The sequence below is a fragment of the Austwickia chelonae NBRC 105200 genome, from assembly GCF_000298175.1.
Classification (GTDB): domain Bacteria; phylum Actinomycetota; class Actinomycetes; order Actinomycetales; family Dermatophilaceae; genus Austwickia; species Austwickia chelonae.
Genome location: NZ_BAGZ01000008.1, coordinates 113,245 through 170,915, shown reverse-complemented (window position 1 = coordinate 170,915; position 57,671 = coordinate 113,245). Strand labels below are relative to the sequence as shown.

At 68.4% G+C, this 57,671-nt stretch carries 45 protein-coding genes and 3 riboswitches (2 of these 48 only partly in view); of the genes, 23 read left to right on the top strand and 22 right to left on the bottom strand.

All coding sequences use genetic code 11. The features are described 5' to 3' along the window. The 4 genes from mutA to AUCHE_RS07410 form a co-directional block, all read left to right on the top strand. Positions 1-319 carry the 3' portion of a methylmalonyl-CoA mutase small subunit gene (mutA, locus tag AUCHE_RS07425; protein ID WP_006502664.1) on the top strand. 1,592 nt of this gene lie to the left of the window's left edge, so the window shows 319 of its 1,911 coding nt (coding positions 1,593-1,911); the start codon falls outside the window, past its left edge; the stop codon is at positions 317-319. Further along, entirely contained in the window at positions 319-2,562 is a 2,244-nt protein-coding gene (gene scpA / locus AUCHE_RS07420) for a methylmalonyl-CoA mutase (protein ID WP_006502663.1), read from the top strand. The genes mutA and scpA overlap by 1 nt, the downstream gene beginning before the upstream one ends. Next, positions 2,555-3,595, top strand: a complete 1,041-nt coding sequence (gene meaB / locus AUCHE_RS07415; RefSeq protein WP_006502662.1) for a methylmalonyl Co-A mutase-associated GTPase MeaB — start codon at positions 2,555-2,557, stop codon at positions 3,593-3,595. The genes scpA and meaB overlap by 8 nt, the downstream gene beginning before the upstream one ends. Positions 3,596-3,799: 204 nt before the next feature. Continuing rightward, positions 3,800-5,497: a phytoene desaturase family protein gene (locus tag AUCHE_RS07410; RefSeq protein WP_006502661.1), complete on the top strand. Its 1,698-nt coding sequence runs from the start codon at positions 3,800-3,802 to the stop codon at positions 5,495-5,497. 34 nt (positions 5,498-5,531) lie between these two features. Here AUCHE_RS07410 and AUCHE_RS07405 read toward each other — a convergent pair whose 3' ends face one another. Together AUCHE_RS07405 and AUCHE_RS07400 are read right to left on the bottom strand one after the other, a co-directional pair. Continuing rightward, positions 5,532-5,972, bottom strand: coding sequence for an SRPBCC family protein (locus tag AUCHE_RS07405; protein WP_006502660.1), 441 nt, complete (start codon positions 5,970-5,972; stop codon positions 5,532-5,534). A gap of 109 nt (positions 5,973-6,081) precedes the next feature. Next, a complete protein-coding gene (locus AUCHE_RS07400; protein WP_006502659.1) occupies positions 6,082-6,399 on the bottom strand; it encodes a hypothetical protein in 318 nt (105 codons plus the stop codon). 169 nt (positions 6,400-6,568) lie between these two features. Here AUCHE_RS07400 and AUCHE_RS07395 point away from each other — a divergent pair, with 169 nt between their 5' ends. Continuing rightward, entirely contained in the window at positions 6,569-7,357 is a 789-nt protein-coding gene (locus AUCHE_RS07395) for a cobalt-precorrin-6A reductase (RefSeq protein WP_006502658.1), read from the top strand. 19 nt (positions 7,358-7,376) lie between these two features. Here the strand turns inward: AUCHE_RS07395 and cobA are convergent, their stop codons facing one another. From cobA to AUCHE_RS07375, 4 genes are all read right to left on the bottom strand, one after another. Next, positions 7,377-8,396 carry a uroporphyrinogen-III C-methyltransferase gene (cobA, locus tag AUCHE_RS07390; protein WP_245706775.1) on the bottom strand — a complete coding sequence of 340 codons (1,020 nt, stop codon included), beginning with the start codon at positions 8,394-8,396 and terminating at the stop codon, positions 7,377-7,379. Next, the gene (gene cobO, locus AUCHE_RS07385) at positions 8,393-9,004 is read right to left on the bottom strand and encodes a cob(I)yrinic acid a,c-diamide adenosyltransferase (protein ID WP_006502656.1); all 612 of its coding nucleotides are present in this window, start codon (positions 9,002-9,004) and stop codon (positions 8,393-8,395) included. The genes cobA and cobO overlap by 4 nt, the downstream gene beginning before the upstream one ends. After that, a complete protein-coding gene (locus AUCHE_RS07380) occupies positions 9,004-11,202 on the bottom strand; it encodes a VWA domain-containing protein (protein ID WP_006502655.1) in 2,199 nt (732 codons plus the stop codon). Before AUCHE_RS07380 ends, cobO begins: the two co-directional genes overlap by 1 nt. A 68-nt stretch (positions 11,203-11,270) precedes the next feature. After that, a riboswitch (adenosylcobalamin (AdoCbl) riboswitch) is annotated at positions 11,271-11,352 on the bottom strand. Between the two features lie 114 nt (positions 11,353-11,466). Next, the gene (locus AUCHE_RS07375) at positions 11,467-11,898 is read right to left on the bottom strand and encodes a MarR family winged helix-turn-helix transcriptional regulator (protein ID WP_006502654.1); all 432 of its coding nucleotides are present in this window, start codon (positions 11,896-11,898) and stop codon (positions 11,467-11,469) included. A 189-nt stretch (positions 11,899-12,087) separates the two neighbouring features. Between AUCHE_RS07375 and AUCHE_RS07370 the strand changes: the two genes are divergently transcribed. The 8 genes from AUCHE_RS07370 to AUCHE_RS07335 are packed head-to-tail and all read left to right on the top strand — an operon-like array spanning position 12,088 to position 22,641. After that, on the top strand, positions 12,088-14,310 hold the full coding sequence (locus tag AUCHE_RS07370; RefSeq protein WP_006502653.1) for an alpha-amylase family glycosyl hydrolase: 2,223 nt from the start codon (positions 12,088-12,090) through the stop codon (positions 14,308-14,310). A gap of 57 nt (positions 14,311-14,367) precedes the next feature. Then, the gene (locus tag AUCHE_RS07365; RefSeq protein WP_006502652.1) at positions 14,368-15,663 is read left to right on the top strand and encodes a sugar ABC transporter substrate-binding protein; all 1,296 of its coding nucleotides are present in this window, start codon (positions 14,368-14,370) and stop codon (positions 15,661-15,663) included. Continuing rightward, positions 15,663-17,189, top strand: a complete 1,527-nt coding sequence (locus AUCHE_RS07360; RefSeq protein ID WP_006502651.1) for an ABC transporter permease subunit — start codon at positions 15,663-15,665, stop codon at positions 17,187-17,189. The genes AUCHE_RS07365 and AUCHE_RS07360 overlap by 1 nt, the downstream gene beginning before the upstream one ends. Next, positions 17,186-18,058: a sugar ABC transporter permease gene (locus AUCHE_RS07355; protein WP_006502650.1), complete on the top strand. Its 873-nt coding sequence runs from the start codon at positions 17,186-17,188 to the stop codon at positions 18,056-18,058. The genes AUCHE_RS07360 and AUCHE_RS07355 overlap by 4 nt, the downstream gene beginning before the upstream one ends. After that, positions 18,055-19,911 (top strand): glycoside hydrolase family 13 protein, encoded by a 1,857-nt coding sequence (locus tag AUCHE_RS07350; RefSeq protein WP_006502649.1) that lies wholly within the window; start codon positions 18,055-18,057, stop codon positions 19,909-19,911. The genes AUCHE_RS07355 and AUCHE_RS07350 overlap by 4 nt, the downstream gene beginning before the upstream one ends. 60 nt (positions 19,912-19,971) lie before the next feature. Then, on the top strand, positions 19,972-21,249 hold the full coding sequence (locus AUCHE_RS07345; protein ID WP_006502648.1) for a bifunctional cobalt-precorrin-7 (C(5))-methyltransferase/cobalt-precorrin-6B (C(15))-methyltransferase: 1,278 nt from the start codon (positions 19,972-19,974) through the stop codon (positions 21,247-21,249). Further along, positions 21,246-22,004 (top strand): precorrin-4 C(11)-methyltransferase, encoded by a 759-nt coding sequence (gene cobM / locus AUCHE_RS07340; RefSeq protein ID WP_006502647.1) that lies wholly within the window; start codon positions 21,246-21,248, stop codon positions 22,002-22,004. Before AUCHE_RS07345 ends, cobM begins: the two co-directional genes overlap by 4 nt. A gap of 58 nt (positions 22,005-22,062) precedes the next feature. Then, on the top strand, positions 22,063-22,641 hold the full coding sequence (locus AUCHE_RS07335; protein WP_006502646.1) for a GNAT family N-acetyltransferase: 579 nt from the start codon (positions 22,063-22,065) through the stop codon (positions 22,639-22,641). Between the two features lie 67 nt (positions 22,642-22,708). Here AUCHE_RS07335 and AUCHE_RS07330 read toward each other — a convergent pair whose 3' ends face one another. Next, the gene (locus AUCHE_RS07330) at positions 22,709-23,248 is read right to left on the bottom strand and encodes a DUF4870 domain-containing protein (protein ID WP_006502645.1); all 540 of its coding nucleotides are present in this window, start codon (positions 23,246-23,248) and stop codon (positions 22,709-22,711) included. Between the two features lie 682 nt (positions 23,249-23,930). On the opposite strand from AUCHE_RS07330, the gene AUCHE_RS07325 reads away from it, so the two are divergent. Next, positions 23,931-25,343 (top strand): hypothetical protein, encoded by a 1,413-nt coding sequence (locus AUCHE_RS07325; protein ID WP_143114763.1) that lies wholly within the window; start codon positions 23,931-23,933, stop codon positions 25,341-25,343. A 96-nt stretch (positions 25,344-25,439) separates the two neighbouring features. Here the strand turns inward: AUCHE_RS07325 and AUCHE_RS07320 are convergent, their stop codons facing one another. The 3 genes from AUCHE_RS07320 to AUCHE_RS07310 are packed head-to-tail and all read right to left on the bottom strand — an operon-like array spanning position 25,440 to position 28,906. Next, complete coding sequence (locus AUCHE_RS07320) at positions 25,440-27,032, bottom strand: precorrin-2 C(20)-methyltransferase (protein ID WP_006502643.1); 1,593 nt, start codon at positions 27,030-27,032, stop codon at positions 25,440-25,442. Then, the gene (locus AUCHE_RS07315; RefSeq protein WP_006502642.1) at positions 27,029-27,697 is read right to left on the bottom strand and encodes a precorrin-8X methylmutase; all 669 of its coding nucleotides are present in this window, start codon (positions 27,695-27,697) and stop codon (positions 27,029-27,031) included. Before AUCHE_RS07315 ends, AUCHE_RS07320 begins: the two co-directional genes overlap by 4 nt. Positions 27,698-27,730: 33 nt before the next feature. Beyond that, on the bottom strand, positions 27,731-28,906 hold the full coding sequence (locus tag AUCHE_RS07310; protein ID WP_006502641.1) for a precorrin-3B synthase: 1,176 nt from the start codon (positions 28,904-28,906) through the stop codon (positions 27,731-27,733). A 141-nt stretch (positions 28,907-29,047) separates the two neighbouring features. Beyond that, a riboswitch (cobalamin riboswitch) is annotated at positions 29,048-29,176 on the top strand. Positions 29,177-29,232: 56 nt separating this feature from the next. On the opposite strand from AUCHE_RS07310, the gene cobN reads away from it, so the two are divergent. The 7 genes from cobN (at position 29,233) to AUCHE_RS07275 (ending at position 38,675) form a co-directional block, all read left to right on the top strand. Continuing rightward, positions 29,233-32,988 (top strand): cobaltochelatase subunit CobN, encoded by a 3,756-nt coding sequence (gene cobN / locus AUCHE_RS07305; RefSeq protein ID WP_006502640.1) that lies wholly within the window; start codon positions 29,233-29,235, stop codon positions 32,986-32,988. Between the two features lie 93 nt (positions 32,989-33,081). Next, a riboswitch (cobalamin riboswitch) is annotated at positions 33,082-33,242 on the top strand. Between the two features lie 43 nt (positions 33,243-33,285). Further along, positions 33,286-34,344 carry a FecCD family ABC transporter permease gene (locus AUCHE_RS07300; protein ID WP_006502639.1) on the top strand — a complete coding sequence of 353 codons (1,059 nt, stop codon included), beginning with the start codon at positions 33,286-33,288 and terminating at the stop codon, positions 34,342-34,344. Next, entirely contained in the window at positions 34,341-35,177 is an 837-nt protein-coding gene (locus tag AUCHE_RS07295; protein WP_006502638.1) for an ABC transporter ATP-binding protein, read from the top strand. Before AUCHE_RS07300 ends, AUCHE_RS07295 begins: the two co-directional genes overlap by 4 nt. Then, positions 35,174-36,163, top strand: coding sequence for an ABC transporter substrate-binding protein (locus AUCHE_RS07290; RefSeq protein WP_006502637.1), 990 nt, complete (start codon positions 35,174-35,176; stop codon positions 36,161-36,163). Before AUCHE_RS07295 ends, AUCHE_RS07290 begins: the two co-directional genes overlap by 4 nt. A 26-nt stretch (positions 36,164-36,189) precedes the next feature. Continuing rightward, positions 36,190-36,672: an FMN-binding protein gene (locus AUCHE_RS07285; RefSeq protein WP_006502636.1), complete on the top strand. Its 483-nt coding sequence runs from the start codon at positions 36,190-36,192 to the stop codon at positions 36,670-36,672. Next, positions 36,669-37,400, top strand: a complete 732-nt coding sequence (locus tag AUCHE_RS07280; protein ID WP_245706774.1) for an FAD:protein FMN transferase — start codon at positions 36,669-36,671, stop codon at positions 37,398-37,400. The genes AUCHE_RS07285 and AUCHE_RS07280 overlap by 4 nt, the downstream gene beginning before the upstream one ends. Positions 37,401-37,529: 129 nt before the next feature. After that, entirely contained in the window at positions 37,530-38,675 is a 1,146-nt protein-coding gene (locus AUCHE_RS07275; protein ID WP_006502634.1) for an acyl-CoA dehydrogenase family protein, read from the top strand. A gap of 35 nt (positions 38,676-38,710) precedes the next feature. Here AUCHE_RS07275 and AUCHE_RS07270 read toward each other — a convergent pair whose 3' ends face one another. The 3 genes from AUCHE_RS07270 to AUCHE_RS07260 all read right to left on the bottom strand — a co-directional run bounded on the left by AUCHE_RS07270 (position 38,711) and on the right by AUCHE_RS07260 (position 44,800). Continuing rightward, complete coding sequence (locus tag AUCHE_RS07270) at positions 38,711-42,481, bottom strand: DUF7507 domain-containing protein (protein ID WP_006502633.1); 3,771 nt, start codon at positions 42,479-42,481, stop codon at positions 38,711-38,713. A 31-nt stretch (positions 42,482-42,512) separates the two neighbouring features. Beyond that, positions 42,513-43,754, bottom strand: coding sequence for a methyl-accepting chemotaxis protein (locus AUCHE_RS15615; protein WP_006502632.1), 1,242 nt, complete (start codon positions 43,752-43,754; stop codon positions 42,513-42,515). Between the two features lie 107 nt (positions 43,755-43,861). Continuing rightward, complete coding sequence (locus tag AUCHE_RS07260) at positions 43,862-44,800, bottom strand: SHOCT domain-containing protein (protein WP_006502631.1); 939 nt, start codon at positions 44,798-44,800, stop codon at positions 43,862-43,864. Positions 44,801-44,933: 133 nt separating this feature from the next. Between AUCHE_RS07260 and AUCHE_RS07255 the strand changes: the two genes are divergently transcribed. Then, on the top strand, positions 44,934-46,154 hold the full coding sequence (locus AUCHE_RS07255) for a glycoside hydrolase family 76 protein (protein ID WP_081578164.1): 1,221 nt from the start codon (positions 44,934-44,936) through the stop codon (positions 46,152-46,154). Here the strand turns inward: AUCHE_RS07255 and AUCHE_RS16160 are convergent. Both AUCHE_RS16160 and AUCHE_RS07240 read right to left on the bottom strand, forming a co-directional pair. Then, positions 46,114-46,296 (bottom strand): hypothetical protein, encoded by a 183-nt coding sequence (locus AUCHE_RS16160; RefSeq protein ID WP_006502629.1) that lies wholly within the window; start codon positions 46,294-46,296, stop codon positions 46,114-46,116. The genes AUCHE_RS07255 and AUCHE_RS16160 overlap by 41 nt on opposite strands. A gap of 887 nt (positions 46,297-47,183) precedes the next feature. Then, entirely contained in the window at positions 47,184-47,636 is a 453-nt protein-coding gene (locus tag AUCHE_RS07240; protein ID WP_006502627.1) for an NUDIX domain-containing protein, read from the bottom strand. 220 nt (positions 47,637-47,856) lie between these two features. Here AUCHE_RS07240 and AUCHE_RS07235 point away from each other — a divergent pair, with 220 nt between their 5' ends. After that, the gene (locus AUCHE_RS07235; protein ID WP_006502626.1) at positions 47,857-49,104 is read left to right on the top strand and encodes a S1 family peptidase; all 1,248 of its coding nucleotides are present in this window, start codon (positions 47,857-47,859) and stop codon (positions 49,102-49,104) included. Positions 49,105-49,248: 144 nt separating this feature from the next. Here AUCHE_RS07235 and AUCHE_RS07230 read toward each other — a convergent pair whose 3' ends face one another. The 7 genes from AUCHE_RS07230 to AUCHE_RS17255 form a co-directional block, all read right to left on the bottom strand. Then, a complete protein-coding gene (locus AUCHE_RS07230; RefSeq protein ID WP_006502625.1) occupies positions 49,249-50,472 on the bottom strand; it encodes a helix-turn-helix domain-containing protein in 1,224 nt (407 codons plus the stop codon). A gap of 377 nt (positions 50,473-50,849) precedes the next feature. After that, on the bottom strand, positions 50,850-51,407 hold the full coding sequence (locus tag AUCHE_RS16930) for a hypothetical protein (RefSeq protein ID WP_177175340.1): 558 nt from the start codon (positions 51,405-51,407) through the stop codon (positions 50,850-50,852). Positions 51,408-51,481: 74 nt separating this feature from the next. Continuing rightward, complete coding sequence (locus AUCHE_RS07220; RefSeq protein WP_040321829.1) at positions 51,482-51,673, bottom strand: hypothetical protein; 192 nt, start codon at positions 51,671-51,673, stop codon at positions 51,482-51,484. Positions 51,674-51,827: 154 nt separating this feature from the next. Further along, entirely contained in the window at positions 51,828-52,397 is a 570-nt protein-coding gene (locus AUCHE_RS15610) for an NADPH-dependent FMN reductase (protein ID WP_006502622.1), read from the bottom strand. Between the two features lie 252 nt (positions 52,398-52,649). Beyond that, complete coding sequence (locus AUCHE_RS16155; protein WP_006502621.1) at positions 52,650-54,869, bottom strand: FkbM family methyltransferase; 2,220 nt, start codon at positions 54,867-54,869, stop codon at positions 52,650-52,652. Next, the gene (locus AUCHE_RS16925) at positions 54,856-55,953 is read right to left on the bottom strand and encodes a glycosyltransferase family protein (protein ID WP_006502620.1); all 1,098 of its coding nucleotides are present in this window, start codon (positions 55,951-55,953) and stop codon (positions 54,856-54,858) included. The genes AUCHE_RS16155 and AUCHE_RS16925 overlap by 14 nt, the downstream gene beginning before the upstream one ends. Next, positions 55,950-57,671: the 3' portion of a glycosyltransferase gene (locus tag AUCHE_RS17255; protein ID WP_006502619.1), read on the bottom strand. The gene runs 222 nt beyond the window's last position; the window shows 1,722 of its 1,944 coding nt (coding positions 223-1,944); the start codon falls outside the window, past its right edge — the gene reads right to left on this strand; the stop codon is at positions 55,950-55,952. The genes AUCHE_RS16925 and AUCHE_RS17255 overlap by 4 nt, the downstream gene beginning before the upstream one ends.

Here is a 57,671-nt window from a genome sequence, read left to right as displayed (position 1 = left end):
GGCCACCCCGCGGAGCGAGGGCGGCACTCCCGAGGAGATCGCCGCACAGGCCAAGGAGATCGGCGCCCGCGTGGCGGTGCTCTGTTCCTCGGCCGACCGTTACGCCGAACAAGGTGTCGCCGTGGCCGAGGCCCTGCGCGCTGCCGGGGTCGACAAGATCTACATCGCCGGACGCCCCGCCGAGCTCGGTGACGGTGCCGACGCCGTCGACGACTCGATCTTCGCCGGTATGGATGTGGTGACTGCGCTGTCGTCGATCCTCGACCTCATCGGAGCGCCGGCCACCGTCTCCGCCGATGCGACCCGGAAGGACCGCTGATGAGCACCATCCCCCGTTTCGACGGCATCGACCTGGGCGCAGGTCGTCCCGCCGAGGACTCGGCCGAACGCTGGCAGTCGCTGGTGTCCTCCAATGCGTCGTACAGCACGGGCTGGCAGACGCCGGAGCACATCCTGGTGCCGCCGCTGTACACCGAGGCCGACACCGCCCAGTTGGACTTCCTGCACACGGTGCCGGGAGCCCCGCCCTTCCTGCGCGGACCGTATGCCACCATGTACGCCAACCAGCCGTGGACGATCCGCCAGTACGCCGGGTTCTCCACCGCGGAGGAGTCCAACGCCTTCTACCGGCGTAACCTCGCCGCGGGGCAGAAGGGCCTGTCGGTCGCCTTCGACCTGGCGACCCACCGTGGTTACGACTCGGACCACCCGCGCGTCGAGGGCGACGTGGGTATGGCCGGTGTCGCGATCGACTCGATCTACGACATGCGCACCCTGTTCGACGGGATCCCGTTGGACAAGATGAGTGTGTCGATGACGATGAACGGCGCGGTGCTGCCGGTGCTGGCGCTCTACGTCATCGCCGCGGAGGAGCAGGGGGTCACGCCGGCGCAGCTGTCCGGGACCATCCAGAACGACATCCTCAAAGAGTTCATGGTCCGCAATACGTACATCTACCCGCCGGCGCCGTCGATGCGGATCATCTCCGACATCTTCGCGTTCACGTCGCAGAACATGCCGCGGTTCAACTCGATCTCCATCTCCGGCTATCACATGCAGGAAGCGGGGGCGACGGCCGACCTGGAGTTGGCGTACACCCTCGCCGACGGTGTCGAGTACATCCGGGCGGGCCGCGCCGTCGGCCTGGACGTCGACGCCTTCGCGCCGCGGTTGTCCTTCTTCTGGGCGATCGGGATGAACTTCTTCATGGAGGTCGCCAAGATGCGCGCGGCCCGGCTCCTGTGGGCCAGGCTGGTGCGTCAGTTCGACCCGAAGAACGACAAGTCGATGTCGCTGCGTACCCACAGCCAGACCTCCGGGTGGTCCCTGACCGCGCAGGACGTCTTCAACAATGTGGTGCGTACCTGCATCGAGGCGATGGCGGCGACCCAGGGGCACACCCAGTCGTTGCACACCAACGCCCTCGACGAGGCCATCGCCCTGCCGACCGACTTCTCCGCCCGGATCGCCCGGAACACCCAGCTGTTCATCCAGCAGGAGTCCGGCACCTGCCGGGTCATCGACCCGTGGGGTGGCAGCGCCTACGTGGAGAAGCTGACCTACGACCTGGCCCGGCGCGCCTGGGCCCACATCGAGGAGGTCGAGGCGGCCGGCGGTATGGCCAAGGCCATCGAAGCCGGTATCCCGAAGCTGCGGATCGAGGAGGCTGCGGCCCGCACCCAGGCACGGATCGACGCGGGCCGTCAGCCGGTCATCGGCGTGAACAAGTACCTGGTCGAGGGCGAGGAGCCCATCGAGGTCCTCAAGGTCGACAATGCGTCGGTGCGGGCGAGCCAGATCGAGAAGTTGCGTCGTCTGCGTGAGGAACGTGACGAGGACGAGACGCGCGCCGCATTGGAGAAGCTGGCCAATGCCGCTGCGGACAGCAGTGGTTCGGCCGGCGGCGGGGCCAATCTGCTCGCCCTGACCATCGACGCTGCCCGGGCCAAGGCCACGGTCGGTGAGATGTCCTCCGCCCTGGAGAAGCAGTTCGGGCGGTACACCGCGCAGATCCGCACCATCAGCGGCGTCTACCGGAAGGAGGCGGGTGGAGTGGAATCCGTCGCCCGCGCACAGGAACTCGTCGCCGCCTTCGAGAAGGCCGAAGGGCGTCGCCCGCGTATCCTCGTCGCCAAGATGGGACAGGACGGCCACGACCGAGGCCAGAAGGTGATCTCCACCGCCTTCGCCGACCTCGGCTTCGACGTCGACGTGGGCCCGCTCTTCCAGACCCCCGCCGAAGTCGCCCGGCAGGCGCTGGAGGCCGACGTCCACGTCGTGGGTGTCTCCTCCCTGGCCGCCGGACACCTCACGCTCGTGCCTGCGCTGCGACGTGAACTGGACTCCGCGGGTCTGGACGACATGATGATCGTGGTCGGCGGGGTCATCCCCTCGCAGGACTTCGACGAACTCCGCGCAGCCGGCGCCGACGACATCTACCCGCCCGGAACGGTGATCACCGAAGCCGCGGCAGGTCTGCTGGAGAAGCTGCTCACGCGGCTCGGCGCCGACATCCCCGCCCGAACCGCTGCAGCTGCGCAGGGTGAGGAGACGCATGGCTGAGCCGTACGACGCCGTACGGGCCGCTGAACGGGTCAGGTCGGGGCGTCGGTTGGACGTGGCGAGGGCCATCACCCTCGTCGAGTCCTCCCGCCCCGACCACCGGGCACAGGCCCGGGAACTTCTCCGCGAACTCACCCCGCACACCGGTGCGGCGATGCGGGTGGGCATCTCGGGTGTGCCAGGAGCCGGCAAGTCGACCTTCATCGACGCCCTGGGCACCCGTCTCATCGAAGCAGGACACCGGGTCGCCGTCGTCGCCGTCGACCCCAGCAGCTCCCGCACCGGCGGCAGCATCCTGGGCGACCGGACCAGGATGGCCCAACTGTCCGCCAGCGACGACGCCTTCGTCCGTCCGTCCCCCTCGGGCGGGCACCTGGGCGGGGTCGCCCGCGCGACCAGGGAGTCCATGGTCGTCCTCGAAGCCGCCGGATACGACGTCGTCCTCGTGGAGACCGTCGGGGTCGGCCAGTCCGAGGTGGCCGTCGCCGAGATGGTCGACACCTTCCTCATGCTGGCCCTGGCCCGCAGCGGCGACCAGTTGCAAGGCATCAAACGCGGCATCCTCGAACGGGTCGACGTCATCGCGGTCAACAAGGCCGACGGTGACAACGAACGCGAAGCCCGGGTGTGCGCCCGGGAGCTGCGTGGAGCGATGCGGCTCATGGCCGGCGATACGGCGTCCGCACCGGAGGTACTGACCTGCAGTGCCCGGACGGGTGCCGGGCTGGACGACGTGTGGTCCGCGGTGACGGCCCACCGCGACCGGCTCGACCAGGAAGGGTCCTTGCAGGAGCGGCGGGCTGCGCAGCAACGGTCCTGGCTGTGGGCTCTCACCGAGACCGAGGCGCTGGACAGTCTGCACCACTCCCCGCAGGTGCTCGCCGTCCGGGACGACATCGAACATCGGGTGATGACCGGCCAACTGGCCGCGCCCGAAGGCAGCCGAGCCCTCCTGGAGGCCTATGTCGCCGGTCTGCTCGCCGCACAGGACCGACCGGCAACCGGCGGTTCCGCGACGGACACCGTGCGCTGAACCCCGGAGGCCTCGTCGAGCGGCCTCCGATGTCAGGGTCCGCCCCCGCCCAGGGGGCGGACCCTGACGCATCCAGGGCGACGCCACTGCCCGGACCGGACCCGGACAGGTTGTTCCCGGCCCCGGTTCGGGCCAGGCTGGTGGCATGCCCCGGGACGAACCGTCCCGAGGCCCCGGCCCGACCGAGTCCACAGCGAGGCATCCGTGTCCACACATCTGCCGACCGACAACCGGCACGTACACGCCGAGACCGGGCGCACACCGATCCGACGAGACCGCGGAGCGGACCAGACCGTCGACGCCGTCGTCATCGGAGCAGGCCACCACGGCCTGGTCACCGCGGCCACCCTGGCTGATGCCGGCTGGGAGGTCCTCGTCCTGGAGGAACGTCCCACCGTCGGCGGGGCGGTGAGCTCCGTCGTCCGCGACGGATGGACCGTCGACGAGTTCAGCGCCTGCCACCCCCTCGCGCTGGCCTCCCCGGTCCTGCGCCATCTGGAACTGGAGAGATACGGGTTGCAGTGGGCGCGGGCACACACCCAGGTCGCACATCTGGCCCGCCCGCAGGAGCAGGATGCCCCGGCCGTCCAACGGCAGGCCACCGACACCGCGGATCTGCTCGCCCGGGACGACCCCCGCGACGCCCGGACCTGGCTCCGGCTGGCCGAACAGTACGACGCGGTGAAGGAACCCTTCCTGGAGGCGCTGCTCACCGTCTGGCCGCCGGTGAAGGCGACCAGACGGTTGGTGTCCGCCGTCGGCGCCCGCCACATGCCGGATTTCGTCCGTTTCATGATGTTGCCGAGTTCCCGCATGGGTGAGGAGCTCTTCCACGGGCGGGCGGCGCGGGATCTCCTGGCCGGCAATGCGATGCACGCCGACGTCCCGCCGACCGCGCCGGTCAGCGGGGTCTTCGGATGGCTGATGACCATGCTCGCCCAGGACGTCGGTTTCCCCTCGCCGGTGGGAGGCACCGGTGAGCTCGCCCGGGCCTTGGCCAGCCGTGCCCGGACCGCCGGGGCGCGGGTGGAGTTGGACTCCCGGGTCACCCGGGTCGTCGTCCGCGGTGCCCGTGTCCACGGCGTGGAGGTGGCGGACGGTCGCCGGATCGCCGCACGCCGCGCCGTGATCGCCGACACCAGCGCGCAGGCCCTGTACGGCCGGTTGCTCGACCCGGAGGCGGTGCCCCCGGGGGTGCGCACCCGGTTGGCGAACTTCCTGTGGGACCTACCGACGGTGAAACTCAACTACCGCTTGTCGGGGCCGGTGCCGTGGACCGCTCGGGAGGCGCGGGGGGCGGGGGTGGTGCATGTCGGGCTCGACGCCCCCGGGATGATCCGGTGGAGTTCGCAATTGGAGACCGGCGCCCTCCCCGAGGAGCCTTTCGCCCTGGTCGGCCAGATGACCAGCATCGATCCTTCTCGTTCACCCGTCGGGACGGAGACGCTCTGGCTGTACACCCACCTTCCCCGGGGGGTGACCGAGGAAGCCGCCGTCCGCCGGGTCGTGCAGGCGAGTGAGCAGATGATGGACCGGTTCGCACCCGACTGGCGTGACCTGATCGTCGAACGCTGGGAGCAGACCCCCGCCGACCTGGAGAGGGCGGATGCGAACCTGGGCGGGGGGGCCGTCGGCGGGGGGACACAGCAGCTCTTCCAGCAGGCCATCTGGCGTCCGTTCACCGGGGCCGGTGGCCCGCGGACCCATGTCGGCGGGCTCTACCTGGGCAGCGCAGCCGTGCACCCCGGGGGTGGGGTGCACGGGGCCTGTGGATACCTGGCGGCCCGGGCGGCCTTGGCCGATGCCGGTTTCCGGGGCCGTCACCTGGAGGGTCTGCGGCTGGGCGCCCTGCACCGTTGGTATGCCGAGCCGGCGCCGGTGTGGGCCGGTCGGAGGGGCTGAGCCGGGGTCGGGTCCTCCGGTCGCAGGCCTCCGGTCAGGGGCGGGTGCGCCTCTGGGCGAGGAAGGACAGCCGCCGGAGGGTTTCGGTGTTGCGTGCGGTCAGTGCTGCACCGCGCACCGGGGAGGGCACGATCGTCGCCGGGCCGCTGACGAAGTCTTCGGTCATGCGGATCAGTGTCTTCTCCCCGTCGGGGACGAGGGTGATCTCGACCCGGGCCTGGCCGACCGGACGGGTGCGGGCGAGCATCACCAGGCGTTCGCCTTCGGCGGCTTCGACGGCCTCGGTGTTGTCGTCGAGGACGGCCGGCCAGGCGCCCACCGAGTGGTGTACCCGGGATCCGACTGCGGGCCAGTCCGGTTCGACGGCCCGGACTCTGGAGGCCCCGACGACCCAGGATCCGAAGGTCCATCCGTCGGCGAGGACAGCCCAGACTGCAGCGGGAGAGGCGTCGGAACGGTGTTCGACTGTGCTCATGTCTCTATCTCTCTGGTCAGGTGCTGCGTCGGCCGGGGGCCGGCGGGGTCGTCTTCGACCCCGGCGGGTCGCTGCGGGTCGGTCGGTGTGGATGGTGCCGACGTCGGGATCAGGAGCGCGGTGCTGCTTCGTCCGGCCCGATGTGTTCGACGGTGCCTTCGGAGCGGCGGATCTGATCTGCGAAGCTGTCCAGTTCGACGTCCGTGACGGTGATGCCGAGTTCGGTGACCCGGCGTCGTAGTTCCTTCTCGATCTCGACGATCGGTTGCCCGCCGTGGCTGCGGGAGACCCCGTGCAGGAGATCGAGGAACCGGGCCGCGGTGGTTTCGCCGACGGCGTCGACGAAGGCGTCGTTCAGGTGGAAGTCGGTGGTGATCCGTCCGCTCGGCTGTCGTGTGCCCTTTCTGACCTCTGGTTCGTCGCCCATCGGGTGTGCCTCTCCGTTCGTCGTCGGGTGTCCTCGGGGCCGCCCGTGCTTCACACGACAGCTAGCTACCCCCGAAGGACATTCAAGTTCCATTGAGCCACAAGGGAATAGGCGATGCATGCCGAAGGGCGCGCCGTCTTCACCCCACGCTCTCCGTACGATGGGGCCCATGTCACAGGACATCCCCGCCGGAGCGGTACTCCTCATCGGCGGCACCGGCGAGGCACGCCGACTCGCCTCGATCCTCCACGAGGCAGGGACGCCTTTCCTGTCCTCCCTGGCCGGAGCGGTTTCCGACCCCCGGCTCCCCCTGGGCCAGATCCGTATCGGCGGCTTCGGCGGTGTGGACGGCCTGACCGACTACCTACGCGTCCACCGGATCGGCGCCGTCGTCGACGCTACCCACCCCTTCGCCACCTCCATCACCCAGAATGCCGCCGCCGCCTGCGCCACGACCGGGACCCCCCTGCTGCGACTGCACCGTCCCAGCTGGTCCGAACGCCCCGGAGCCTCCCGGTGGACCTGGGTGGACGGATATCCGGCAGCAGCCGAAGAACTCTCCCGGGCCGACGGGCCGATCTTCCTGACCACCGGCCGGAACACCCTCCGTCACTTCGTGGACCATCCTCCGCTCGCCGCCGCCCAGATCCTGGTGCGACTCGTCGAACCCCCGGATCTCGACCTGCCCGCCGGGTGGACGGTACTGCGTGCTCGCGGCCCCTTCACCCACCAGGACGAAGTCGACCTCATGCGGACACACCGCATCACCGCGCTGGCCACCAAGGACTCCGGCGGCGATCTCACCGCGGCCAAACTCGACGCCGCCGACCACCTGGACGTCCGCGTCGTCATCGTCCGCCGCCCGGCCCTGCCCGCCGCCGTGGAGGTCGTCGACCAGGTCGACGCCGCCCACCAATGGATCCGCCGGACCACGGGAAGTCGCGCCACCGGCCGATGACGCGATCCCGCAGCCGATCTCACCCCTGAGCGGCGGCCGCCTGCGCTGCCACGGACACCAGGTCCAACCCGGCGACCTCACCGATCACCGTCACCGCCGGCGCGCCCAACCCGGCCTCAGCCACCGCTACCGCCAACTCACCCACCGTGGAACGAACCACCCGCATCGTCGGCAGAGCGGCATCGGCGATGGTCGCGGCCGGGGTGCCCGCCGGCATCCCCGCGCGCATCAGTTCCTCGGTGATCTGCGGCAAGGCGTGCATCCCCATCAGAACCACCAAGGTCGTGCCGCAGCGGGCCAGGGCCGACCAGTCCAAGGACGAGCGAATGTCGCCGGGCGGGACATGCCCGGAGACCACCGTGACCCCCTGTGAGAGCGAACGGTGGGTCACCGGGACACCGGCCAAGGCCGGACCGGCGATCGCCGAGGACACCCCGGGGACGATCCGCACCGGAACACCCCGTTCGCGACAGGCCAGCGCCTCCTCGCCGCCCCGCCCGAAGACGAAGTTGTCACCCCCCTTGAAGCGCACCACCCGACGACCGGCCTCGGCGTGCTCGATCAGCAGTTCGTTGATCCGCTCCTGCGGGGTGAACTCCCCGCGCGGGATCTTGCCGACATCGATCAGCAGCGCCTCCGGCGGCGCCTCCGCCAGTGCGGCCAGCGGCGCCAACCGGTCGTAGACCACGACATCCGCGGAACGCAGCTCCGCCAACGCCGCGACCGTCAACAACCCCGGGTCGCCCGGCCCCCCTCCCACCAGGACGACCTCACCCCGGTCGGCCCGCCCCGGGATCTCTTCCTGCGAGCGTTCCCGGCAGGAGATCACCAGGTCGTAGGCCGAGGGATCGGCCTGGGGACACACGGCCACCAGCCCCCGCTGCACCAGATCCGTCAACGACGTGGTCGCCTCGTCGGCGGCCACGTCGACCTGGGCCCCGGCGGCGAGAAGGCGATGCGCCATCGCCGGGAGTTCCGGGCCCGAACCGGTCAGGAGAGCCCGCCTGCCTGAGACCTCCAACTGAAGTGAGCCGGTCACCACTCGATCCCCTTCTGGCCCTTCTGCCCCTCGTCGAAGGGATGTTTGACCTTGGTCATCTCCGTCACCAACTGCGCGATCTCCACGATCGGCTCAGGGCAGCGACGCCCGGTGATGACGACATGCTGATTTCCCGGGCGTTCCCGCAGGGTGGTCACCACGTCGTCCACGTCGACCCACCCCCAGGTCATCGGGTAGGTGAACTCGTCCAGGACGTACAACTGGTGGGTCTGCGCGGTGATCCGCCGCTTCACCTCCGTCCAGCCCTCGACCGCGGCGGCGGCGTGGTCGACCTCGCTGCCCTCCTTGCGGGTCCACGACCAGCCCGAACCCATCTTGTGCCATTCGACGGGTCCGCCTTCGCCGGTCTGTTCGTGCACCCGGTTCAAGGTCTCGAAGACGCTCTGCTCCCCGATCCGCCATTTCGCACTCTTCACGAACTGGAAGATCCCGATCGACCAGCCCTGGTTCCAGCCGCGCATCGCCATGCCGAAAGCGGCGGTCGACTTGCCTTTGCCCTCACCGGTGTTCACCGCCAGGATCGGACGGTGGCGCCTTTCCCGCGTCGTCAACCCGTCCTTGGGATCGACGGCGATCTGCCCCTTCATCAGGCGACATCCTTTCTACTGACATGGCTCCCCGGAGCCCCCGGACGACGCTGCTCGTCGATCCGGGCACCGCGGTCACGGGTATGTTCGTGGACCACGTTCACGATGGCCTTCGCCGCGACCTCGTCCAACCGCAGGTACTGCGCGCCCAGTCGGGCTGCCAAGGCTGCGGCCATTCCCAGCCGTACCCGTCCCGACTCGCAGTCGACCACCACGGTGTCGATCCGGGCGTCGCGCAGCTGGTCCGCGACCCGCCGGGCCCGCACGTCGGCGTCCCGCCCGGAGGTGGCCCGGCCGTCGGTGACCACGACCAGCAGGGCGCGACGGTGCGGGTCGCGCAGCTTCTCCAGGGCCAGGACCCGCCCGGCCTCGACCAGGCCTTCCGCGAGCGGTGTCCGCCCGCCGTGGGGCAGGTCGGTCAGGCGCCGGGCGGCGATGTCCACCGACGAGGTGGGCGGCAGCACGAGCTCTGCGCCTTCTCCCCGGAAGGTGATCAGGCCGACCTTGTCGCGGCGCTGATAGGCGTCGAGCAGCAGGGCGAGGACGGCACCCTTGACGGCGCTCATCCGTTTGCGGGCCGCCATCGATCCCGAGGCGTCCACGGCCAGGAGGACCAGGTTGGATTCCCGCCCCTCGGTCCGGGACCGTCGCACATCCTCACGGTGCAGGACCAGGGCGTCGCCCTCGGACCGTCCGCGACGGGGTTGGTGCGGTGCCGCGGCCCGGATCGTCGCCGGCAGATGGACTCCGCCGACGCCGGGAGCCTGCCGGTTCTGCCCGCCGGACCCCGGGGCCACGCCGATCACCTTGCCGATGCCGGTCAAGGCCCGGCTCCGTTTCCCGGCAGCGCCACGTCCGATGCCCCGGGCGGTCACCAACCGGGCCCGAAAGGGCGCATCCGGGACGGCGGTGCCCTGAGCGGGAGCGTCTCCTGCGGGGCGTCCGGCCGGCGGTATCGCAGCCTCGTCGGGGTGTTCAACCGCCGGTCCGGCCTGTTCGGGGCGCGGATCCGCCCGGTGGGAGGCGTCGGTCCCCTGGGGTCCGTCGCCGCTGCTCGGCGCGGCCGAGGCCGGACGGTCGTCGTCGGTGGCCTGCTCTGCCCCGGCCTGCTCCGGGTCGTCCTGCGGAGAGTGCGGGCCGCTGCCGTCCGGGTCGTCCTGCGGGTCGTCCGGCTCGTCCGGGCCGAGCAGCTGCTCGAGGAGGTCCTCGTCGAGGCCGGGGGCGTCGAAGGGGTTGCGGCGACGGCGGTGCGGCAGGGCCAACCTGGCGGCGGCGCGGATGTCCTCCCTGGTGACGGCGCTCCGGCCGGCCCAGGCGGCATGTGCGATCGCGGCACGTGCCGTGACCAGGTCTGCGCGCATCCCGTCGACCTCGAAACCGGAGCAGACCCGGGCGATCGTCAACAGGGCGTCATCGCCCAGGTGGACCCGCGCGACCGCCTCCTGGGCGGCGGCGATGCGGTGGCGCAGATCCGCCTGGTCGGCGGCATAGCGGTCGGTGAACAGGTCGGGGTCGCTGTCGAAGGCCATCCGGCGGCGGACGACCTCGACCCGGACGGCAGGGTCGCGGGGTGCGCTGACCTCTGCGGTGAGCCCGAAGCGGTCGAGCAGTTGGGGCCGCAGTTCGCCTTCTTCGGGGTTCATCGTGCCGATGAGCATGAGGCGGGCGGCATGGCTGAGAGAGACCCCTTCGCGTTCGACGGTGCACCGGCCCATCGCCGCGGCGTCGAGCAGCAGGTCGACCAGGTGGTCGTGCAACAGGTTGACCTCGTCGACGTACAGGATCCCGCGGTGGGCTGCTGCGAGCAGGCCGGGTTCGAAGGCGGTACGGCCTTCGCCGAGGGCCTGTTCGAGGTCGAGGGAGCCCAGGACTCGGTCCTCGGTGGCACCGACGGGGAGTTCGACCAGCCGGGCGGGCCTGGTGCTCACGCGGTCGATGGCGTCAGGGCCGGGGTGCGTGGGGTGGGGCCCGTCCGGGCAGTGCAGATCCGGCGCGGAGGGGTCGCAGGCGAAGCGGCACCCGGTGATGACCTGTTGGTCGGGCAGCAGCGCGGCGAGGCCTCGGACGGCGGTGGACTTCGCGGTGCCTTTCTCCCCTCGCACGAGGACACCGCCGATCTCCGGGGAGATCGCGCACAGGGTCAGGGCCAGGGTCATGTCGTCGGCGCCGACGACGGCGGCGAAGGGGTAGGTCGTCATACCGGGCCTCCTGCGGGTGCCTCGCCCGCTCTGGTTCGGGCCGGAGACCGATGACATCTCCGGCAGCGGGATAGACGTCCTGACTCACGGCGTCGAGCTACCGTTCACAGTGGCGGGACCGTTCCGGATTCACACCGGATTCCTCCACCCTCGCCGTGGCGATTCTCGCATGACGCCGACATGTTGTCGGCATCGTCGGTGGTGGGCTGCCCGGTCGGGGCGCTGGCGGGTGGTGTGCGGGGCTGGCGGGGGGACAGCCGTCGGTCACCGGTCGAGGTCGGCTGCCAGTGTGGTGGTCAGCCGGTCCACCAGGATGCTCAGGGTCCGGAGTTCGTCGGTGTCGAGCCCGGCGAATCGGCGACGGTCGGCGGCGGCGACCGCCTCGCGGGCCCGGCGCAGGGCGGTGTGCCCCTGGTCGGTCAGTCGGACGAGGACCAACCGTTGGTCTTCGCCGTGGCTGCCGGTGCGGACCAGCCCGGCGTTCTCCAGGCGGACGACGACCCGTGAGATGTTGCCTCTGGTGCAGAGCATCCGTTCGGCGAGCCTGCTGACCGGGAGTCCTTCGGGTGGCCCGTCCGCGAGGGTGCGCAGCATGGCGTATTGGGTGGTGGTGACCTGTTGGGTGGTCAGGGCGCGTCGTTCCCCGTCGTCGAGGAGGACATACACCCGTTGCAGTTTCCGGGCCAGGTCGGTCATGGGCCGCTCCTCGGTATCTCCGCACATGTCCGCCACGCGGGTCCTGTTCGTCTCGAAATCATGGACGGGGCGGGCAGCCGTGCCTATCGTGTTTTTGGTGACTAGTAATCAAACTAGCATCACGTCGGCCTCGCCGACACGGCAGCGACCGAGTCCCCACCGGCCGCCCTCACCCGAGGAGCAGCTCCCATGCCTCACCGTCGCCTCCCCCACATCCTGGCCACCATCTGCCTCAGCACGACAGCCCTCACCTCCCTCGCCACACAGGCATCCCCGCCCTCGACGACCGGGGCCGCGCCCTTCACCGCCACACCCGTTCCCGTCCCCGACACCACCGGGCACGATCTCACCGGATCAGTCATCTACCAGGTACTCACCGACCGCTTCGTCAACGCCGACCGAGCCCGGGACGAACCGCCCACCAGCCCCGGCACCACCAGCCACGACCGGTCCAACTGGCGGCTCTACTGGGGCGGCGACTTCGCCGGGATCACCGAACGGATCCCCTACCTGAAGAAACTGGGCATCGGCGCACTGTGGATATCACCCCCGGTACAGAACATCCCGGTTTCCATCCCCGCCGAACCCAGTGCCATGACCGGCTACCACGGCTACTGGGCCATGGACTTCTTCACTCCCGACCCGCACTTCGGCTCCTGGCAGGACTTCGACCGCATGGTCACCACCGCACACGCCGCCGGAATCAAGATCGTCATGGACTGGGCCCCCAATCACACCAGCCCCGCCAACGTCCACGACAGCTCGTACGGCGTCAACGGACAACTCCGACGCGCAGGGCGGACCCTGGCCACCTATCACGACGACCCCGACGGGTACTTCCACCACAACGGCGGTATCACCGACTACCAGGACCTCCACCAGGCTCAATACCGAAACCTGTTCGACCTGGCCGATCTCGCCCAGGAAAAAGCCGAGGTGACGACCTACCTGAAGGACGCCGTCGACACCTGGCTCGCACACGGCGTCGACGCCATCAGGATGGACGCCGTCAAACACATGCCCGGCGGCTGGCTCACCGGATACACCGACCACATCCAGTCACGACGAGGAACCTTCGTCTTCGGCGAATGGGCCGACGCCGCCTCCTCCCCCCTGTGGAAGGACCAGGTCGACCTCGCCAACACCAGCGGGATGTCCCTGCAGAATTTCGACCTCAACACCACCCTGCGCGCAGCCTTCGCCGAAGGGGCCTCCCTGAGAAATGTGGACGCCACCGTCACCCGACAACAGCATTCCTTCACCTACCCGCACACCCTGATCAACTTCGTGGACAGCCAGGACATCCCCCGTTTCCTGTCGATCAACCCCGACAGCTCACTACTGGACCAGGCCACCGTCGCCGCCATGACCCTGCCCGGCATCCCCTCCATCTACTACGGCGACGAGAGCTACCTCCACAACGACACCACGAACCCCTTCGGACAGGTCGGCGGCGACCCGTACAACCGGCCCATGATGACGCATTTCGACACGGACAGCCGCCAATCCGCCATCATCCAACGCCTCTCCGAACTCCGCCGGGAGAATCCGGCCCTGCGCTTCGGCAACTCCGCCGAACGATGGCTGGACGACGACATCTACGTCTACGAAAGAAGATTCGCCGGCAACACCGTCCTCGTGGCCATCAACAAGAGCCGAACCGTCGATCGGCCACTCACCGGCCTACGGACCGCGCTACCCGCAGGACCACACCCCGACCGGCTCGGCGGCGCTCTCGGTGGCGGCACACTCACCGTGACCGAACAGGACGGTCACGACCGCCCCACCGGTGAATACATACTTCGCGCAGGGCAAGCCGCCGTCTGGTCCGTCACCGCCACCGAGACCGACCGCCCGCACATCGGCAATGTCGGCCCCACCGCCGGCCATGCCGGAAGCCGCACCGTCCTGACCGGGATCGGCTTCGGCCACGACCGAGGACAGGTCGTCGTCGGTGGACACCCCGCCACCGTGAACTCGTGGACCCCCACCCAGGTCGACCTCACCCTGCCGACCGGGATCACACCCGGCCGGACCACCATCGAGATCAAGGACGCCCAGGACCGGAACAGCAACCGCATCCCCTACCTGGTCCGGACCGGACCGGTGACCCCCGTGACCGTCACCGTCACCGAAGCCCCGCTCGGCCCCGGCGACCGGCTCCTCCTCACCGGCGATGTCGCCGAACTGGGCAACTGGAGCGCCGAACCACCGGCCTGTCGTGGCCCGATGCTCTCCCCCGGGGACAACACCCGAACCCTCATGGTCGCGCTCCCCGCCGGACGCAGCGTCGAGTTCAAAGCCGTCATCCGCCGCCCCGACGGCTCCATCGTCTGGGAGAGCGGGGACAACCACCGCTACGACGTCCCGACCACCGCGACCGGGCACACTACCGTCGCCTTCCGACGCTGAACGCCACCGCACGACGAACGGACCACCGAGAAGCCCCTCCCCCGAAGGCAGATACCCATGCAGACACGCAGCAGCGCCGCCGTCATCACCCTGACCACCCTCGTCCTGGCCACCTCCGCCTGCGGACAAACCCACCAGGCATCCAGCAGCAAGAACAGCGGCGCCCGGGCCACGACCCCAGCCCAGCTACCCACCAAGGACCCGACCCGCGAGACGGAGGCCGACCTGGTCATCTGGTGCGACAACCAACGAGCATCCGTGATCGCCGACTTCGCCAACACCTTCGCCGAAGAACAGAAGATCCGCGTGGTCGTCCAGGTCGCCACCGACGTCCGTCAGGCCTTCACCGACGCCACCCATGTCGGCAAAGGCCCCGACATCGTCGTCGGCCCCCACGACCTGGTCGGACCCTTCGTACAGAATGCGGTCGTCACACCGGTGAACCTCCCCCCAGACACGGTGCGCAAGTTCAACCCGTCCGCCATCGCCGGAGCCACCTTCGGCGGGCAGCTCTACGGCACGCCGTACGCAGTGGAGAACATCGCCCTCGTCCGCAACACCGATCTCGCGCCCGACGCTCCGGCCACCGTCGAGGACATGGTCGCCCAAGGCAAGAAGATCGTCGCCGACGGGCGGGCCAAGCTGCCCCTGATCCAAGCGGTCGGCAAGGTCGGCGACGCCTACTACATCTACCCGTGGATGGCCGCCTACGGCGGTGGTTTCTTCGAACGCAAGGACAACGGCGAATACGACGCGACCCGACTGGCCGTCTCCAACCCCGGCTCGATCAAGGGCGCCGACCTCCTCGCACGGATGGGCCGGGAGAAAGTGCTCTCCACCAATGTCGCCGGAGAGAACGCAGACGCGCTCTTCGACGCCGGGGACGCCCCCTTCTTCATCACCGGCCCCTGGTCCATCGACAAGGCCAAGAAAGCCGGGATCAAGTACGCCATCAGCAATCTTCCGGTCGCCCCGGGCGGAGAGTCCTTGAAATCCCTGCTCGGCGTGCAGCTCTTCTACGTCTCGGCCAAGGCCCGGAACTCTGCCCTCGCCGAAGAATTCGTCACCTCCTTCGTCCCGCGCAAGGAAACCCAGATCGGTCTCTTCCAGACCGGACGTCGTCCCCCGGCCCTGACCGAGGCCTATGAGGAGATCGCACGGCGCGACCCGGACGTCAAGGCCTGGCACGAGGCCGCGCACGGCGGCGCGCCGATGCCGAATATCCCCGCCATGAACGCCGTATGGGGTCCGCTCGGCCAGGCTTCTGCGGACGTCATCTCCGGCGCGGCCCGACCTGCGGAACGATTCGCCGCCGCCGCTGCGGAGATCAGCAGCGCGATCAACCGACGCTGATGGCCCGGCGACTCGCACGCGCAGCGACCTGGCTCGCCGTCATCACCGTCCTGGCCCTGCTCGCCAAGGTCGCCCAGTCCTTCGTCACCGCAGGTTACTGGCTCGCGGTCGCTCTCATCGGCGTCGTGGCCGTAGCCGTCCTCGCCGTCTACGGCACGCGCCGAGCCGTACCCATGAAGTACCTGCTGCCAGGTCTGGTCCTGATGTGCACCCTGCAGATCTGGCCGATCGTCTACACAGCGGTCACCTCGACCACCAATGCGGGAGACGGCCACACGCTGACGAAGGCACAATCGATCGAGGCGATCGTGGCCGGCTCGGTACGTGAGGTGCCCGGATCGCACCGGTACCGGCTCAGTGTCGCGGTCCGTGCCGGGCAGGACCCGACAACCGGCGCGCCGGCCTATTTGTTGGTCGCACCCGACGGTGCCCTCTTCATCGGCACAGCCTCAGGTCTGGCGCCCTTGCCCGCCGACCGGGCCACACTCGTCGACGGCCGGATCACCGCTGCCGAGGGGTACCAGGTTCTCGACGCCCGCACCGTCAACACCCGTCAGGACCTGACCTCGTTCGCCGTGCCGACCTCCGACGGTGGCGGCATCAAACGGGTCGGCCTGTCCGATGCCTTCGAGGGACGGCCCACCCTCCGTCACGACGCCTCTGCCGACGCTCTCGTCGACATCGAAGAAGGCACGGTCTACCGGGCCCGCGACGCCCGCTGGGTCAGCGACGACGGGCGGAGTCTCCCCCAGGGGTGGAAGGAATATGTCGGGGCCGCGAACTTCACCACCGTGGTGACCGACCCGATTCTCCGCGCCGGTTTCGTGGGGATCCTCGCCTGGAATATCGCTTTCGCCGCGTTATCGGTGCTGTTGCAGTTCGGTGTGGGCATGCTCGTCGCCCTGTTGCTGGACGACGACCGGATCCGCGGACGCGGACTGATCCGCTCGATCCTGATCCTGCCCTACGCCCTCCCCCCGTTCGTCACCGCCTTGGTATGGCTTTCCCTGTTCAACCAGGACTACGGGCTGGTCAACGGCCTGTCCGGCCTGCATGTCGACTGGCTCGGCGACCCCGGTTGGGCACGCGCCGCCGCACTGATCACCAGCACGTGGATGGGCTTTCCCTATATGTTCCTGATCTGCACCGGCGCCCTGCAGTCGATCCCCGAGGAGGTGCTCGACGCCGCCAAGGTCGACGGGGCCTCGGCCTGGCGCACGTTGACCTCGGTGCGGCTCCCTCTGCTGCTGGTCTCCACCGGGCCGCTGCTGCTGGCTTCGTTCAGCTTCAATTTCAACAACTTCGGATTGATCTATCTGCTCACCGGTGGTGGCCCGTTCCAGTCGGGCACCACCGCGGTGGGGGCGACCGACCTGCTCATCACGTACGCCTTCCGGCTGGCCTTCGGGGGAAGTTCCCCGAACTACGGTCTGGCCTCGGCGGTCTCCCTGGTGATCTTCGTCCTGGTGGCCCTGTTGTCCTGGTCGGCCTTCCGGAAGACCGCGGCTCTGGAGGAGATCTCATGACGGCGAGCGCCCATCCCACCCGAGTGCACCGCTTGCGCGGGCTGTGGTGGCGTTATCTCCTGATCGTCTTTGTCCTGGCCTGGACGCTTTTCCCCGTGGTCTTCGTCGTTTCGGCCGCGGTGGATCCGGCCGGCAACCTGGTCACCAGTTCGTTGTGGCCCTCCGCCGCGTCGACGGACAATCTGCGTGATCTGTTGTCCGACCCGCATCATCCTTTCCTGGCCTGGTACCGCACCTCCCTGGTCGTGGCCGGGGTGGCCAGCGTGGCCACGGTCTTCCTGTCCGCCTGCGCCGCCTATGCCTTCTCCCGGCTGCGTTTTCCCGGACGCCGCCCCGGCCTCTTCGGTCTGCTGCTGGTGCAGATGTTCCCTGCGATCCTGTCCTTCGTCGCCCTCTACAGCACCTTCGCCGCGGTCGGTGACGCGATTCCTGCGCTGGGTCTGGGCACTCCGGCCGGGTTGATCCTGGCCTACCTGGGGGGCGCCATGGGCGCGAACGTCTGGCTCCTGAAGGGCTACTTCGACACGCTGCCCCGGGAGCTCGACGAGGCCGCCGTACTGGACGGCTGCTCCCATCTGCGCATCTTCCTCGGCATCACCCTCCGGCTGGCCCGTCCCGTCCTGGTCACCGTCCTGATGGTTTCCTTCGTGTCGGTGTACAGCGAGTTCCTCCTCGCAGGGATATTCCTGACCGACCCCGATCGGCAGACCCTCGCCGTCGGTCTGAACGCCATGATGCGGGCCGACCGTCACCAGTACCTGGGCCAGTTCGCGGTGGGTGCGCTGTTGTCCTCCGCCCCGGTGCTCCTCATCTATCTCGTCTTCCAGAGGCAGCTCGTCTCCGGACTCACCCGAGGAAGTCTCCGATGAATGTCGTCTCGTCCCTTGACCTTCCTCATCACGACGGGTCGTCCTTGTACGTCGAGGACGCCCACCCCTCGATCGGCGACCAGGTGAGGGTGCGGTTGCGGGTCCCGCATCCTCCCGACGGGCAACCGGAGATCACCCAGGTCCATGTCCGCACCACCCAGGACGCCGAACCCTGTTTCGTCGCGGCTGTCCCCACGCGACGGACCGACAGCGACACCTGGTGGGTGGCGACCTTGCCGGTGGTGAATCCGATCACCCACTACCGTTTTCTGCTCCACGGCGGCCCCTGGGGATACGCCTGGGTGAACGGCACCGGGATACATGTCCGGGATGTCCCGGACATCGCCGACTTCCGAGTGGTCGCGACCGAGGCGCCTCCGGACTGGGCCCGGGAATCCGTGGTGTACCAGATCTTCCCCGACCGGTACGCCCGTTCCCCAGCAGCTGCGCTCCGTGAACCGCCGTCCTGGGCCGATCCCGCCGACTGGGCCGATCCGGTCAGTGCCGGCGAGCGCGCCTCGGCGCAGTTCTTCGGCGGTGATCTCGACGGGATCACCGCGCATCTGGCCGACGTCCTCGACCTCGGAGCCACCGTCCTCTACCTGACGCCCTTCTTCCCGGCGACGTCCAGTCACCGGTACGACGCGACCAGTTTCGACACCGTCGACCCGCTGCTCGGCGGGCCGGAGGCCCTGATCAGGCTGACCCGGGCAGCTCACGACCGCGGGCTGCGAGTGATCGGGGACCTGACCACCAATCACACCGGGTATCGGCACGATTGGTTCCGCGCCGCCCAGGAGGGTCCGGACAGTCCCGAGCACGGTTTCTACCGTTTCGACCCGCAGGGTTCCCCGGTGTGCTGGTTAGGCGTTCCTTCTCTGCCCAAGCTCGACCACGGTTCGCCCGAGCTGGCGCGCCGTTTCTTCGGACCGGATGGGGTCGTCCAACGGTGGCTGCGACCGCCTTACGACTTGGACGGGTGGCGGGTCGATGTCGCCAATATGACCGGTCGTCTGGGTGTTGAAGATCGTTACGACCAGGTGCAGAGACAGATGCGGGCGGCGGTTCGGGCGGCTCGCCCGGACGGGTTGCTCATCGCCGAACACTGCCACGACCTGGCCGGTGACCTGTCCGGGGAGGGTTGGCACGGGGCGATGAACTACTCGGGTTTCACCCGTCCGCTGTGGACCTGGTTGCGCGCGCCGCAGGAGGCTCCGTCCTTCCTGGGGCTGCCGGTGTCGGTGCCTCGGCTCGGGGGGGAGCAGGTCGTGGCCACGATGGCGGATTTCGGGGCGCAGTTGCCGTGGGCGGCGAGGTCGGTGTCCTTCAACTTGGCGGGTTCGCATGACACCACTCGGATCCACACCCTGGTGGGTGGGGATCCGAGTCTGGTCGAGGTGGCTCTGGGTCTGGTGGTCACGATGCCGGGTGTCCCCATGGTCACCTACGGTGACGAGATCGGCATGCCGGGTCGTTTCGGGGAGGACGGACGGCGTCCGATGCCGTGGGACCGTTCGGAGCTGTGGTCAGGTGCATTGCGTGAGGCGTTCCGTTCGTTGATCGCTGCGCGTCGGTCGAGTGAGGCCTTGTGCGTGGGCGGTCTGCGTCTGGTCCGGGTCGAGGACGATGCCTTGGTTTTCCTCCGGGAGAGCCGTTCGGAGTGTGTGCTGGTGCATTGTGCGCGGGCCGGACATCCTCCGTTGGAGGTTCCGGTGCATCGTCTGCCCGGGTTGGACGGCGGGCGTGCTCTGCACGGTCGGGGGCCGGTGTGGGACGGGGGCCGGGCGTTCTTCACGGCCGAGGGTCCGGAGGTGGGTCTCTGGGCGTGGGCGGTGTCTGATCCGTGGTGTTGACGTCGGTGCTGTGGCGGAGGGTCGGGCGTGCCGACGTTCTTGCCGGTAAGGTCGACCAGCGTGATCGATGTCGTGGGTGTGGGGGCCGGTGGTCTGCCCTCCGAGGGGTCTCCGGAACGTGTGCTGATCGACGGGGCCGAGGTCGTCCTCGGTGGCCCGCGTCACCTGGAGTTGTTGCCCGAGGGGCATCGCGCGGTGCGATGCCCGTGGCCCAGCCCGTTGCGTGCCGGTCTGCCTGATCTGTTGCGTGATGTCGAGGGTCGCCGGGTGGTCGTTCTGGCCAGTGGGGACCCGTTGGTGTCCGGTGTCGGCAGCACTTTGGTCGACCTGTTGGGGGCCGGGTCGGTGCGTATCCATCCTGGGGTGTCCTCGGCGGCTCTGGCCCGGGCCCGTCAGGGGTGGTCGGCGGAGAGTTGCGAGGTGGTCACCGTGGTCGGCCGCGACTTGGGCCGGTTGCGTCGTGATCTGGCTCCGGGCGCCCGGCTGGTGGTCCTGCTCTCCGGTCCGGACGATGTCGCCCGGATCGCCCGGATCGCCGTCGAGGAGGGGTACGGTCCGAGCCGGTTGACGGTGTGGGGTCGGTTGGGTGGTCCGGACGAGTCGCGGGTGGAGGGTGATGCCGACCGGTGGGCGTTCTGCCCGCCCGAGGGGTTGCCGGCGTTGTGTCTGCTCACGGTGGAGGCGCGTCCTGCCCCGGGTGCGCCGGTACGTTCGGTGGTTCCCGGTCTGCCGGACGACGCCTTCGAGAACGACGGTCAGCTCACGAAGAGACATATCCGGGCGACGGCGCTCGCCCATCTGGCACCTACTCCGGGGGCCTTGTTGTGGGATCTGGGTGCCGGTGCCGGTTCGGTCGGCATCGAGTGGGCCCGGGTGCATCCTCGTAACCGGGTGGTGTCGGTGGAGCGCCATCCGGATCGTTTCGCCCGCATCCTGCGCAATGTCGACCGGTTGGGGGTGGGCGGGCAGGTGACGGTGGTGCATGCGGCGGTCGCCGATGTCCTGTTGGGGGCCCGGTCGGCTCCCGAGTTGGCGGCGCAGGCCCCGGATGCGGTTTTCATCGGGGGCGGTGCCCGGGAGGAGATCGTCGAGGCCGCGTACGCCGCGGTGCGCCCGGGGGGCCGTGTGGTCGTCCACGGGGTCACTGCGGAGACCGAGGCCCTGGCGGTGTCGTCCTATCGTCGTTGGGGTGGGGATCTGGCCCGGATCGCCGTGGAGACTGCTGAACCGATCGGCAGTTATATCGGCTGGTCGCCGTCCCGCACCGTCGTGCAGTGGAGCACGGTGAAGCCTGTTCCGTCCGGGTCGGCCGGCCCTTCCTGTGAGGAGAACGCATGACCGTCCATTTCATCGGTGCGGGGCCGGGCGCGGCCGATCTGTTGACGGTGCGGGCGGTGCGCTTGTTGGCGGCTTCCCCGGTGTGTCTGTACGCCGGTACCTATGTCACCGAGGATGTGTTGGGTCATTGCCCGGAGGGTGTCGAGCTGGTCGACACGCAGGGGCTGGACCTGGATCAGATCACGGCGGTCCTGGTGGATGCCCACGGGCGGGGGTTGGATGTGGCCCGGCTGTGTTCGGGTGATCCGTCGATCTATTCGGCGGTGGCCGAGCAGGGGCGGCGGTTGGACCGGGCCGGGGTCCCGTGGGATGTCACTCCGGGGGTGCCTGCTTATGCGGCAGCGGCGGCATTGCTCTCCCGGGAGTTGACGGTTCCGGAGGTGACGCAGAGCGTGGTGCTCACCCGGACGCACAAGGTGTCCACCCAGATGCCGGAGCGGGAGTCCTTGGCTGCTTTCGCGGAGACCCGGGCCACGTTGGTGCTGCATCTGTCGATCCGGCATGTGCGTCGGCTCGCCGGGGAGTTGGTCAGGCCGTACGGGGCGGACTGTCCGGTGGCGGTGGTCTCGCGGGCGGAGCAGCCTGACGAGTTGGTGTTGCGGGGCACCTTGGCCGATATCGCCGATCAGGTCGAGGCGGAGGGTCTGCGTCAGGCTGCGGTCGTCATCGTCGGTTGGGCGTTGGATGCGGAGGGTTTCGTCGAGTCGCACCTGTATTCCGACCGGTGCCGGACCGTCGCGCCGCGGGAGGGCTGAACCGGTGGCGGAGGCCTTCCCGGTGGCGGCCTCCGTGCCGTCATGCCTTGATGGGGGTATGGCCTTCGAGACCTTCCCGTTGACCCCGGAGCGATTCGATGATTTCGCCGATGTGGTCAATCCGAACCGCAGGTCGACGCATTGTTGGTGTGTGGTGCACCGGTTGCGGGCCGGTGATGTCCGCGCTGTGGGCGGTGGCGACCGGGAGCGGGCGATGCGGGCTTTGTGCGAGCGGCCCGTGGCGCCGGGCGTGGTCGGTTATGTCGACGGTGAACCGGTCGGTTGGTGTCATGTCGGCCCGCGTGCCGACATACCCAAGTTGGTGGCTTCGTCGCGGATTCTCCCGGTCGATGATCTTCCGGTGTGGAGCGTCATCTGCACGGTGATCCGTGGCGGGTATCGGCGGCGCGGGTACACGACCGACCTGTTGGCAGGCGCGGTCGCACATGCTTTCGGGCACGGTGCTCCTGCGGTGGAGGCCTACCCGGTGGATGCCGAGGGTGGCCGGATCGACGTGACGATGGCTTTCGTGGGCACGCGGGCGATGTTCGAGAAGGTGGGTTTCGTGGTCGTGGGGCAGACCGACGCGGTCGCTTCGGGGCGTCCGCGTCTGGTGATGCGTAGATTCCCGGGGTGAGTTCCCGGCGTCGCGGCACGGGTCGGCTACGCCCGCCGACGACCGTACACGTTCCGTCCGTCCGGGGTCAGGAGAGCACGTTCAGGAATTGCATCGGATACCGGTAGATCTCGCCCTGGTTGGCGCGGACGGCGGCGACGATGTGCAGGATGATCTGGACGAAGAAGGCGAACAGTAGCAGCGGCACACCGACCGGGATCAGCAGCAATGTCAACACGCAGACCCATCCGATGACGCCCAGCAGCCACATCGACAGGTTGAAGTTGAAGGCGGCGGCGGCCGACCGTCGGACGAAGTCGTTGTTGTCCTTGTGGACGGCCCACATGATCAGCGGACCGGCGAAGGACAGCCAACCGACGGTGAACAGCATCGCGAGGAGGGGCGTCAGATGGGTGAGTGTCGCCGTCGTCCGGTCTTGAGCGGTCACCTGCCGGGGTGCCCCGGGGCGGGGTGGAACGTAGTCCTGCGGCCCTGCGCCGGGAGCGTCGTATCCGCCGGTGGAAGCCCAGTACTGACCGGGTGTGCCGGTCTGCGGATACGGTCCGTGGAAATCTGACTGGCTGCTCGGTCCAGGATGGCCGTGCGGATCAGAGGTGGGTGAGCTCATGGTTCCTCCACTGATGGTCTTTCGGTGGATGCTGTGCCCTTCAGCCCAGAGTAGGTGGCGGTCAAAGGGCGCGTACAGGCTGTTCGTGTCGGTTTTCTCGCTGTGTTCTTTCCGAATCTGCTTTCGGGGTCGTCCTCGAGATTTCGTCGAGTGGCCGGGTCGAGACCGAGCGGCCTCCATGTCATCCGGACGTACTGATACGTCCGGATGAGTGACGGCTCGTTCCGAGTCGTCATCGGTGATCGATGTCGCCTTCCCTGGGACGTTCTCGGAGCGTGGCGGCCGGACGGAGCGCTCATTGCTGCAGGAGCGATGCGGGCCGGTCGGCGCTTTATCTGGTGGCGTCGGCTGTTCATCGGTCTGTTTGCTCGGTTGCGGGGGCTGGCCGCCGCTTCGAGCCACACCGCATTCGCCACATTTTTAGGCCGCCTCGCTTGAATAAAGATGATGAATCCAGAACTCCGTGACGGAGTGAATGATGCGACCTGATCAATGATGCACTCTGCGCCCTCACTCAATGCACTGTCATCAGCACATTCAGCCCAGCCCACCCATCGGAGGCCGGGAGCTGCCCGCATATAGAGAGACAGGGAACGGACCCCAAAAATCTCTATTTAATAACGACTTGACCAAGGAATGTTCAACTGTCGGAAGTGATCAGACCGCTTCGCTAAAGTCCCCGGTGACCGAACCGGAAAATAATCCCAATTCATGCAAAAGGATTGCATTCAATGCGGCGACCCGAAAAATAGGGAGAAAGTTGATGAACCTCGCCTCTGTCCGTCCGACGGATGAAAAATTCACCGAGTTGGGCTATTCACGGAGAAGGGGCGCCGGGTGGACAATTCATCGATGGCACCCGATCAAGATCGTCCCACTATCCCTGGTCTACGCATTATTGAGCTGGCTCCCCATCGGATATCTCTCCAGGGGCGGGGGCGATTCCTGGAACCTTGGCCCCATGGGAAACCCTTTTTGGAGCCCCGGAATTACCGTGGTTTTGAGTGTCATAGCTTTTTCCATTGCATTGATACTATTCAACGTAAAGCGTGAGAATATCTGGATTGACCTGTTGTCGATCCTGGGGATCATCGTGGTCATGGCTTCGGCTTATTACATATATCGAGCCTATGTGAGCCATTACGCCCCGGTCACAGACCGCGCCACAGCCCTCCAGTACGGATGGGAAGAGCTCGTCGCCGGAAAGAATCCCTACTATCGACACACGCAGCTCGACAACACGATTAGCCCCATGCTGGGCGGAATCATCCTGGCCGGGCCATTCGCCACCCTCCATGGGGACCTCTACTGGCAAGGATTGACCTGGTTATTGATGACCATGATCTTCTTGGCCGTGCTGTGCGGGCCACGAGCCGGATTCATCAGTGGAGCCCTCCTGATATTCAGCCCCGCGATGCGCCTGGAAATCAGCATCCAATCCGACGGATGGCTGAATGGGGCCGCCTTGGCCATATCGGGCACATGTGTCTACCTGCTAGCCCGAAAATCTCATCTCAGTCGCTGGTGGATGTCTGCCTATATTGCGATGTCGCTACTCTTCGCCCTAGCCTTTTCTTATCGCTTCATTTATGCCGTCGTGGCATTGCCGTTGATCGCGTTGCTGTGGCGACACTTTGGAGCAAAGACCATGATGTTCGGCGCCATTCCTGCCGGCACCCTATCTGCCTTACTTATTTTCACACCATATTTTTTGGACCCGTCGGTCTATGCCCCGTTCGAGAAAGCTTCCCTGGGGACCAGCAGCACCAGCGTCCCCCATCTCCCCCTGATCACTGCCGTTACTTGCCTTGTGATCACCGTCGTCGGGACATTCCTCCTGAGGACCATAGCTGGCGTCTGGGGAATCATGGGGTTCATGAGCGTGGCTTTTGTCCTCCTGACCGGATGGGGCCAGCACTCCTGGTATCAATATTTAACCTGGGCTTACAACGGAGCCACTCTCGTATTTATTCTTTTCGCACTGATGCTGCCTCGGATTCACCCCACCGGCACGGCTTCCTCCGAGAATTTTTTGGAGACCCTTCTTCGGCGATACCGACAGCCTTCGACCAAAGAGAACATCGCCGTTCAGTAATGTCGAATCGATCGGTTCAGGACAGAGATCAGAATCCCTGCCCTGTTCCCGAACGACCTCCGCACGCGAACACCGTGCGAGGAAAACGATGAAGGCTCAGTCCGTTTCCAGGAGAGAAGTACTCGTGCCCGCAACCGGGGCCGGGACGAAACGTTTCGTCCACGCCCGCCCGGCAGCGTCGACCACCGTGCCCCGAGCACCCACGACGAGCAAACACTTCATGTCGATACTGCGCGGGTCCAGAGCACCCAAAGTGGTCACCGTGAGCGATTCCTCGGCCCGGCCCACATCCCGACCCACCACGACGACGCAGTCCGCACCCCGCTCGGCCGACAACACCTCATGGGCGCGGACGATCTGCTCGGTGCGCGTCCGCGACGCCGGATTGTAGATCGCCACCACCAGATCGGCCCGGCTCACCGCCCGCAGCCGCTCCTCCACGACCGCCCACGGTTTCAGCCGGTCCGACAACGAGATCACCGCGTAATCGCCACCCAACGGGGCACCGGCTCGGGCCGCGACAGCCTGCGCGGCCGTCACCCCCGGCAACACCCGCACCGGCACCCGGCTGTACGGCGTCCCGTCCGCCGCGGTGCCCTCCGCAGCCTCGAAAACCGCCGAAGCCATGCCGAACACCCCGGCGTCCCCGCCGGAGACCACCGCGACCCTCTCACCGGCCAACGCCAGGTCCAAGGCCAACCGGGCCCGGTCGACCTCGACGGTGTTCCCGCTGGCGTGCCGGGTCAACCCGACCCGCTGCGGCACCCGATCCACGTACGGCGCGTAACCGACCACGTGGGAGACCTCCGCCAACGCGGCAGAGACCTCCGGGGTGAGCCACCGGTCCGGTCCGGGACCCAACCCGACAACCAGCAGTTCCGCCGGGCCCTGGTCCACCGGCGGACGCCCCGCCGCCGCCAACGCCAGTTGCTCGGCGGCCCGCCCCGCCGCATCGGCACGCACGTCGTGCCCGACCATCACCACCATCGCCATATAAGGCACCTCAGCGGGATCGACCGCCGAGACCGGCAACACCCGTTGAGCATCCCGGGTCGCGAACTCCACGTACCAGGCGTCGTCGAGCCGACCGGCCTGACGCAATGCCTCCACCACGCCGGGGAAGGTACGGCCCAGTTTCATGACGACAGCGGCGTCGGTGTCGGCCAGACGGCGAGCCAGCTCAGGCACCGGAAGCGTGCCCGGCAACACCGTCAACACGTCCTCATGACGACACAACCCGGTGGCCACGGCAGCGGTCGACCCGGCCACCGAGGTCACCCCGGGAACCACCTGGGCGGTGAACCGGTCGGCGAGTCGGTCGTGCAGGTACATGTACGAGCCGTAGAACATGGGGTCGCCCTCGGCGAGCACCACGACATCCCGGCCCGCAGCGAGATGCTCTGCCAAGCGGGCAGCCCACGTGTCGTAGAAGTCCTCGATGGCGCCGTAATACCCGCCGGGATGATCGGTGGTGCCAGTGGTCACCGGGTACATCATCAGTTCCTCGATCTGCCCCTCACGCAGATAGGCGTCGGCGATGGCCCTCGCCCCGGAACGCCCGCTCGGCCCGGAATGGTAAGCCACCACATCCGCGGCCGTGATGATCCGGGCCGCTTTCACCGTGACCAGTTCAGGATCACCCGGGCCGACACCGACACCCCACAGCCGTCCGGGCGCCACCGCGTTCACAGGATCTCCTCCGGACGGGCGAGAGCATTGACCGCGGACGCCGCCAAGGCCGAACCGCCACGACGACCGTGGACCACCAGCCAGGGAACCCCGTACGGGTTCTCGGCGAGCGCGGTCTTGCTCTCTGCGGAACCGATGAAACCGACCGGGATGCCGACGATCGCAGCCGGGCGGGGCCCGCCGTCGGCGATCATCTCCAGCAGGTGGAAGAGTGCGGTGGGGGCATTCCCGATGGCGACGACGGCGCCCTGGAGGCGTGGCCCCCACAGGGAGACGGCGGCGGCGGCCCGGGTGGTGCCCCAGGCCTCGGCGAGTTCTTTCGTGCGGGGGTCGCGCAGGGTGCAGATCACCTGGTTGTCCCGGGGCAGCCGCGCCCGGGTGATCCCGGCGTCGACCATGTGGGAGTCGACGAAGATGGGGGCGCCTGCGGTGAGGGCACCGCGGGCAGCGGCCACGACGTGGGGGTGGAAGGCGAGGTCGCCGATCAGGTCGACGTCACCGGAGGCGTGCATCATCCGGACGGCCACGGTGCGGGCGTTCTCCGGGAGCCCGTCGAGGGCGGCCTCGGCGCGGATGGTCGCGAAGGATCGGGTGTAGATCTCCCGGCCGTCCCGGCAGTAGTCGTAGCGGGGCGTCGGCGGGGTCAGGTCCTCGGGCGGGGTCATCGGTCTTCCTCCTCGGGTGGGTGGCGGGGTCGGTCAGCCGTGCCGGACCACGCCGGGCCGGGCGAGCGCTTCTTCGACCGTGCCGGGGCGGAGCAGGTCGACGTAGTCCTCCGCAGGTGCGCCGCAACGTCGTTCGCAGGCGCTGATGTAGACCAGGGGTCCTGTTCCGTCGAGGTGGTCGGCGAGTCGCCGGGTGAAGGTCCGGGTGTCCAGTTCGGCCCGGGCACAGCCGGGTGCGCCGGTGCAGGCGGCCAGGCGCGCCCACGGCGAGTCCTGGTCGACGGCCAGGTCGGCGGCGGCGAAGGTCTCCCGGTGGTCCGCGCCCTCGGGGACGACGATGCTCCGCCAGGGGGTGACGACGACATGGCGGGCCCCGGTGTGTCGGGCGGCCTCGGTCAGGGCCTCGAACTGTGCGCAGGTGAGCAGCCCGAGCGGGACCCCGACGACGAGGTGGCGGCCGACGGCACCCAGCGGGAGACGTGCGCTCGGCTCACGGTCCGCACCGGCCGGGGCGGAGACGACGGCGGGGATCTCGTCGATCGGGTCGAGCAGCGGGGTGGGCAGTTCGCGGATGTGCCAGGGGCTGGGGTCGAGACCGGCGCGGGCGTCCAGGAAGGCTTCGGCGAGGTCGACCATCACGCCGGGGGCATCGGCGGCGGCGACTTCACGGCCGTGGAACCGGTCCCCGGCGTGGACGATGCCCCGGGTCGGGTCGATCGCCCGGTAGGCCAGGTCGAACTGTTCGGCGAGGACGTCGCCGCGTCCGTCGTCGAAGGCGACGAGGAACCGTCCGGGCAGTGCGGAGGTCGCCGGCCGGGAACGCAGGATCTCGTCGTAGGCGGCGACCAGGGGACGGATGTCGGCCTTCCCGCGGGTGTCGAAGCCGTTCAGCGGGCTGGCGATGATGTTGCGGACGAGTTCGTGGGACGGCGCGGGGATGATGCCGGTGGCGGCGACCCGGTCGGTGAGCTCGCCGGGCAGCGGGTCGGGCAGCGCCCGGATCTGCAGGGCTCCCCGACTGGTGAGCTGCACCGTCCCGTCCCCGTACTCGCGGGCCAACGCGACGATCTCCCCGAGGATGTCCAGGTCGACGGCCACTCCCCCGGTGCGCAGGCGCACGATCGACCCGTCGTTCGAGGCGTAGGGGCGGACCAGACCGGGGCAACGGTCGACCGGCACCTCGTGGCGGGGAACGGCGGTGGCTGGCATCGGTGGTGGCCTCCAGGGATCGGCGGGTGGGCAGCTCACCCACCCTAATGTCCTCGGGGCCGCCGCGGAGGTTCCGTTCACCGTGCGGGGCAGGACGTCCACGCCTCACCCCCCGGTCCGGTGACACATCCCGGAGCCGAGGACGGGTAGCCTGACCCCGGCGTCGACGGTCGAGGAACCCCGGTGAGAACCCGGGACGGTCCCGCCACTGTGAACCCGCCGCCGCCAGGTGCGGGCAAGTCAGGAACTCGCCGTGACGTGACCTCCCTCGCGTGCACCCGCCGGTGCACGCCCGACCCAGGGGCGGACGACCCCGAAGGAGCACCATGACGCGCATCGCGCTGCTGTCCACGTCCGACACCGACCTGCTGTCCGCGCGCGCCTGCGGCGCCGACTACCTGTACGCCAATCCGGCCCGTCCCGGCGCCGATCCCTCCCGGTCCGCCGAGGTGGTCCTGGCCGGGGCCGTGGAGCAGGCGCAGATCGTCGTCGTGCGGATCCTGGGCACCCCGCCGGAGTTGTTGGAGGCCGTGCGGGCCGTCCGGGAACGTCCGGGGGTGCGTCTGATCGTGGTGGGTGGTGAGCAGTCCCCCGATGCCGCGCTGATGGAGATGTCGACCGTCCCTGCCGGGGTGGTCCAGGAGGCCCACCGGTACCTGGCCTACGGCGGGCCGGACAACCTGGGGCAGCTGCACGCCTTCCTGTCGGACACCCTGCTGCTCACCGGGGAGGGTTTCGCCGCGCCGGCCGAGCAGGCCTCCTGGGGTGCGCTGGCCCGGCCCGAGCCGTCCGCGCCGCCCGAGGGGTCGGTCCGGCCCCGGGTGGGCATCCTGTTCTACCGGGCCCAGTACGCCGCCGGGAACGACGCCTATGTGCACGCCCTGGCCGATGCCGTGGACGCGGCCGGTGGGATCGGTGTGCCGGTGTTCGTGACCTCGCTGCGCGGGGCCCCGGACGACCTGCTCGCCCACCTGGGCGGTTATGACGCGTTGATCACCACGGTGCTCGCCGCGGGGGGCACCCGGCCGGCCACCGCGAGCGCAGGTGGCGACGACGACGCCTGGGATGTGCAGGCCCTGGCCGCGCTAGATGTCCCGGTCATCCAGGGGTTGTGCCTCACCTGGGATCGGTCGTCCTGGTCGGAGGCCGACGACGGGATGAGCCCCCTCGACGTGGCGACGCAGGTGGCCGTCCCCGAGTTCGACGGGCGGATCATCTCGGTGGCTTTCTCCTTCAAGGAGTTCGACGAGGACGACCTGCCTCGGTATGTGGCCGATCCGGAGCGGTGCGCCCGGGTGGCCGGGATCGCTCTGGGCTACGCCCGGTTACGGCATGTCCCGGTGGGGCAGCGGCGGGTCGCCGTGGTCCTGTCGGCCTATCCCACCAAGCATTCCCGGATCGGGAACGCCGTCGGACTGGACACCCCGGTCTCCCTGGTGCGTCTGCTGCGGGCCCTGCGCGACGCCGGGTACGACCTGGGCTCGCCCGGGGACATCCCCGGGGTGGACGAAGCCGCATATGTCGACGCGGACGCCCCGGACACCGCGGCGGGCAACGACCTCATCCACGCGCTCATCGCCGCCGGTGGCCAGGACGAGGACTGGTTGACCTCCGACCAGCTCGCCGGGCAGCCCGTCCGGATCGACGCGGCCACCTACCGTCGCTGGTTCGCCGACCTGCCCGCCGGGCTCCGGGAGGACATGGTCGAGGCGTGGGGCGAGGCGCCTGGTGATCTCTTCGTCGACCGTTCCCCCGCCGCGGTGGCCGCCGACCCCGACGGGCAGATCGTGTCGGCCACCCTGCAGGCCGGGAATGTCGTCGTCCTCGTGCAGCCGCCGCGCGGTTTCGGGGAGAACCCCATCGCGATCTACCACGACCCCGATCTGGCACCGACCCACCACTACATCGCCACCTACCGGTGGGTGGCGGAGGAGTTCGGCGCACACGCCGTCGTCCACCTGGGCAAGCACGGCAACCTGGAGTGGCTTCCCGGGAAGACCCTCGCCCTGTCCTCCGGGTGCGGGCCGGATGCCGCACTGGGCGACCTGCCGGTGATCTACCCCTTCCTGGTCAACGACCCCGGGGAAGGCTCGCAGGCCAAACGGCGCGCGCATGCCACGATCATCGATCATCTGGTCCCGCCGATGGCCCGGGCGGAGAGTTATGGCGACATCGCCCGTCTGGAGCAGCTCCTCGACGAGTACGGCAATGTCTCGGTGATGGACCCGGCCAAGGCTCCGGCGTTGCGCGCGCAGATCTGGACGCTCATCCAGGCGGCGAAGCTGCATCAGGATCTCGGGGTCGAGGACATGTCGGTCGATGACGGTGATGCCTTCGACGAGTTCGTGATGCATGTCGACGGCTGGTTGTGCGAGGTGAAGGATGCGCAGATCCGGGACGGCCTGCACGTGTTGGGGCAGGAGCCTCGGGGGGATGCCCTGGTGAACCTGGTGTTGGCGATCCTGCGGGCGCAGCAGGTGTTCACCGGGGGGTCCGAGCCGGTGCCGGGTCTGCGGACGGCGCTGGGGTTGGACGAGTTCGGTGTGGGGCATGCGTTGGCCGACCGGGTGGAGTCCTTCACTCGGATCCTGGTCGGCGGGTTGGCTGCTGTCGGCTGGTCGGAGGAGGATCTGGGCGGCTACGTGCGGGAGCATCTGGCGGCGGCGTGTGCGTCCGATCCGGTGTTGGCGGAGGTTTTCGCGGCGGCGGATGTGGCGGCGGTGGAGGCGTCCTTGCGTTTCGCCTGCCGGGAGGTGGTGCCTCGGTTGGCCGGGACGGGCGGGGAGATCTCTGCGGTCCTGCATGCTCTGAGCGGTGGTTATGTGCCGGCGGGGCCGTCGGGTTCGCCGCTGCGGGGGTTGGTGAACGTCCTGCCGACGGGTCGTAATTTCTACACGGTGGATCCGAAGGCCATTCCGTCGCGGTTGGCGTGGGACACCGGTCAGGCGTTGGCCGACGATCTGTGCGCCCGGCATGTGCGGGAGACGGGTTCGTATCCGCGTTCGGTGGGTCTGTCGGTGTGGGGTACGTCGGCGATGCGGACGTCCGGGGACGATGTCGCCGAGGTGTTGGCGTTGTTGGGGGTGCGGCCGGTGTGGGACGAGGCCTCGCGTCGGGTTGTCGGTATGGAGCCGATCCCGTTGTCCGAGTTGGGCCGTCCGCGGATCGACGTGACCGTGCGGATCTCTGGTTTCTTCCGGGATGCTTTTCCGCATGTCATCGCGTTGTTGGACGATGCGGTGCGGCTGGTCGCCGGTCTGGAGGAGTCCGAGCAGGACAACTATGTGCGGGCCCATGTGGAGGCCGATCTGGCGGTGGAGGGTTCGCACGGTGATCGGCGGCGGGCCACGACGCGGATCTTCGGGAGCAAGCCGGGGACCTACGGTGCGGGCATCCTGCAGTTGGTCGAGTCCGGGAGTTGGCGGGGGGATGCCGATATCGCCGAGGTGTACGCCACGTGGGGTGGTTATGCCTACGGGCGGGATCTGGACGGGGCTCCGGCGCGTGGTGACATGGAGACGGCGTACCGGCGGATCCAGGTCGCGGCGAAGAATGTGGACACCCGTGAGCATGACATCGCCGATTCCGACGACTATTTCCAGTACCACGGCGGGATGATCGCGACGGTGCGTTCGCTGACCGGGGAGAGCCCTCGCGCCTATGTTGGGGATTCCACTGCGCCGGAGGCGATCCGGACTCGTTCGCTGGCGGAGGAGACCTCCCGGGTGTTCCGTTCCCGGGTGGTGAATCCGCGCTGGCTGGCGGCGATGCGTCGCCACGGGTACAAGGGTGCCTTCGAGATGGCGGCAACGGTCGACTACCTGTTCGGTTTCGATGCGACTGCCGGGGTCGTCCAGGACTGGATGTACGAGTCCTTGGCGCAGGAGTACGTCCTGGACGAGACCAATCAGGAGTTCCTGCGGGAGGCGAATCCGTGGGCCCTGCATTCCATGGTGGAGCGTTTGCACGAGGCCGCGGACCGGGGGTTGTGGGAGGAACCCGATCCGGAGCTCATGGATCGTCTGCGTGAGGTCTACCTGGACGTGGAGGGTGAGATCGAGGACGGACCCGCCGGCAGATGACCGTATGCCGGTGTCCGAGAAGGGAATCGGGCACCGGCATCGTGGCGGGGCAGCTCAGGACGGAGGACCTGGGTCCCGCACGATCCCTCAGAAGAGGACTATCGTCGAGCTGTTGACGAGGGAACCCGGTGCAAGGCCGGGACTGACACGCAGCGGTATGGCTGACAGGCGGACAAGACCACTGGCTTCGGCTGGGAAGGGTCCGGCCCTGGACGAAGCCGAGTCCGAATACCTGTCAACGCTATTACTGTCAACGTGCGTGCCGCGTGCCTCGGCCCACCGACGAACGGATCGCCAGTGCCCGCCAGCCTGCGCTCTCCGGAGCGCGCCCCTGCGTCCATCCGTTGGCGCGTCCGTCGCCGCCTGGCGCTCCTGAGCATCGCCCTCGTCCTGGCGCCGATCATCTGCATGCACTTCGGTGCGGCAAAGGTCTCCGTCGCACAGATCGCCCAGGTCATGCTCTCCCACCTACCCAGCTCCGGGATCACCCCGCCCTCCCCGATCGCCGACGCCCTGATCTGGGACAACCGGGCCCCCCGCGTCCTGGCCGGCCTGGGCATCGGCGCCATCCTGGCCGTCGGCGGCAGCGCACTCCAGGCGATGACCCGCAACCCGCTGGCCGAGCCCTACGTCCTCGGGGTCAGCTCCGGAGCATCCGCCGGAGCCGCCACCTCGGTGGTCCTGCTGGGCGTCGCCCACGGTGCAGGACTGTCGGCGATGGCTTTCCTGGGAGCGGCCCTGGCGACGGCACTCGTCCTGGCCGTCGGCGGGGGACGGAACCAAGGCGTCCTCCACCTGGTCCTGGCCGGCCTGGCCTGCGGTTTCATCTTCCAGTCGATGACCAATCTGATCGTCTTCTCCAGCGCCGACCCCGAGACCGCCCGCAGCGTCATGTTCTGGATGCTCGGCTCACTGTCCCACAGCACGTGGGAATCAGCTTGGGCGGCAGCGCTCGTCGCCCTGATCTTGACCGTGCTCTTCTGGGTCGCAGCACCGCTGCTCGATGCCGTCTCCAGCGGCGACACCACCGCATTGACCGTCGGCATCGACCCGGTCCGGATCCGCCTGGTCATCACCCTCGTCGTCTCGGCCGCCGTCGCGGTCGCCGTGGCCACCGCCGGCGGCATCGGCTTCGTCGGACTCGTCGTCCCCCACCTGTGCCGACATTTCCTGGCCCGCAACCATCGGGTCCTCGTGGTGGGCACCGCCATGTCGGGAGGCATCTTCCTCGTCGTCGCCGACACCGTCGCCCGAGTGATCTTCGCCCCGTCCGAGATCCCCATCGGGGTCGTCACCGGCCTCGTCGGCGCACCGATCCTCCTCGTCATGATCCGCTCCATGAAAGCCCCACGATGAACAGCACACCCGACGCCCTGTCCGCCCGCGAGGTCACCATCCGCCGCGGCGACCGTCTCGTCGTGGACGGCGTCGGATTCACCGCCCGCGCCGGGACCACCGTCGGCGTCATCGGACCCAACGGGGCCGGAAAGTCCTCCCTGCTGTTGGCACTGCACCGGGCGATCACCCACGAATCCGGGACCATCGAACTGGGAGCGGACGAGATCGGGACGCTCTCCCGCCGACGGATCGCCCGACATGTCGCCGTCGTCGCCCAGGAGAACGAAGCCGCCCTGCCGTTGAGCGTGCGCGACAGCGTCAACCTGGGACGCCTGCCACATCGTTCACTGGTCGGCTACGGCGACGCCCAGGACCGGGAACGCGTCGACGAGGCCCTGGACCGGGTCGGTCTCGGGACGCTCGCCGAACGACTCGTCACCGAACTGTCCGGCGGCGAACGCCAACGCGTGCTGATCGCCCGGGCCATCGTCCAGAACGCACCCTTCCTGCTGCTCGACGAACCGACGAACCATCTGGACCTGCACCACCAGTTCCAACTCTTCGAACTGGTACGCACCCTCGACACGACGACCGTGGTCGTCCTGCACGATCTCAACCTCGCCGGACGGGTCTGCGACGAACTGGTCCTGCTCGACCGGGGGCGTCCGGTGGCCTACGGACCGCCCCGGGAGGTCCTGACCCCGCAGATCGTCTCGGCCGTCTACCACGTGGCCGTGGAATGCCTCGAGCACCATGGGCAGCCACACCTCCTGTTCTCGCCAGGACACACCCACCGCAGCGCATCACCTTGCCAACGCATCGAATCGGTGCACTCAGGAGGAAAAGCATGAGAACCAGGACGCGCACCTGTCTGACCGTCGCGCTCACCCTCGGCTGTCTGCTGACGACAGCGTGCAGCTCGTCCATCCCATCGAACTCCTCCTCGGGCGGAACCGCCTCCGGTGCCTTCCCGGCCACGGTGAACAGCTGCGACGAGAAACTCACCTTCACCAAGAGCCCGGAGAAGGTCCTGATCATGGACGACACCGACCTGTCGATCCTGGCCGAGATGAACCTGCTCGACCGGATCGTCGGACGCTCGGGCAAACTGCGCACCGCCCCCTACGACGAGAACACCCTGGCCAGGATCAAGAAGATCCCGGAGATCGCCAGCTCGGTACTCGACAGCGGCGGCACCCAGGTGGCGACCGAGACGGTCATCGCCAGCGGAGCCGACCTGGTCATCGGATTCGACGCCGGCATCGACCGGGACGCCCTGCGCAAGGCCGGGATCCCCGTGTACGCGCCGGTGAGCTTCTGCCCCAACCTCAACCCGGCGAAAGCCACCTTCGGGATGGTCAACGACGAGATCGCCAAGGTCGCCTCCATCTTCGGAGCGCCGGAGAAAGGCCGCGAACTCACCGAACGGATGAATGCGAAGATCAGCGGGCTCACCAAGGAAGGCCGGAAACGCGGGAGCGTCGCCGTCCTGTACGTCATGCCCGGGAGCAAGTCCTTCTACGTCTACGGCAAGTCGAGCATGGTCCAGCCGATCGTGGAGGCCAACGGTTTCACCAATGTCTACGGGGAGGACCCGCAGCGCGTCTTCGACGGATCGATGGAAGACCTCCTCGCCAAGAACCCGGACCATCTCGTCCTGCTGTACGGCGAAGGCAAGAGCGAGGAGGCCGAGCCCACCCTGATGACCTTCCAAGGCGCGGAGAAACTGTCGGCCGTGGCGAACAAGAAGGTCATCACCATGGCCTACTCGCTGACCGACCCGCCCACACCGAATTCCGTCAAGGGAGCCACCGTCCTCGACGGGCTCGTGCGCTGAACACGCCGAGAAGAAAGGAACCTTCGATGACCCCGCCCCGTGCGATGCCCATCTCCTTCGCGCTCGGCGCCGGCGCGCTCGTCGTGCTGAGCTCCGGGTGCGGCCAGCCACCTAACACCCCCGGCGACGCCCGGACGTCCTCGGCAGCCTCCGCCCCGTCGGCCGCGACCACCACGTCCGCAACCCCCTGCCAGGCGAATCCGGCCTACCGGGACGGCCGGTACTCCGGCGCACGTTCCGACTACAAGTACGGGGACACGGCAGTGGAGATCACCGTCGCCGGCGGGTGCATCACCGGGGTGGACGCGACGCTCAACGCCAACAGCGGCTATTCCAAGCAACTCCAGGGCAAGGCCGGGCCGGTACTCAAGGAACGGGTCGTCGCCGCCAATTCGGCGGAGATCAGCACCGTCTCGGGCGCGACGTACACCTCGAAGGCCTATCGGACGAGTCTGCAGGCCGCGATCGACCAGGCCCGACAGCCGGGAGCCGCCGGGACCGGCCCGTGATCAGGTCGGCCATGGGCACCGTGGTGAGCCTGGCCCTGTCCGCCACGGAGCCTCCGGGGCTGTCCGACCGGATCGGTGCCCTCCTGGACGGGATCGAGGACTGCTTCTCGCTCCACCGCCCGGGGTCGGAGTCCTGCCGCCTCGACCGTGGCGAGCTCACCCTCGCCGGGACGAGCGAGACCTTCCGGCACTGCCACGACCTGGCGATGCGGTGGCAGACGGCCACCGAGGGCGTTTTCTCCCCGATCCGCCCGGACGGACGTCTCGACCTGTCCGGAGTGGTGAAGGCTTATGCCATCGGGCGGGTCGCCGAGGAGCTGGCCGCGCAGGGGCTGGCCGACTGGTGCCTGAACGTGGGCGGGGACGTCCTGGTGGACGGCTTGGACCGCCGCGAGGGGCAGGCGAGGCCGTGGACGGCGGGCATCGTCGACCCGACGGACCGCTCCGGCATGTTCAGCCAGTTCACGCTGTCCTCGCGGTATCCGGCGCTGGCCACCTCGGGGACCTCGGAGCGGGGCGGGCACATCTGGTCGGCGCCGGGTGTCGAACCGTTCGTGCAGGTGACCGTGGCGGGCCCGGACATCGTCAGTGCGGATGTGTTGGCCACGGCGGTCCTGGCCGGAGGCCGGCACACCCTCGACATGGCCTGTGCCCGGTGGGATGTCGCGGTGCTCGCGGTCGCGCCGGACGGCGGGCTCTTCGCGACATCGCATTTCCTGGCCGGGTAGCTGCCTAGTCGGCCCGGTCGGGCGGCGCGGCGGTGCCAGGGGTCCCCGAGTCAGGGCCGATCCGACCGCCCACTGACACGATGATCGCGAATAGCCTACGAGAACAACCCTTCTCATACTCTTCGCCTTATGCCAGCCATACGCCACATGCCGACGGACGAAGGCCAGGACCTGATCGGCCTCACCCGCGAGATCTGCGACGACAAACTCCGCCCACAGGTGGACGCGATGGAAGCGAAAGCCGAATTCCCGCGCGAGATCTTCTCCCTCCTGGGCCGCGCCGGCCTGCTGACACTCTCCTATCCGGAAGAGCTGGGCGGCGGCGGCCAGCCCTATGAGGTCTACCTGCAAGTCGTCGAAGAGATCGCGTCTGCCTGGATGAGCATCGCCGTCGGTGTCTCCGTGCACAGCCTCACCTGCAACCCGATCGCCGCCTTCGGCACGGACGAACAGAAGGAGGACCTCCTCACGACGATGCTGTCCGGGGAGATGCTCGGCGCCTACTGCCTGTCCGAACCGGCGGCCGGCTCGGATGTGGCCGGCATCTCGACCCGGGCGACCCGGACCGCCGACGGTTACGAGGTGAAAGGGACGAAGGCGTGGATCAGCCACGCCGGGCACGCCGACTTCTACACCCTCTTCGCACGGACCAGCGACGACGGCCCCCGCGGCCTGTCCTGCTTCCACGTCCCCGCCGGGACACCGGGGATGAGCTTCGCCCCGCCGGAACGGAAGATGGGCCTCGACTGCGACACCGTCGGGCAGGTTCTCTTCGACGGCGCCGCACTGTCCCCGCAGGCCCTCATCGGCCGGGAAGGACAGGGCATGTCGATCGCCCTGTCGGCCCTGGACAGCGGACGGCTCGGCATCGCCGCTGCCGCGACCGGACTGGCCCAGGCCGCCCTCGACGTAGCAGCGACATATGCGAAGGAACGGGAGCAGTTCGGCCGGAAGATCGCCGAATTCCAAGGATTGGCTTTTCTCCTGGCAGACATGGAAGCCGCGGTGACCAGCGCCCGGGCCACCTACCTCCACGCCGCCCGTCTGAAGGACGCCGGCCGACCGATGAGCAAGGAGGCCTCGGTCGCCAAACTCGTCGCCACCGACGCCGCCATGAAGGTGACCACGGACGCGGTGCAGGTGCTCGGCGGCGCCGGATACACGAAGGACTTCCCCGTCGAGCGGTACATGCGTGAAGCCAAGGTGACCCAGATCTTCGAGGGCACCAACCAGATCCAACGCCTGGTCATCAGCCGTCACCTACTGGGGCGGTGACCCGGCGGCCGAACTGGCCAGCCGGGAAACAGCCCTCATTCCGGACGGCGACGACCGACCACCAGCAGGAGCAGGCCCAACCCAGACAACAGACCACCTGCGACCGAGACCAGAGCAACCGACGTACCGGTCTCCGGCAGGCCCGACATCCTTCCCCGACCTGGACCCGACGACCACCGGGCCGACCCGTCAGAAACCGAGGAATACCGACCGTCAGGAGAGGTCGGACGGGGATCGGGACTCCCGTCGTCCGGCCCAGCCGACGGTGGCGCAAGCGGCCGGTCCGTCGACGGCGGGGACGACGGCCCGGACGATGAGGGAGAGAACTCCGGGACCGGACCGGGCGCCGGGCCCGGGCGAGGCTCCGAGACAGGATCCGGCCCGACCGACGGACCGACCGGATCAGGGACGGCATCCGGCCTGGGTTCGAAAGTCGGCGCATCGCTCGGAGGTCGTACGATCAGCCGCGACGGCACCGGATCAGGCGAAGTCGTCACCGTGCCCGTCGGTGACGGGGCAGGTGGCACCGACGGCGACGGACCGGTGGACGGTGAGGGCAGACTCGGCTCCGGGCTGGGAACCGGTGCCGGGTTCGGTCCCGTGATCGGCCCAGGAAGAGGTTCAGCCGCCGCGGTGATCCACGCCGAGTCGCTGCTCGTGACGTTCACCGCCTGGCCCGCCGATGGCGTGTACACGGCATGCACCGTGCCGAAGGCGTCCACCGACTGCGACTCCTGCAGAGCTTCGCTGTCGGCTGTACAGGTGACCGAGGGGTGCGCACCGCTCCCGGTCCAGGCAGGAAGAGTGGTCGCACCCCCGCAGTCGGGAACGCCACCGGTCGGCAGCGCCGCTCCGGAGACCGTGAACGTCAAAGGCACATTCCCGGTATTACGGATGACGTACAGTAATCCCGCCCGGGCCGCCCTAGGGAAGATCTCCCCGGGTCGGTCGTCGGCCGGTTTCGGACCGGAAGGGGTGACCACGTCCGTCCTGATTGTCACAGACGGCATCGCGTGCACCGAGAAGGACCCGGTGTCGACGACCGTGGAGAGCGCCGGCGGTTCGACACCCGACGGGGTCTGCGGTTCCGCACCGGTCCTCGTCGTCAGGGTCATCGTCCCGGGGACGAAAGGTGCCTTCAGTTCCCCGACGCATCGGGTGCTCGCCCCGGCGGCCAAGGTAGTCGTCTGACAGGTGAGGGTCGGCGTACCCGTAACCGTGTTCCCGGCCGAGGACAGGAATGAGGTGTCGGCGCCGACGTGCACTCCGCTCAACGGAACATTGCCGGTATTGGTCACCATGACCTCGATCCGGGTCGTCGCCTCCGGGTCGACCTCGGTGCTGTTCCCGATCGGGGTCCCGTCCACCAGCAGGGCCGTGGTGATCGAGGTGACCGGAACGGTCGTGGTCACCGCGGTGTCCGAATCAGCGGCCTGTGGCGCGTTGTACCCGCTGGGTACCGCCGAAACCGCGCCCGCATACGTGGCGGTGACCCCGCCGTCGACCGAGGCTGTCGCCCTCGCAGTGCAGAGGAGCTCACCTCCTCCCGCGGCCAGCGTCGTCCTCGGGCAGGACAGACCGACGGCATCGGTTCCGGTCACCGTGACCATGGCCAGATCGGCTGGTGAGGTGTTCCGCACCACGTAACGCAGTTCGAGCTGGGCACCGGCCGGCACGGGGGTGCCTGGCGCACTGTCGACAGAAGCCCAGGTCCCGTCGGCGGGATTCTTCACCTCGGTGGACAGACCGATCGTCGGGACGTAGGCGAGCACCCTCTTCGAGACCTGCACCGGGGTGCCGTCGGCACTACCCCGCACGGTGGTGGTCCGGTCGAGTGGGTTCGAGGCCGTCACCGTGACGGTCGCCGTGCAGGTCGTACTCTGACCAGGTTGGAGACTCGTGTCGGCGCAGGTGGGTGCGCTGCCGTTGTCGATCTGGGCGGCCAGGTCGGTGACGACGACATTGGAGGTGTTCTTCACCGTGTACACCACGTTCACCGCGCTGCCCTCGGCGACAGGCGTGCCCGGGTAAGGCGGGGTCTCTGTCCCGTTGACGGTCGCCGAGATCGTCATGCCCACGATGGTCCCGGTCACCAGGTAGGAGGTGTCCTGTCCACTGACCGCGACACCTTCGTCGTTCGCTGTCGCGGTGGTGTTCTCGTCGACGGAGACGGCACCCCCGGTCGGCGCGCTCTCCTGTTTCGTGCAGGTGAGGGTGGCACCTGCCGGGATGCTGTTCGGGCAGCCCGGTACGACAGTGTCCGTCCCATGGCTCCGATCGGTGACGGTGACTTCGGTGAGGGTGGCCTGTCCGGTGTTGGTGAGGTAGTAGGTGACGGTGTAAGGCTCACCGGGCGGGACGGACAGCCGGGAGCCGCTGTTCCCGGCGTCGTCCCCGTTGACCGTGGTCCGCAGGGTCAACCCGGGTGCATGGATGTAGCTGGTGGCAGTCACGGTGAGCGCGGGCGGTGCCGGAGCGCCGCTCCCGAAGACTGGGGTGGCGGTGGCCCGCGGAGCCAGGGTGAGGGTGCTCCCAGACGAGACGGTGGCGGTTCCTTGACAGGTGGTACTCACCCCGGGTGCGAGGGTGGCCGCTTGGCAAGTGATCCCGGAAGCGGCCGGATCGGCCAGGGTGAGTGCACCGAGTTGTTGGTCCCCGGTGTTGGTCACCGTGTAGGTCACGGGCGTAATTCCGGGTGGGACGGCCGGGCCGGGTGCGGTGGAACTTCCGGTCTGCGGGGTCACCTTCATCGCCGGATTCCCGGTGATCCACGCCCTGGTGCTGGCGACGACGTCGGTGCGGGGAGCGATGTCGCCGGAGTCGATGTGGTGGTAGAGCTTCCGTGTGGAGCTGTACCCGGAGAAGTAGCGTCGGACGGTGATCGTCGTGCCGTCAGGTACCCAGGTGTCACCGGTGGAGGTGTTCGGGTCGTAGGGGTATTGCAGGAGGGTGTCGTAGATCGCGTTCGGGTCGTCGTACGAACTGGGTACCAGCACCCGTGAGGGGTAGTACGTCGTACTCAGCGGCGCCCGCCTGATGTAGGCGGTCTGGATCCTGTCCATGTGCGTGCTGGTTCCGGCAGTGGTGCTGGAGGCATAGACCTGCAGGTCGCCGGTCCAGGCATATCCGCTTCCACCGAGGGTCAGTCCGGCCAGCCAGGTGCCGTAGCCGCGGCCACCACTGGTGAAGTAGAAGCTGTGGTCGACGTAGCCGGAGCCCCCGCCGATGAAGACGGTCCGGGTGGAGGGGTACCAGTCGGCGGGCACCGTGGAGAAGGCGTGGACATTGCTCTGCCCACCCAGGGCCTGTCCGGGGGTCCCCCCGGTGACCTTGCCGGTCGCGGTGACGATGAAGGGTCCGGCGGGGGCAGTGCCTCCGTTCCATTCGAGGTATCCCTGCTGTCCTCCGTTGTAGGACTTCATGGTGACGGGGGTGGCGACGCCGTTGACGTCGGTGACCGTCGCGGCCATCGAGGTGAAGAGCGCATTGGGGTCGGAGGTCAGCACGCAGATCACGTCGGTGATCGGTGCACCCGAGGGAGCGGCTTTCACGTTGACCGTCGCGGTGTAGGTCACGGTCGAGCCGACGGCGACCAGCTGCGGGGAGATGGTGATCGAGGTGGAGGCCAGAGGTCTCGGTCCATCCGGTGTGCCGCGTGCCGAGGTGAAGTTGTACGGCCATTCCGGTGCACTGGCGTGGGCTGTTTTCCCGGCGAGGACGGCGCCCACCAGGTGGAGCGCAGCCAGCATCGCGGACAGGACGACAACGGTCCAGCGGCGGAGCCTGCCGGAGGTGTGGGATCTCATGGGCTCTCCTGTGGCGCGTCCGGCGTTGCGGTCAGGCGTTCTTCTCGACCTCGTCGGCCCATGCGGTCAGGTCGTCGGTGAGGCGCATGGCGATGCCGGCGTATCCGTCGGTGTCGCACATCAGTGCGTCTGCTTCGCGGCGACGACCGGCGGCTGCTTCGGCGAGGATCCGTCCGGCGGCTTCGTGGAAGCGGGCGTGGGCTTCTCGCGCTCGGGCTGCGCGTGTCTGGTCGAGGGCGTCGGCCTGCCCGGAGTGGAGCCAGGTGCCGAAGGGGCAGACGTCGTCCCGGGATGCGGATTGGACGGTGACCCCGGCGGGGAGACTGCCGGTGTCGATGGCGGTGCGTAGTCGTTTCTTCCAGGCGGCGTGTGCAGAGATCCCGGCGCGCAGTGGGTGGAGGACGATGCCGTCCGCGAGTCGGTCGATGGTGACCTGTTGGGATTCGACCGCGCGTTCCATCCTCGTCATCTGTTCGCGGGCCCGATCGAGGCTGGCGTGTGAGATTTCGGTGGTCTCCACGCAGGAGACGACGTCGGCGCGCAGACTGGAGGTTGCTCCGGCGACATTGGCTGCGGACCGGGTGATCCCGGCGATGGTGGCATTTTGTTCTTCGATGGCGGCGGCGATGGAGGCTTGATTGCGTTCAACCTGTTCGAGCATCCGATCGATGCGAAGGACGGCTTCACGGACGGCTTCGCTGTGTTCAGCGAGCTGTGCGAGTTTGTCGGCGATCTCGGTGGTGGCCGATGTGGTCTCGTCGGCGAGGTTCTTGACCTCTTCGGCGACGACGGCGAATCCTTTTCCTGCGGTGCCTGCTCGGGCGGCTTCGATGGTGGCGTTGAGGGCGAGCAGTCTGGTCTGGTCGGAGATGCTGGACACCGATTTGACGACGCCGTCGATCTGACCGGTCGATTCGGTGAGCGATTCGACAGAGCCGCGGACCTCCTGGGCGGTTCTGCTGGCGTCGGCGACGGCGATGGTCGCCTGGGCTGCGGCTCGGGAGACTTCGCGCATTGCTGCGGTCATCTCCTCGGTGGCGGAGGCGACGGATTGTGCTTCGTCGGCGACGGTTCCGGTGGCTGCGGACATCGAGTGGGCGGTGTCGGCGGTCGCTTCGGTGGCGACGGCGAGGCGGGCGAGACATTCGGTCAGATCGGCGGAAGCCATCTTGACCTGTTCCCCACCGACTTTGAGGTTCCGAAGGATCCCTTCGGGTGCGCGGTCGGTCGAGATGTGCCCGGTGGTGGCACGTGAAGAAAAGCGCAGCAGCACGGCGGGTCCTTACTCCTGAAACGGTGGCGGCTCACTAGTCGGCTTCGGCACGGGCCGGTTGAGCTTTCCTCGGCTGCTGACCTGGGGTGGAGTGGACGATGTGCGATTCAGGGCTGGCTGACGATCTGGCGTACCTTCGCGGCGAATTCTTCCGCGGTCAGGACGCCTTGGGCGTGCAGGTCGGCCAGGACGCCGAGCAGGATCTCCTTGTCGGTGGCCGGGCGTCCGGTGGCGCCTTGGGCGAGGCCGGGTGCGGGGGCCGCCGGCGCGGGAGCTGCGGGGGCGGGTGGAGCTGCGGTGGGCGTGGGGCTGCCGCCGAATCCGGGGGTGAAGCCGGGCGGTCCGACCGGGGGGACCGTGGGTATCCCGGCGGTGGGTGTCCCGCCGGGTGTGCCGGGGGCTGCACCGACGCCGGGGAGATTTCCCGTGGGGGGGTTCGCGGGGGGTTGCACCGCTTGACTGGCAGCTTGGGCGGCATTGGCCTGCGCGGCGATCGCCGGTGGCACTTTCGGTGCGACCAGGGGGTCGGGGGTGGCTCCGGGAACGGCTCGCGGCTGGGGCCGGCCGGGTTGGTCGCCGGGCCGGACGGCGGCGGGTTTGCGGTGGCGTCCGAGTCGTTCCTGTGGGCTGCCGCCGGGGCCGCCGCTGGGGCGGGTGACGTGGACGACGATGTGCGGTGCCCGGGTGAGCAGGGCGTCGACGAGTCGGTCGCCGTCTTCTCGGCGCATCTTCCGGACGACGAGTCGACCGGAGGAGCTGAAGAGGGCGAATCCGTCGTGGACGGTGGGGTCGTAGTCGACGGTGGCGACTTCACGGATGAGGACGAATTGCACCTGGTGTTTGCTGTAGTCGTCGCGGATCGCGATGACCCGGTCGCTGGTGAGGGCGACGAGTCCGGCTGCTCCGGCGTAGGTGCAGGCGGCCAGTTCGACGACTTGTTCTTCGGCACCGAGTTCTTCGGCGAGGTCGCGCATGGCTGAGCGCGTGCCGAAGGTCACGACCATTCGCGCGGCCGCCTCCGCGATATCTCGACGCAGTTCGCTCACGGCCTTTGATACGGACGGAATCGGCCAGACCTGAGTGTTGTTCGTGGGTTTGCCCGTTTCTGAGACGAGCTCGCTGCCCGGGTTTCCCGGTTCTGGTCGGGCGCTTCGACGGTCTTGTCGGCAAGCTGGGTGGATGGACAGGTTCGTTGTTCCTTCGCCGTCGTCTGCGTCATCTTCTTCCGGGCATGCCGGTCGACCGACGGGTGTGGAGGCCTCTGCCGAGGGGTCGGTGGCGTCGGTGTGGGCGGAGCGTGCCGATGAGGCTGCTCGCAGTGTGGTCCCGATGTTCGGTTCGCGGGTCTGGGGTGTCCCGGGCACTCATCTGGGTGTGGTGCGTCGTCCGCGCCCGCCGGTCGGCGAGTGGACGTGGAACTACTGGTGGCAGGCGCATTACCTGGATGTCCTGGTGGATGCCGGGCTGCGGCACGGTCGGGCCGGGGATGTGGCCGGGGCGCGGGCGTACGAGCGGCTGGCCGGCCGTCTGGTGGATTCGATATGGCTGCGGAACGGTGGCCGGTTCACGAATGACTTCTACGACGACATGGCGTGGTTGTGGCTGGCTGTGGGTCGGTTGGAGGCGTGGCGGCGGGAATCGGGGTGGCCGTCGTCGTGGCGGTCGCGTCGTCTGGTGCGGGTGTTGTCCTCGCGGTTGGTGGAGGGGCATACCGGGGATCTGGGCGGTGGGGTCTTCTGGACTCGTCGTCATGACCGGAAGAATGTGCCGGCGTCGGCTCCGGCGGCGATCGGGTGGGCCCGGGCCGGTGAGGTGGAGCGGGCCCGTCAGGTGGTGGAGTGGATCTTCGCGACTTTGTTCGACGAGCGCCGGGGGCTGGCGTTGGACACGATCTGGTTGGACGGCCGGGTCGACGACACCGTCTATTCGTACAACCAGGGTGTTCTGCTGGGGGCGTTGTTGGCGGTCGGGGACGAGAGGTCGTCGGAGCGGGCTGCGCGGGTGGTGGAGGCGGTGGCTCGGCATTTGTGTCTGCCGGGTTCTGCGGTGTTGCGGGCGTTCGGGGACGGTGATGCGGGATTGTTCACCGGCATCCTGGTGCGCTATCTGGCGGAGGCTGCGCTGTCGGAGGCGTTGCCGGGGCCGGTGCGGGCGCGGGCTGCGGAGTTGGTGGAGGGGTCTGCTGCGGCGTGGTGGCAGGGCAGTGTGGTGGTGGACGGGCCGCGGCGGGCGCGGGTGTTCCCGGTGGTCCCGGGGTCCCCGATCCTGGGGGTGGTGTCTTCTCCGCTGGAGTTCAGCCCTCAGGTCCAGGCGTGGACGATCCTGGAGGCGGCGGCGTCGGTGGCGGCTGGTGGTGGGTTCAGTGTTGACGGGCCCATTTCCGGGCGCTGGGTTCGTTGACGAAGGGGGATCCCCAGCTGCCGTTTTCCGAGCCGACATACCATTCGCGGCTGCCTTGTTCGGTGCGGGTTTTGAGGTGGTATCTGCGGCCGGACGAGCCGCGGATGGTGGCGCGGACGGCGGCGTCGTGGCGGGTGTTCATCGTTTTCTCCCTCAGCGGTGGGTCAATGCCGGGGGGGCGGTGTCGATTCGCCCCGGCATCAACCTCATCGGCGAGTAGGACGCTTGTCGTGACATTCTTGACGATCCTTTGACCTTCTCGGGTGGATCCTTATACCCGGCAGTGCGGATCGGGGTTCGACTCCTTATTTATAAGGAGTGGTCGTGGCGGCCGGTCTGCGGGCTGACCGGTGGTCAGGCCGTGTTCGCCGGGTCCGTTGTCGGTAGACGTCCGGTGGTGTTCTCCGGGTCGGTTTCTTTTCCGGGCGGGCGTGAGGAGTTCTTCCTGGTTTCCGGGGTCGTTGTCGGCGGGGGTCGGTCTGTCGGCGGAGGAATCGAATCCGTGTCGGTCTGGTTCCCGGCGGGGCAGTGGTTCCGAGGGAGGGTTTTCGAGGGGCTGCGGTCCGGTGTGGCCTTTCATGTGGCCGGTGATGACGTGGCCGGTGTTCCGATCCGGCAGGGGAAGCTCGATGGCGCGAGAAGGTATCTGCACTGGCGAACTACGTGAATGTCCTGGGTTTTCTGTACAACTCAGGAAAATCATCCGCATTTTGGACAGCGGGATAGGTCACGGTTGGATCACTGCTCCACGAGTTCTCTGGCGCTACGGCTGGGGCATGGCCCACGATGGTCCCCGAAGTGCTTTCGCGGATCTGGTGATTAGTGTCAACCACCCCCGTTCGTCGTGACTCAAATCACTACGGACGCCGCCGAATATTCCACGCTTCGAGATGACGCTGTCTCGCGATGAGAATATTCTTCGAGACACCCTGCCGACCACCGAATTCCGTTCAGCGGCAGACCAATCCAGCAGCTCATCCCACCGAAAAGAGCGCGCCCCCGACGACAGCGCCACTCATCGGCCCCCACTCAGGACACCCCGGGCACCGGACGACCGTCCTCCAGATAGACACAACACGGCGCATCCCAGCCCGCCCGCACCCGCCGGGCCACCGGAGGACGCAAGAGCGAAAACGCATCATCCCTGGTCACCAAGCTAAAATCCTCGATCTCCCCCGGTTGCACCCGCACCGCCACAACCTCATCCACGGACAAAGGCCCAGCCCGGAAGAGATAACGCAGCCCCAGCACCCCACCCCGGCGACTCGGGCGAGTGTCAACACACACGAGTTTCCCTGTGGCCAGGAACAGCCCGGTCTCCTCGAACACCTCACGCCGACAGGCCTCCCACGGACTCTCCCCCGCCTCGGCCATCCCACCGGGCACCGTCCACCCCGATTTGTACGTCGGTTTCACCACGAGCAGACGGCCCGCCTCGTCCAACATGATCGCGCTCGCCGATAACTGCAGCTCAGCTGGCATCCAGGTGTTACTCATCCCCGTCACAGGACCAGCCTGCCGCACCCCACCCCGTCCGTCGGGCCGCCGACACGGCCCGGTTCCCGAGGGGGCGCAACTATATTCCTGAACCTGTGTCCAAGTCGAGGTTGTTGACAAAAAAAGTCAACACCTGCATTCTTACCGCCGGTTCATCGACTCCTCGACGAACCACTCCCCTCACCCTCCGAGGAAGGCCCCCTCAATGAATAAGCGCATCGGAGCGACTCTCGCCCTGCTGTCCAGCGCAGCGCTTCTCCCTGCCGCCGCTCCCTTGACCGCACAGGCCGCTGACGAGAAGAAGTCCGAAGAGCTCTCCACCATCCAGGAGATGTCCGCCGAGTGGCTCTCGAAGTCCTACGGACTCGACGGCGAAGAGGCCAAGCGTCGCGTCAAGGACCAGGACGGACACGCCCAGAAGGCCAAGGACATCGAGGGCGACCTCGGTGACAAGACCGCAGGAAGCTTCATCGACCAGAAGCGCGGCAAGCTCGTCGTCACCGTGACCGACGAGAAGGCTGTCGACAAGGTCAAGGAGAAGGACAAGAACGCCGACGTCCGCGTCGTCAAGAACTCCGCCTCCAAGCTGAACGACTCCAAGAAGAACGCCGAGGACAAGGTCGGCGACAAGATGGCCGCCTCCTACGTCGACGTGGAGCGCAACGTCGTCGTCCTCACCGTGCCCAAGGACAAGGCCGAAGAGGCGAAGAAGCAGGTCAAGGACGTCCAGGGCGTCGAGGTCCAGGAAGTCGAAGCCACCATCGAGGCTCAGGCCAACCTCTACGGTGGCCAGGAGATCCAGTTCGGTCGTAGCGTCTGCTCCGTTGGTTTCCCTGCAACCAAGGACGGCAAGAACGTCTTCATCACCGCTGGACACTGTGCGGCCGGCGGCCAGGCCTTCCGCCGCAACGGCCAGAACCTGGGCAAGCCGGTCAAGTACAACTTCCCCGGCCCCGACATGGCTTACAGCACGATGGAGAACGGCTGGAACGGCGTCGGCGCCGTTGACCACTGGAACGGCAAGGCCGTGGCCGTCGCCGGCAGCCAGGAGGCTCCCGTGGGCGCCACCGTCTGCAAGTCCGGCCGCACCACCCGCTGGACCTGTGGTGTCATCCAGGCCAAGAACGTCACCGTGCGTTACGGCAAGCCCGGTGGCGGCCAGGACATCGTCCGCGGCATGACCCAGGCCAACGTCTGCTCCGAGGGTGGCGACTCCGGTGGCTCCTGGATCGCGGGCAACCAGGCCCAGGGTGTCACCAGCGGTGGCGCCGGCTACGGGCCGAACAAGTCCTGTGGCGAGAAGGTCGGCCGTCCGAACGTGGCCTACTTCCAGCCGCTGAACCCGATCCTGAAGGACTACGGCCTGAAGCTCACCACCCACAACGGTGGCAAGGGCGGCGGCGACAACGGCGGCGACCGCAACCGCGACAACCGCAAGGGCGGCCGTTACTGATCCGTTGACGGATCGCCGGACTCGTTGACGAGTTCTTTCTCATAGGTGTGGCCCTCGAACCTCCGGGTTCGAGGGCCACACCTGCGTCCGGAGGTCCTCCGGCTCACCGCGCGCCGACGCGCCACCCCTCAGGAGAGCGGCGCTTCACGACCAGGCCTCCCGCTCCTCCCTGATCTGCTCGGCGCGGGCGTGCGCCCCCGCGTGGGTGAACAGGGCAGAGGCCCGGGAGAAATGTTCAGCAGCCTCGTCCGGCCGCCCGCACCGCGCCATCACCTGGCCGAGGCTCTCATAGGCATCGCCCCTGGTCTGCGGGGCCAACGCCTCGGCGTCGACCAGGCCCGACTGCAGGGCGGACAGCGCGGCCGCCCAGTCCTCGCAGGCCGCCAGGTACATGCCCCGGGCGATCGCCAGCTCGGCCAGACCGGTGGTGGTGGGGCTGATCTGCTCGACCATATCCGCCTTGGCCAGCAGCTCGGGGACATCCCCCAGGGGTCCGCCCGACTTGATCCGCATCGTCGCCGACGAGCGGTGTAGCCGCCCCCACAGCCGAAGGTGACGTACCGGGTCGATGAGTGTGATCGCCAGGTCGTGTTCGCGACGCCCGGCCACGTGGTCGCCGTTGAGGAAATGCAGATTCCCCCGAGCCCAGTGGGCCTTGCCCCAGTCGAGCCGGCTCACCCTCTCCGGTGAGACCAGGCCGAGTGAGTCGAGATGGCCGAGCGCCTCGTCGGTGCGGCCGAGCTCGCCCAGACAGGAGGCGAGGACCACCCGGGAGGACACATATGCCGATTCGGTGGAATCGAGCCCGGACAGTGCACCCACTGCGGACTCGGCTGCGGACACCGCTTCTTCGAGGTCACCGTTGGCGCGCAGGATCTGGGCGAGCAGACAGTCGACCCGTCCGGCGAGTTGGGGTGAGAGCGAGCTGGAGAGGTGCTGACGCAGGGACTGGGCGGTCTCCTTCGCCGAGGAGTAGGCGCCTGCGGAGAAGTCGCACAGGATGCGCACATAGGAGGAGACCCACCACAGCCCGAGTCGTTGTTCGTCGTCGGTGAGGGTACGCAGCCGACCGGCCCAGGTGCGGACGTCGTCGAAGTCGTTCTCGATGAAGGCCGAGAGCACTTCGATCTGGGCGATGGCGACCTCGATGTCGAAGGCCTGTCCTTCCAGGGCGTGCCATTTCTCCAGGACGGTGGGGTCGAGGCCCAGTCGTTCGGCGACATGGGTGATGACTTCGTGGGTCGGCGGTCGCTGGCCCGACTCGACCAGCGACATGTAGCTGCGGGAGAACAGGGGTGCGCCCAGCTGCTCCTGTGACAGTCCCTTTTCGAGGCGGGCCGCGCGCAGGCGACTCCCGAAGGACAACATGACAACCCCCAGAGATGAACAGAGGGAACCCGCAGTGGGTTCCTGTTCTCACAAACCGTTAGGCTGCATGACTAGTTCCGACCCCTACCCCAGGAACACGCCATGATCCCACTTCCTTCTCCTGCCATCGTAGTGACCGAAGAGCCGGCAGCGTCATCTGAAGCAGCTGTCCGCGAGTCGCCCCAGGGCGACCACCAGGAGGGCACGGATTCCCCAGCAGTCGTGGGTTCGCCTTTGGCTCGGGGAGATTGGCCCTGACGAGGGCGTTCTGACTGCTTACCTGCGTCACGGACCTCTTCGGAACAGGATGTCCCCGTCCGCAGGGGAACAGTTGACGGTCCGGCCTGCGACGGCCTGGCGTCCCGTACTTGTCGCGCTCAGATCGGCTGACGGGAGCGCGGATCCTGCAATTTCGAGTGAGGCGCGGCCGGGGCCGGCGCCACCGGAGCGGGCGGACGGGTGGTAGCGGGTGCCGTGGGACGCTTCCCCGGTGGAGAGGCTGTGGGCGGAGCCGGTTTCACCGTCGGGGTGGACACGGGAGGAATGGCTGCGGGCCTGCTGGCGCCCGGCCGTGCCGGATCGGGGCATCCCGGCACCGACGGGCCACCGGTGGGACAGCTTCTGCTGGGATTCGGTCCGCGCTGTCCGGGGACCGAACTGGCCTGCCGTGGCTCCTGTCTGCCTGATGTTCCGGGCCGGTGACCGTCGTGGGCGTTCCTGGTGGTGCGTTTCCCCGGGGCGATGCCGGGTGCGGCGATGCCCTGGCTGCGCGTGCCGGTGCTGTCCGGGGCCTCGTCCCCGGCGTCCTCGGTCACGGTCGACATGGTGATGGTGGCTCTGACCGGTGTCCGTGATCGGTTGAAGCTGCATCCTGTGACGAGCACGATGCTGGCGGACCCGATACAGATGACCGCCAACGTTTTTCCTGTTCTCACGCCCCCGTACGTTACTCCTGACGGTCGGCGCGGCGGGGCCGCTCCGTCGACGAGTTTCCGGCTGCGGTGCAGCGTCATCGTCCGGCTCCGGTTTCGCGCTCCTGCAGCCTGCATTCGACTCGGGTGAGGATGAAAGCGCTGGTCAGGTAGATGGCGAAGAGCGCCAGGGCGATCCCCCAGGCCCAGTTCGGAAGCATGTGGACCGTCAGGTCGACGGTCAGCAGGATGATCAGTGAGATCCCGATATGCCTCAGTGGTTGGCGCACCGTCGTTCCCCTCGTCGCCGGATTGGTTCCGGTGGGCAGCCTAGAGCCGCACCCTGAACCGGGCCTACGGAGGGTGATGTCCGTGGTGCGCGGTGCGTGCTGCGTGCTGCGGTTCGCGGGCGGGTCGGGATCCGCAGCACGCATTCCTCGGTGTTCAGCTGGCCTGGGCGTGTCCTGCCTGGGCGAGGTGCTCGAGGGCTGCTTCCCATACTGCGGAGAGTTGCCGGATTGTTCCGGGCGCGCTCTCGGCGGTGGTCGCGGCCAGCGCCTCGCCGGCTCCGGCGATGGCGGCGGTGGTCGGGAGCACTGCGGCGCCGGAGATACGCAGGGCTTCGACGAGGCCGGCCTGGGCGTCCTTCCCGCCGCGGGGGCCCGGGGATGCGGTGATGACGGCGACGGGGCGTCCGACGAGGCAGCTGCGCCCGTACGGGCGGGAGAGCCAGTCGAGGGTGTTCTTGAGCACGCCGGGGGCCTGGCCGTTGTAGGAAGGGCTCGCGATGACGACGAGGTCGGCGTCGGCGACGAGCTCGCGGGCGGCGAGCACCGGGAGAGAGGTGTCGGTGGCGTCGAGGCTCTCGTCGTAGTAGGGCAGCGCGGAGATGTCGATCCGGGAGATCCGGGCGTCGGGCTCCTGGGCGAGGACGAGATCGGCGAAGCGGTCGAGGGCTGTGGCATTGAACGATCCGTTGCGGATGCTGCCGGGGATCAGCACGACGTGGGTCACAGTTGCTCCGATCGATGGTCCCGGTGTGCTGCCGGGAGGTTGGTGCCGTGTTCCGGACGGGGCCCGTTCGTGGGTCGCGCCGTCGCGCCCATCCTGACAGATGAATGACATGTCACGCAAATATGGTGGGCGCCCTCGAGCGATGCCCTGCTGGGGGCCTGTTCTGGTCACTGGAGGCCGCGAAAGTCGCGGCCTCCAGTGACCAGAACAGGCCCCCAGCGACCAGAAGAAGCCCAGACATCCCCCCGACGCTCACCCGGCGGCAGCATCCGACACCCAGATCGCCCGGAACGCCTCGAGCACCTCACCGGAGATCTCCCCTCGCCGCACCAACTCGTGCAGCACGACGAGCCCCACCCCCGGGGAGCGATAGGCACCCACCACGACGAGCACCAGGGCCCGCAACTGCGCACACGAGAGCCGATCGAGACGGGCCGGATCGCGCACATAGAGCAGATCCGCCTCGACCAACTGCCGCGCAGAGGCCTGGAAAGGGTCACTCCAGGGCACCGGAGCCAACGGCCAGGTACGGGTCGACACGAAGGCATGAGGCACGAAACCGTGCTCCCGCAACGCGCAATCCACGTCACCGGCCAACGGCGCACCGCGGTAGAGCCGGTGATAACCCACCTCCACCTGCACCGCAACCGTCGACGCGAGCAATCGAGGCGCACCCTGCAGGATCATCAGCTCACTGCCCTGGGCATCGATCTTCAACAGCTCCATCCGGTCGATCTGCGGCAGGTCGTCGACCCGCGTCGTCACCGACGACAGCACCTCCGTGACCGCAGCCAGTTCCGGGAAATCGGAGAACACCCGCAACTGCCCCGGATCCGGCGGGTGCAACGAGCTGAAGCCGTCGGACGCGCAGACGTACAGGCGGTGCGCGGCACCGTCACCCACGGCCGCACCGACATAGCAGTACTGCTCGGACCGCGCGCCCGCCAGACGAGCCAACGCCTGCGGCTGGGGTTCGAAGCCGACGACGCGGGCCAGCCCGGCCTCCAGGAGTGGCCGGTAGGGCGGCTCGTCGAGCGGGTTGGCCCCGATGTCGACCACGGTCACGACGTAGGGCGCACCCGGGGCCGCGCCCAGCAGGTCCGCCGTCGCCCGCACATCGACGACCTGAACCGCCGGGCCAAGATGTTCCTGAAGTGCCAGATCCACGTCGTGACGCAGGCCGTCATGGCGGTCCACCCACCCACCCCACACTCCTTCGAGATGGCGGCTTCGGGTGAGCCGCCGCAGAGCCGGGGCATTGCGGCGCGGAGGCCGTTCACCCTGCGCGTCCGCCCGGCTGGCCCGCACGACCAGACCTTCGTAGGCCGCCGGGCCCAGCGCGCACAGCTGAGCCAAGGTGCCCTCCGGCACGACGGCGTCGGTGACCTCGACCACGAACCGGCAGCGGGCCCGGACCTCCGCCGGAACGGGCCCGATCGACAGCCGGGTGTCACCTGCCGGCCAGAGTCCCTGACGCACGACAGTGCCGTCGCGCAGCCACGCGCGGGCGTCGGAGCCGGCCAGGAGGTCGGCGGCCAGTAGGAGGACTGTCTCGGGGGCGAGGCGGCGATCGTCGAGGTCGATGGCGATCTCGGGGAAGTCCCAGCGGACACGGGGATCGCGGGCGCCCGGTGCGGTGATCGTCTCGGCGATCCGTACCGTCTCCCTGGTCTTGGCAGCCGGATCACGCTCCCGTCCGCCGGCATCAGGCCCGTCGTGCCAGGCCACCGCGGCAGGTTCGTGGCGCAGGGCCGCACCGGCCAGCCAGGCACGATGAGCGAACTCCCAGTCCTCGCCGCCATAGGAGGTGAAGCGGTCGTCGTCGAAACCCTGTGTCGCCTGCCAGAGCTCGGAGGTGAGCGCGAGTACCGCGCTGATGACGAAACGGTAGGACCGCTCGTCGGCGTTCCGTAGGTCTGCTGTCGCGGCGTACCCGTCGGCCAACCAGCTCGGGTCGGTGAGGATCCGCGCGGCCGGGCGGTCCGCACCTGAGACGAAGGCCATCGTCTGTTCGACGTCCAGGCCGGTCAGGTCTGCATGGCGACGCCGGCCCACCGCCAGGCCACGACCTCGGGCGGCACCTTCGGCGGCCGAGGCGGCATCACGGCAGGATGCGCCGATCCGGTCCACGTAGTCCGGCTCGCAGATCATGTCGCCGTCGAGGAAGAGCAGCGTCCCGCACCCTTGTCCGATCAGGGCTCGAGCGCCGGCGTTACGTGCCCGGGCTGCTTGGAAGCCGTTGTCCGGGAGCCGGATCAGGCTGGTCGGATGACACCTTCGTCCCAGCCGGGGCGCTCGGCGGGAACCGTCGTCGACCACCACGATGGTGAATTCGGGCGTCTTCCCGTCCGGGTCGGTCTGCCGGTCGAGGGCGGCCAGGCATCTGTCCAATCCGGTCTGGTCGTCGTAGGTGATGACGACGACGCCGGTGCGGGCGGGGCGGGGCCCGGTCGTCCTGTCAGGTGACGGCATGGTGTGCTCCTGCGGTGAGACGGACGACGGTCCGGTCGAGGACGTCGGCGTAGACGGCCGCGCAGTCCGCCGCACGTGGCCCGGGGTGCGGTCGGCGCGGGTCCTGCCAGGTGAGCCACGGGTCGGCGAGCGCAGCGGTGGCGGCCTCGTGCAGGTCGGTGTGGTCGGTGCCGGGGCCGTAGTCGAGGATGCTGTCGGGGTTCCGTTCGAGTAGTTCCGTGACATAGGGGCTGGCCGGTGCCAGGGGGCGGCGTCCGGCGGCGATCCAGGTGTTGAGGGTGCCCGATGCGGAGACTTGTCGATGTGGGGCCACGGGGATGCCTGCCGTCCAGAGTTTTTCGAGGAGACTTCTGTCGGGGACATGTCCGGTGACCAGGAGGCGTCGTCCGAGTTCGCTGGCGTGCCTATGCAGTTGTTCGACGAGGCCGGTATGGCCCGGTGAGGGTGCGCCCAAGGCGATCATGCCGATCTGTGGGGGCAGTTCGGCGATGGTCTCGAGTACGTCGACGTGGCCTTTGCCCGGGTAGAGGAATCCGAGCACGACGAGGTCCTGGTTGTTTCCCGTGTGCGGGTGACGTCGTGGTCGTCCGGGTGTGGGGTGGGGGAAGGTGGGCGGTGGGATGGGGAGGGGGACGACTTCCACCGGGGTGGGTCGTTCCCCGGGTGGCAGGCAGTTCTGGAGCAGTCGTGCTTCGTGTCGGCTCGCGACGACGACGGTTTCGGCGGCTGCGGCCATGCGGGCATATCCTCGGGCGCGGCGCTGGTAGCGGGCCGGGTCGTCGTCCGGGTGGGGCAGGTCGTGCAGGGTCAGCGAGATATGACGGTGTCCGGCCAGTCGTTGGATGACGTCGGCGCAGGCTTCTGCGCTGTCGGCTACGAGGTGGTCGGTCAGGTGCAGGTGGGTCAGGTCTGCGGTCGGTAGGCAGGTGAGTCCGGAGGGGTCGGTGAGGTGGATGCGCCGGTGCCGGGCCAGGGCTGGTTCTGCCAGCAGGGTGTGGGCGTGTCGGGTGACTCCGTGGGTGTCGGGTCCGAGGACGACGTGGAGCACGGTGCTTTCGGTGGTGCTGGCCGTGTGGCGGGTCATGGTCCGTTTCCGGTGGTGGTCCGCCATTCGTGGTGTGTGGGGTCGAAGTGGGCGAGTCCGGCTGCGGCGAATGCTTCCAGCCATCCCTGCATCGGGTGCCAGCCCCATCTGGTGGCGAACAGGTTGGCGTTGCGGACGATGTCGGTCAGGTGTTCTGTCGGTGGGTCGGTGACGGTGTGGTGCTGGTGGTAGGCGTCTGCACCGCCGAGCCACATCAGGTGTCCTCCTGCGGCTTGCAGTGTCATCGCGAAGTCGGTGTCTTCGCCGCCGTAGCCGGTGTAGTCGGTGCAGAAGCCGCCGAGTCGGTCGTAGTCGTCGAGTCGGGTGGCGAAGGACAGCGACCAGAACAGTCGGAGGTCGTCGGCGGCTGTTGCCGTGCCTGGGGGTGGGTCGGGTCTGGCGGGGTGTGGTGAGCGGTGTCGCAGCAGTGTGGCGGGGTCTGCGTTGTCGCCTGGGGTGAGTGCGTCTGCGGGTAGGTAGGTCACCGGTCCTGCCCAGATGGTTGGTCGCGGGGTGTTCTCGTCGGGGTCCTGGTGGAGGGCGTGCGCGTAGCGGGCGACGAGTTCGGTGGAGGGGATGCAGTCCACGTCGAGGAAGATCGCGTCGGTGCAGCCGGTGTCGCGGGCTCGGCGTGCTCCGGTGTTGCGGGCGGCGGCGAGGGGGAGGCGGCCGGTGTCGTCGCGGGGGATGTGGACGATGGTGGGGTGGAGGGTTGCGGTGTCGCTGCCGAGGGTGGCGGTCGCGGCTGTGTCGGGGACTGTCGGGTCGTCGATGGCGACCAGGATGTGGTGTTCCGGCAGGTGGGTTCCGGCGAGTAGTCCTGCGATCTGTCGGCGGAGGTGTTCGTGTCGTCCGGAGACGAGTGTGATGACGGCGAGGCCACCGATGATGCGGCGTCCGGAGGCGATGGTGTGGGCGAGGGCGGCGGCCCGTCGGGCGCCGTGTCCGTCGGACCAGGTGGTCCAGCGTTCGCCGGGGATGTGTCGGGCTTGTTCGAGGAGTTCTGGCCAGCGGTGGGCTTCGGGGATGCCGCGGTGGGTGGCGGCCAGGCCTGCCCGGTCGAGGGCGGCGAGGGTGGCGTCCTGTTCGCCGTGGGGTCGGGGGGTGCTGATGACGACGGCTGGTTTTCGGGCGGCGGCGACTTCGGCGACGGCGTTCTGTCCGGCGTGGGTGACGACGATGTCGGCGGTGCGGAGCATGGGCCAGACTGCGTCGGGGTCGGTGGGGCGTGTCCAGCGGGTGTGTGGTGTCGCGGCGGCGGCTTGGTCCTGGTCGGCTTGGGTCCAGCTTTGTCCGCCGGTGCCCCACAGCACTCCTATGGTCAGGTCGTGGCTGGTTGGGGGGTGGGTGGTCGCCGGGGTGGGTGGTTGCTCTGTGGGTCCGGTCCGGGAGGTGTTTTCTGGCTGGTCGAAGCGGGACAGGCCGCCTACGTGGGCTGTTTTGTGTCGCCACCGGGGTGGCCAGTCGGGTTCGGGGAGGGTGCCGGGCCAGGGCGCGAGGAGTGCGGAGGCGAGGTCGTAGGCCGCTTGGTGTGCCCGGTCGGTGCGGTCTCCGCGCATTGCGGCCACGATGACTGGTATGCCGAGGAGGCGTAGGAGGAGGGTCACTTCGACGGAGACGTCGGTGATCACTGCGTGTGGGTGGGTGTGTTCTGCCCAGGCGGCGATGGTGTGCATCCGGTTGCGGTAGCCGTCGTTGTGGAGGGGTGCCCAGTGCAG

Bases quoted from the DNA above. Each gene is read 5' to 3' on its own strand.
- AUCHE_RS07240 (WP_006502627.1), bottom strand. From the start codon at position 47,636: ATGCCAGCTGAGCTGCAGTTATCGGCGAGCGCGATCATGTTGGACGAG.
- AUCHE_RS16155 (WP_006502621.1), bottom strand. From the start codon at position 54,869: ATGCCGTCACCTGACAGGACGACCGGGCCCCGCCCCGCCCGCACCGGC.
- AUCHE_RS07235 (WP_006502626.1), top strand. From the start codon at position 47,857: ATGAATAAGCGCATCGGAGCGACTCTCGCCCTGCTGTCCAGCGCAGCG.
- AUCHE_RS07350 (WP_006502649.1), top strand. From the start codon at position 18,055: ATGAATGTCGTCTCGTCCCTTGACCTTCCTCATCACGACGGGTCGTCC.
- AUCHE_RS16925 (WP_006502620.1), bottom strand. From the start codon at position 55,953: ATGACCCGCCACACGGCCAGCACCACCGAAAGCACCGTGCTCCACGTC.
- AUCHE_RS07275 (WP_006502634.1), top strand. From the start codon at position 37,530: ATGCCAGCCATACGCCACATGCCGACGGACGAAGGCCAGGACCTGATC.
- AUCHE_RS07380 (WP_006502655.1), bottom strand. From the start codon at position 11,202: ATGACGACCTACCCCTTCGCCGCCGTCGTCGGCGCCGACGACATGACC.
- AUCHE_RS07315 (WP_006502642.1), bottom strand. From the start codon at position 27,697: ATGACCCCGCCCGAGGACCTGACCCCGCCGACGCCCCGCTACGACTAC.
- AUCHE_RS07295 (WP_006502638.1), top strand. From the start codon at position 34,341: ATGAACAGCACACCCGACGCCCTGTCCGCCCGCGAGGTCACCATCCGC.
- AUCHE_RS07255 (WP_081578164.1), top strand. From the start codon at position 44,934: ATGGACAGGTTCGTTGTTCCTTCGCCGTCGTCTGCGTCATCTTCTTCC.
- AUCHE_RS07270 (WP_006502633.1), bottom strand. From the start codon at position 42,481: ATGAGATCCCACACCTCCGGCAGGCTCCGCCGCTGGACCGTTGTCGTC.
- AUCHE_RS16160 (WP_006502629.1), bottom strand. From the start codon at position 46,296: ATGAACACCCGCCACGACGCCGCCGTCCGCGCCACCATCCGCGGCTCG.
- AUCHE_RS07310 (WP_006502641.1), bottom strand. From the start codon at position 28,906: ATGCCAGCCACCGCCGTTCCCCGCCACGAGGTGCCGGTCGACCGTTGC.
- cobM (WP_006502647.1), top strand. From the start codon at position 21,246: ATGACCGTCCATTTCATCGGTGCGGGGCCGGGCGCGGCCGATCTGTTG.
- scpA (WP_006502663.1), top strand. From the start codon at position 319: ATGAGCACCATCCCCCGTTTCGACGGCATCGACCTGGGCGCAGGTCGT.
- AUCHE_RS07335 (WP_006502646.1), top strand. From the start codon at position 22,063: ATGGCCTTCGAGACCTTCCCGTTGACCCCGGAGCGATTCGATGATTTC.
- AUCHE_RS07355 (WP_006502650.1), top strand. From the start codon at position 17,186: ATGACGGCGAGCGCCCATCCCACCCGAGTGCACCGCTTGCGCGGGCTG.
- AUCHE_RS07405 (WP_006502660.1), bottom strand. From the start codon at position 5,972: ATGAGCACAGTCGAACACCGTTCCGACGCCTCTCCCGCTGCAGTCTGG.
- AUCHE_RS07370 (WP_006502653.1), top strand. From the start codon at position 12,088: ATGCCTCACCGTCGCCTCCCCCACATCCTGGCCACCATCTGCCTCAGC.
- cobN (WP_006502640.1), top strand. From the start codon at position 29,233: ATGACGCGCATCGCGCTGCTGTCCACGTCCGACACCGACCTGCTGTCC.
- AUCHE_RS07360 (WP_006502651.1), top strand. From the start codon at position 15,663: ATGGCCCGGCGACTCGCACGCGCAGCGACCTGGCTCGCCGTCATCACC.
- AUCHE_RS07375 (WP_006502654.1), bottom strand. From the start codon at position 11,898: ATGACCGACCTGGCCCGGAAACTGCAACGGGTGTATGTCCTCCTCGAC.
- AUCHE_RS07330 (WP_006502645.1), bottom strand. From the start codon at position 23,248: ATGAGCTCACCCACCTCTGATCCGCACGGCCATCCTGGACCGAGCAGC.
- AUCHE_RS07395 (WP_006502658.1), top strand. From the start codon at position 6,569: ATGTCACAGGACATCCCCGCCGGAGCGGTACTCCTCATCGGCGGCACC.
- AUCHE_RS07290 (WP_006502637.1), top strand. From the start codon at position 35,174: ATGAGAACCAGGACGCGCACCTGTCTGACCGTCGCGCTCACCCTCGGC.
- cobO (WP_006502656.1), bottom strand. From the start codon at position 9,004: ATGAAGGGGCAGATCGCCGTCGATCCCAAGGACGGGTTGACGACGCGG.
- AUCHE_RS07365 (WP_006502652.1), top strand. From the start codon at position 14,368: ATGCAGACACGCAGCAGCGCCGCCGTCATCACCCTGACCACCCTCGTC.
- AUCHE_RS07230 (WP_006502625.1), bottom strand. From the start codon at position 50,472: ATGTTGTCCTTCGGGAGTCGCCTGCGCGCGGCCCGCCTCGAAAAGGGA.
- AUCHE_RS07285 (WP_006502636.1), top strand. From the start codon at position 36,190: ATGACCCCGCCCCGTGCGATGCCCATCTCCTTCGCGCTCGGCGCCGGC.
- AUCHE_RS07400 (WP_006502659.1), bottom strand. From the start codon at position 6,399: ATGGGCGACGAACCAGAGGTCAGAAAGGGCACACGACAGCCGAGCGGA.
- meaB (WP_006502662.1), top strand. From the start codon at position 2,555: ATGGCTGAGCCGTACGACGCCGTACGGGCCGCTGAACGGGTCAGGTCG.